Source organism: Citrobacter sp. Cpo142, assembly GCF_030332425.1.
GTDB classification, from domain to species: domain Bacteria; phylum Pseudomonadota; class Gammaproteobacteria; order Enterobacterales; family Enterobacteriaceae; genus Citrobacter; species Citrobacter portucalensis.
Genome location: NZ_JAOWHW010000127.1, coordinates 1 through 57,671 on the forward strand (window position 1 = coordinate 1; position 57,671 = coordinate 57,671).

Annotated in this window: 48 protein-coding genes (1 of these 48 running past the window's edge); 35 read left to right on the top strand and 13 right to left on the bottom strand. The window is 53.4% G+C overall.

The genetic code is table 11. From position 1 onward, the window contains the following. Positions 1-270 (bottom strand): IS5/IS1182 family transposase (locus OGY18_RS17040; RefSeq protein ID WP_032256280.1); only part of this gene is annotated, 270 nt, incomplete at its 3' end. Positions 271-614: 344 nt separating this feature from the next. Between OGY18_RS17040 and pgaA the strand changes: the two genes are divergently transcribed. The 6 genes from pgaA to OGY18_RS17070 all read left to right on the top strand — a co-directional run bounded on the left by pgaA (position 615) and on the right by OGY18_RS17070 (position 7,539). After that, a complete protein-coding gene (gene pgaA, locus OGY18_RS17045) occupies positions 615-3,077 on the top strand; it encodes a poly-beta-1,6 N-acetyl-D-glucosamine export porin PgaA (protein ID WP_003825533.1) in 2,463 nt (820 codons plus the stop codon). Positions 3,078-3,086: 9 nt separating this feature from the next. Beyond that, positions 3,087-5,108, top strand: a complete 2,022-nt coding sequence (gene pgaB / locus OGY18_RS17050; protein ID WP_003825535.1) for a poly-beta-1,6-N-acetyl-D-glucosamine N-deacetylase PgaB — start codon at positions 3,087-3,089, stop codon at positions 5,106-5,108. Continuing rightward, complete coding sequence (gene pgaC / locus OGY18_RS17055) at positions 5,105-6,439, top strand: poly-beta-1,6-N-acetyl-D-glucosamine synthase (RefSeq protein WP_003033859.1); 1,335 nt, start codon at positions 5,105-5,107, stop codon at positions 6,437-6,439. The genes pgaB and pgaC overlap by 4 nt, the downstream gene beginning before the upstream one ends. Continuing rightward, positions 6,436-6,942: a poly-beta-1,6-N-acetyl-D-glucosamine biosynthesis protein PgaD gene (gene pgaD, locus OGY18_RS17060; protein WP_003825542.1), complete on the top strand. Its 507-nt coding sequence runs from the start codon at positions 6,436-6,438 to the stop codon at positions 6,940-6,942. The genes pgaC and pgaD overlap by 4 nt, the downstream gene beginning before the upstream one ends. 82 nt (positions 6,943-7,024) lie before the next feature. Then, positions 7,025-7,255, top strand: coding sequence for a 4Fe-4S mono-cluster protein YjdI (gene yjdI / locus OGY18_RS17065; RefSeq protein ID WP_003825544.1), 231 nt, complete (start codon positions 7,025-7,027; stop codon positions 7,253-7,255). Positions 7,256-7,266: 11 nt separating this feature from the next. Further along, positions 7,267-7,539 carry a GNAT family N-acetyltransferase gene (locus OGY18_RS17070; protein WP_003033869.1) on the top strand — a complete coding sequence of 91 codons (273 nt, stop codon included), beginning with the start codon at positions 7,267-7,269 and terminating at the stop codon, positions 7,537-7,539. A 42-nt stretch (positions 7,540-7,581) separates the two neighbouring features. On the opposite strand, the gene OGY18_RS17075 is transcribed toward OGY18_RS17070, so the two are convergent. After that, positions 7,582-8,511 (bottom strand): LysR substrate-binding domain-containing protein, encoded by a 930-nt coding sequence (locus tag OGY18_RS17075; protein WP_003825551.1) that lies wholly within the window; start codon positions 8,509-8,511, stop codon positions 7,582-7,584. A gap of 390 nt (positions 8,512-8,901) precedes the next feature. Here OGY18_RS17075 and OGY18_RS17080 point away from each other — a divergent pair, with 390 nt between their 5' ends. The 7 genes from OGY18_RS17080 to OGY18_RS17110 all read left to right on the top strand — a co-directional run bounded on the left by OGY18_RS17080 (position 8,902) and on the right by OGY18_RS17110 (position 17,405). Continuing rightward, on the top strand, positions 8,902-9,507 hold the full coding sequence (locus OGY18_RS17080) for an ankyrin repeat domain-containing protein (RefSeq protein ID WP_038633392.1): 606 nt from the start codon (positions 8,902-8,904) through the stop codon (positions 9,505-9,507). A 15-nt stretch (positions 9,508-9,522) separates the two neighbouring features. Then, the gene (locus tag OGY18_RS17085) at positions 9,523-10,422 is read left to right on the top strand and encodes an oxamate carbamoyltransferase subunit AllH family protein (RefSeq protein WP_082190868.1); all 900 of its coding nucleotides are present in this window, start codon (positions 9,523-9,525) and stop codon (positions 10,420-10,422) included. Next, on the top strand, positions 10,400-11,947 hold the full coding sequence (gene fdrA / locus OGY18_RS17090) for an acyl-CoA synthetase FdrA (RefSeq protein WP_063940924.1): 1,548 nt from the start codon (positions 10,400-10,402) through the stop codon (positions 11,945-11,947). Before OGY18_RS17085 ends, fdrA begins: the two co-directional genes overlap by 23 nt. Further along, positions 11,947-13,365, top strand: a complete 1,419-nt coding sequence (locus OGY18_RS17095) for a YlbE family protein (RefSeq protein ID WP_063940925.1) — start codon at positions 11,947-11,949, stop codon at positions 13,363-13,365. Before fdrA ends, OGY18_RS17095 begins: the two co-directional genes overlap by 1 nt. Before the next feature lie 117 nt (positions 13,366-13,482). After that, positions 13,483-15,033 carry a hypothetical protein gene (locus OGY18_RS17100; protein WP_003825560.1) on the top strand — a complete coding sequence of 517 codons (1,551 nt, stop codon included), beginning with the start codon at positions 13,483-13,485 and terminating at the stop codon, positions 15,031-15,033. A 26-nt stretch (positions 15,034-15,059) separates the two neighbouring features. After that, positions 15,060-16,010, top strand: coding sequence for a carbamate kinase family protein (locus OGY18_RS17105; protein WP_148361507.1), 951 nt, complete (start codon positions 15,060-15,062; stop codon positions 16,008-16,010). Positions 16,011-16,022: 12 nt separating this feature from the next. Then, complete coding sequence (locus tag OGY18_RS17110; RefSeq protein WP_063940928.1) at positions 16,023-17,405, top strand: amidohydrolase family protein; 1,383 nt, start codon at positions 16,023-16,025, stop codon at positions 17,403-17,405. Positions 17,406-17,450: 45 nt separating this feature from the next. Here the strand turns inward: OGY18_RS17110 and OGY18_RS17115 are convergent, their stop codons facing one another. Next, positions 17,451-18,353 carry a nickel/cobalt efflux protein RcnA gene (locus tag OGY18_RS17115; RefSeq protein ID WP_149385079.1) on the bottom strand — a complete coding sequence of 301 codons (903 nt, stop codon included), beginning with the start codon at positions 18,351-18,353 and terminating at the stop codon, positions 17,451-17,453. Positions 18,354-18,473: 120 nt separating this feature from the next. Between OGY18_RS17115 and rcnR the strand changes: the two genes are divergently transcribed. Further along, positions 18,474-18,746 (top strand): Ni(II)/Co(II)-binding transcriptional repressor RcnR, encoded by a 273-nt coding sequence (gene rcnR, locus OGY18_RS17120; RefSeq protein WP_003033900.1) that lies wholly within the window; start codon positions 18,474-18,476, stop codon positions 18,744-18,746. A gap of 733 nt (positions 18,747-19,479) precedes the next feature. On the opposite strand, the gene OGY18_RS17125 is transcribed toward rcnR, so the two are convergent. Both OGY18_RS17125 and OGY18_RS17130 read right to left on the bottom strand, forming a co-directional pair. After that, positions 19,480-20,709, bottom strand: a complete 1,230-nt coding sequence (locus tag OGY18_RS17125; RefSeq protein WP_149385077.1) for an amino acid permease — start codon at positions 20,707-20,709, stop codon at positions 19,480-19,482. 142 nt (positions 20,710-20,851) lie between these two features. After that, a complete protein-coding gene (locus OGY18_RS17130) occupies positions 20,852-21,307 on the bottom strand; it encodes a multidrug/biocide efflux PACE transporter (RefSeq protein WP_149385076.1) in 456 nt (151 codons plus the stop codon). 101 nt (positions 21,308-21,408) lie between these two features. Between OGY18_RS17130 and OGY18_RS17135 the strand changes: the two genes are divergently transcribed. The 5 genes from OGY18_RS17135 (at position 21,409) to araE (ending at position 27,448) form a co-directional block, all read left to right on the top strand. Next, positions 21,409-22,293, top strand: coding sequence for a LysR family transcriptional regulator (locus tag OGY18_RS17135; protein ID WP_003825574.1), 885 nt, complete (start codon positions 21,409-21,411; stop codon positions 22,291-22,293). Between the two features lie 102 nt (positions 22,294-22,395). Beyond that, complete coding sequence (locus tag OGY18_RS17140; protein ID WP_286553759.1) at positions 22,396-23,574, top strand: acetyl-CoA C-acetyltransferase; 1,179 nt, start codon at positions 22,396-22,398, stop codon at positions 23,572-23,574. A 484-nt stretch (positions 23,575-24,058) separates the two neighbouring features. Further along, complete coding sequence (kduI, locus tag OGY18_RS17145; RefSeq protein ID WP_284969353.1) at positions 24,059-24,895, top strand: 5-dehydro-4-deoxy-D-glucuronate isomerase; 837 nt, start codon at positions 24,059-24,061, stop codon at positions 24,893-24,895. A gap of 57 nt (positions 24,896-24,952) precedes the next feature. Further along, positions 24,953-25,714 carry a 2-dehydro-3-deoxy-D-gluconate 5-dehydrogenase KduD gene (gene kduD / locus OGY18_RS17150; RefSeq protein WP_003033923.1) on the top strand — a complete coding sequence of 254 codons (762 nt, stop codon included), beginning with the start codon at positions 24,953-24,955 and terminating at the stop codon, positions 25,712-25,714. A gap of 315 nt (positions 25,715-26,029) precedes the next feature. Beyond that, positions 26,030-27,448 carry an arabinose-proton symporter AraE gene (gene araE, locus OGY18_RS17155; protein ID WP_003033926.1) on the top strand — a complete coding sequence of 473 codons (1,419 nt, stop codon included), beginning with the start codon at positions 26,030-26,032 and terminating at the stop codon, positions 27,446-27,448. A 106-nt stretch (positions 27,449-27,554) separates the two neighbouring features. Here the strand turns inward: araE and OGY18_RS17160 are convergent, their stop codons facing one another. Then, complete coding sequence (locus OGY18_RS17160; protein ID WP_003825583.1) at positions 27,555-27,881, bottom strand: cupin domain-containing protein; 327 nt, start codon at positions 27,879-27,881, stop codon at positions 27,555-27,557. A gap of 141 nt (positions 27,882-28,022) precedes the next feature. On the opposite strand from OGY18_RS17160, the gene OGY18_RS17165 reads away from it, so the two are divergent. After that, complete coding sequence (locus tag OGY18_RS17165) at positions 28,023-28,730, top strand: aspartate/glutamate racemase (RefSeq protein ID WP_149334937.1); 708 nt, start codon at positions 28,023-28,025, stop codon at positions 28,728-28,730. Here the strand turns inward: OGY18_RS17165 and OGY18_RS17170 are convergent. Continuing rightward, on the bottom strand, positions 28,702-29,637 hold the full coding sequence (locus tag OGY18_RS17170) for a LysR family transcriptional regulator (RefSeq protein ID WP_008785717.1): 936 nt from the start codon (positions 29,635-29,637) through the stop codon (positions 28,702-28,704). The two genes, OGY18_RS17165 and OGY18_RS17170, sit on opposite strands and share 29 nt — an antisense overlap. A 118-nt stretch (positions 29,638-29,755) precedes the next feature. Here OGY18_RS17170 and lysA point away from each other — a divergent pair, with 118 nt between their 5' ends. After that, a complete protein-coding gene (gene lysA / locus OGY18_RS17175) occupies positions 29,756-31,012 on the top strand; it encodes a diaminopimelate decarboxylase (protein ID WP_284969352.1) in 1,257 nt (418 codons plus the stop codon). A gap of 80 nt (positions 31,013-31,092) precedes the next feature. On the opposite strand, the gene OGY18_RS17180 is transcribed toward lysA, so the two are convergent. Together OGY18_RS17180 and galR are read right to left on the bottom strand one after the other, a co-directional pair. After that, entirely contained in the window at positions 31,093-32,103 is a 1,011-nt protein-coding gene (locus tag OGY18_RS17180) for a LacI family DNA-binding transcriptional regulator (RefSeq protein ID WP_003825591.1), read from the bottom strand. Positions 32,104-32,116: 13 nt separating this feature from the next. Continuing rightward, entirely contained in the window at positions 32,117-33,145 is a 1,029-nt protein-coding gene (gene galR / locus OGY18_RS17185; RefSeq protein WP_003033945.1) for an HTH-type transcriptional regulator GalR, read from the bottom strand. Positions 33,146-33,742: 597 nt separating this feature from the next. Between galR and aas the strand changes: the two genes are divergently transcribed. Beyond that, a complete protein-coding gene (aas, locus tag OGY18_RS17190; protein WP_286553764.1) occupies positions 33,743-35,902 on the top strand; it encodes a bifunctional acyl-ACP--phospholipid O-acyltransferase/long-chain-fatty-acid--ACP ligase in 2,160 nt (719 codons plus the stop codon). Further along, positions 35,895-37,088 (top strand): lysophospholipid transporter LplT, encoded by a 1,194-nt coding sequence (gene lplT / locus OGY18_RS17195; protein ID WP_286553768.1) that lies wholly within the window; start codon positions 35,895-35,897, stop codon positions 37,086-37,088. Before aas ends, lplT begins: the two co-directional genes overlap by 8 nt. 83 nt (positions 37,089-37,171) lie before the next feature. Here lplT and OGY18_RS17200 read toward each other — a convergent pair whose 3' ends face one another. From OGY18_RS17200 to mutH, 4 genes are all read right to left on the bottom strand, one after another. Then, entirely contained in the window at positions 37,172-38,212 is a 1,041-nt protein-coding gene (locus tag OGY18_RS17200) for an NADP(H)-dependent aldo-keto reductase (protein ID WP_003825597.1), read from the bottom strand. Between the two features lie 106 nt (positions 38,213-38,318). Beyond that, positions 38,319-38,537, bottom strand: coding sequence for a lipoprotein YgdR (ygdR, locus tag OGY18_RS17205; protein WP_000758660.1), 219 nt, complete (start codon positions 38,535-38,537; stop codon positions 38,319-38,321). Between the two features lie 144 nt (positions 38,538-38,681). After that, the gene (locus OGY18_RS17210) at positions 38,682-39,395 is read right to left on the bottom strand and encodes a TerC family protein (protein ID WP_003033961.1); all 714 of its coding nucleotides are present in this window, start codon (positions 39,393-39,395) and stop codon (positions 38,682-38,684) included. Between the two features lie 75 nt (positions 39,396-39,470). Further along, complete coding sequence (gene mutH, locus OGY18_RS17215; RefSeq protein ID WP_003825600.1) at positions 39,471-40,166, bottom strand: DNA mismatch repair endonuclease MutH; 696 nt, start codon at positions 40,164-40,166, stop codon at positions 39,471-39,473. 684 nt (positions 40,167-40,850) lie between these two features. Between mutH and rppH the strand changes: the two genes are divergently transcribed. The 12 genes from rppH to recD form a co-directional block, all read left to right on the top strand. Beyond that, positions 40,851-41,381, top strand: a complete 531-nt coding sequence (gene rppH, locus OGY18_RS17220; RefSeq protein WP_003825602.1) for an RNA pyrophosphohydrolase — start codon at positions 40,851-40,853, stop codon at positions 41,379-41,381. 12 nt (positions 41,382-41,393) lie between these two features. Next, positions 41,394-43,640 (top strand): phosphoenolpyruvate--protein phosphotransferase, encoded by a 2,247-nt coding sequence (ptsP, locus tag OGY18_RS17225; RefSeq protein WP_148361512.1) that lies wholly within the window; start codon positions 41,394-41,396, stop codon positions 43,638-43,640. A gap of 190 nt (positions 43,641-43,830) precedes the next feature. Next, positions 43,831-44,706: a prolipoprotein diacylglyceryl transferase gene (gene lgt / locus OGY18_RS17230; RefSeq protein ID WP_003825606.1), complete on the top strand. Its 876-nt coding sequence runs from the start codon at positions 43,831-43,833 to the stop codon at positions 44,704-44,706. A 6-nt stretch (positions 44,707-44,712) separates the two neighbouring features. Beyond that, positions 44,713-45,507: a thymidylate synthase gene (thyA, locus tag OGY18_RS17235; protein WP_003033990.1), complete on the top strand. Its 795-nt coding sequence runs from the start codon at positions 44,713-44,715 to the stop codon at positions 45,505-45,507. 183 nt (positions 45,508-45,690) lie between these two features. After that, positions 45,691-46,161 (top strand): prepilin peptidase-dependent protein, encoded by a 471-nt coding sequence (locus OGY18_RS17240; RefSeq protein WP_149281279.1) that lies wholly within the window; start codon positions 45,691-45,693, stop codon positions 46,159-46,161. Next, positions 46,152-46,715, top strand: coding sequence for a prepilin peptidase-dependent protein (locus OGY18_RS17245; protein WP_286553773.1), 564 nt, complete (start codon positions 46,152-46,154; stop codon positions 46,713-46,715). Before OGY18_RS17240 ends, OGY18_RS17245 begins: the two co-directional genes overlap by 10 nt. Next, positions 46,712-47,119, top strand: a complete 408-nt coding sequence (locus OGY18_RS17250; RefSeq protein ID WP_286553775.1) for a DUF2509 family protein — start codon at positions 46,712-46,714, stop codon at positions 47,117-47,119. The genes OGY18_RS17245 and OGY18_RS17250 overlap by 4 nt, the downstream gene beginning before the upstream one ends. Further along, entirely contained in the window at positions 47,104-47,427 is a 324-nt protein-coding gene (locus tag OGY18_RS17255) for a prepilin-type N-terminal cleavage/methylation domain-containing protein (protein ID WP_286553777.1), read from the top strand. Before OGY18_RS17250 ends, OGY18_RS17255 begins: the two co-directional genes overlap by 16 nt. A gap of 12 nt (positions 47,428-47,439) precedes the next feature. Next, entirely contained in the window at positions 47,440-50,808 is a 3,369-nt protein-coding gene (recC, locus tag OGY18_RS17260; protein WP_286553779.1) for an exodeoxyribonuclease V subunit gamma, read from the top strand. 179 nt (positions 50,809-50,987) lie between these two features. Next, positions 50,988-53,876, top strand: a complete 2,889-nt coding sequence (gene ptrA, locus OGY18_RS17265) for a pitrilysin (protein WP_286553781.1) — start codon at positions 50,988-50,990, stop codon at positions 53,874-53,876. Next, entirely contained in the window at positions 53,869-57,414 is a 3,546-nt protein-coding gene (gene recB, locus OGY18_RS17270) for an exodeoxyribonuclease V subunit beta (protein WP_197385536.1), read from the top strand. The genes ptrA and recB overlap by 8 nt, the downstream gene beginning before the upstream one ends. Next, a protein-coding gene (recD, locus tag OGY18_RS17275; protein ID WP_286553786.1) for an exodeoxyribonuclease V subunit alpha crosses the window boundary here: on the top strand, positions 57,411-57,671 show its 5' end (the start). Its footprint extends 1,569 nt past the window's final position; 261 of the gene's 1,830 nt are visible here — the first part of the coding sequence; the start codon lies at positions 57,411-57,413; the stop codon falls past the right edge of the window. Before recB ends, recD begins: the two co-directional genes overlap by 4 nt.

Consider the following 57,671-nt stretch of genomic DNA (forward strand, 5'->3'; position numbering starts at 1 on the left):
AAACAGGCGCATGGAGGCGATTTCGTACAGGGCATCTTCCATGGCACCGTCGCTCAGGTTGTACCAATGCTGCATGCAGTGAATACGCAGCATGGTCTCCAGCGGATAGGGCCGTCGGCCATTGCCCGCCTTGGGATAAAACGGCTCGATGACAGCGGTCATATTCTGCCATGGCAGAATCTGCTCCATGCGGGAGAGGAAAATCTCTTTTCGGGTCTGACGGCGCTTAGTGCTGAATTCACTATCGGCGAAGGTGAGTTGATGGCTCATGATGTCCCTCTGGGATGCGCTCCGGATGAATATGATGATCTCATATCAGGAACTTGTTCGCACCTTCCTTAGGATAATCTAGTCTAAAATGCTTTTTTGCCTAAGGCTTTTCTTATTACGTAGCCACGAACTACGCAGAGTGATAAAATTCACAAGTTTATGCCTCCTATCCAACGATTAGAGGACGAGGCACAGGTAGTCAATAAGACGAAAGAATTAATATCTTCATAACCCTATTACGAAATAAGCGGTAGTGCATCTTACATGGTCGGCAACTGTCAGGGATTGACCGTAACTTATTGAAAACGCTTATTTTTACTCTGATGTAAGATATAAGGGCAGATATGTTCAGTATGCGTCGACATGCCAACTTCATTAAACGTTTTAAGTCTGTAAGCTGTTTATTTACGGCAAGCGTTCTTTTCCCTATGCAAATCTCAGCAGCAGTATCAGATTATGACGCTTTGGTTATTGAAGCGCGAGGTGGTAATAGTGCGCCGCTATTGCACTACCTTGAGGATCAGGGAAAGAAAAGTGCGCTAACGCCAAATCAGGTTGCCGACTGGCTGCAAGTTTCTGGTTGGGTTGAGAACAACGATAAAACTACCATTGAAATCTGGCAGCGGTATCGTGGGCAGATGGATGTGCCTGCGCGCGGCAAAGTCGCCGCTGCACGTGCGTACCGTAACCAGAAAAACTGGAATGATTCATTGGCGGTGTGGGAAAGCGTTTTACAGGAAGAGCCTGATAACGTGGATGTACGCACCGGCTGGATAATGACGTTGGCGGATGCGCGCTACAACCAACAAGCCCTTACTGAAGCGAATAAATGGGCTCAGGCACATCCGGGCGCAGATTCCGACGCGCTACTTGCCTACGTATATCATTCTCAGGGGAAAAACTGGGATGCGCTGTTGGTTGCCAGCCAGGCGGATGATGTTGATCCAGGCAATAAAAATGCAAAATCCACGCTGCTATCTGCGCTGTCGGCGAACCGCGTTTCCGGACCCGCTTTAAATATGGCGGAGGTCGTTCCCACGGCTGATCCAGTGAAGCGCCGTCTTGAGCTTGATGCGGCGGCCGAAATGGTCCGATCCTCTTATACGTCCGCACGTAATGAAGAAGAACGTTTTATCGTAGCGGATAAAGCGTTGGCCCGTTATGACCAACTATTGGCGGCCTGGAAAGATGAGCCGTCTGCGCAGAATGATGTCCGTCGGGCGAGAATTGACCGTATGGGTGCCCTGTTGGTGCGTAAGCGTACTGCCGAAGTGATTGATGAGTATGACTCCCTTTCTGCAAGCGGTGAAGTACCAAACTATGCAAAACGCTGGGTGGCATCAGCATGGTTAAGCGAACGTCAGCCGGAAAAAACCGAAGCGATGCTGGCGAGCATCTTCTACCCGAATGGACCTATCCCGGTGACGCCGCTCAGTCCTGAGGATCAACAAGATCTGTTCTACGCGCACATTGATAATGAAAACTTCGATGCTGCCAAAAAACAAGTCGATGATTTGATCAAAGAGAGTCCGTATCTGCGGCGTATCTATGGCTCGCCAACGCCGCAGCCTAACGATAACTGGCTGCTCGGACAGTCGCTACTGACGCAATATCATATCGCTGCCAATGAACTGCCAGAGGCAGAAAAGCTCGCAGAGCATCTGGCACGAACAGGCTCTGGTAACCAGGGATTGCGCATATCTTATGCCTCTGTGCTTGAAGCGCGTGGATTGCCGCATGCGGCGGAGAAAGAGCTTAAGCTGGCGGAAGTAATTGAGCCAAGCAACCTGGAGCTGGAACGTCAGCAGGCTTACGTTGCACTGGATCTTCAGGAGTGGAAACAGGCAGATGAACTGACGGATGACGTTATTGCCCGTAGCCCGGATGATGAAGCGACGCTGCGCCTCGCGCGTATTCGTGATGTCCACAAAATGTCGGAAGTGCGTATTAGCGGAACGCAGGGGATCTCGTCCGATAGCCCGGTCAGCGGTAAGAATGACTTCAACATCAACACGGCTATTTACAGTCCGCCGATTAATGACAACTGGCGACTGTTTACCGGATTCAACTTCGCTACCGGTGAATTTGAGGAAGGGAAGGGCATCAGCCGCGATCTGGCGGCGGGTGCAGAATGGACTTCCCGTGATTACTGGGCGGAAATGGAAGTGTCTGGCCGAAATTATGGCGATGGGCAGAAGATTGGTGGGCGTCTATCCGGCTGGCATGACTTCAATGACAACTGGCGCGTTGGTGGTTCGGCCGAGCGCCTCTCTCGCAATACCCCTTTGCGCGCGCTGCGTAGTGGCGTGTATGCCAACGGCGGCGATATGTTTGTTCGCTGGTATCAAAACGAACGACGTGAATATCAACTGTCGTTTGCCGCATCACATTTCTCGGACGGTAACGATCGCATCGAATACGGACTCAGCGGAAAAGAGCGCATGTGGACCACGCCACGCTTCACGCTGGACTTTACGCCGGGCATTGGCGGGAGCACCAACACCAAAGAAAATGTGCCGTATTACAACCCGAAGAGTGATTTTTCGGTTGTCCCTGGCCTGAGCGCAGAGCAGGTTCTTTACCGCCACTATGATACCGTCTGGACGCAGCAAGGTCTGGCTGGCGTAGGTGGCTACTGGCAGCAAGGTGAAGATGCAGGCGCTATCGTCCAGGTGGGATACGGGCAACGGCTTAAATGGAACAACGTCGTAGACGGCGGGGTGATGCTGATTTGGGATAAACGCCCCTATGACGGTAAACGTGAGCGGAATATCTCCCTCGCTTTCGATTTAAATGTCAGGTTTTAAGGATTGTTCATGCTGAAAAGATGCCTGTGGCTTAGCGCATTAATCGCTGGCTGGTTGATGATTACCGCGTGCAGCAGCGCGCACAATACAACGCCTCGCTATGTTCCTCCCGGGGAGAGAACACCGCTGACGGCGGATCATCCGTGGCCGAAAAATAGCTTTCTGGTGCTCGGCTACCATGATGTGGAGGATGGTGCAGCCGACCAGCGCTACCTCTCTGTGCGTACCAGCGCGTTGAGCGACCAAATGGCCTGGCTGCGTGATAATGGCTATCAGCCGATCAGCGTGCAGCAAATTCTGGACGCCCATGACGGTAAAATTGTACTGCCGGAAAAAGCGGTATTACTCACCTTTGACGACGGGTATAGCAGTTTTTATACCCGCGTCTGGCCATTGCTGAAAGCCTACAACTGGCCTGCGCTCTGGGCGCCAGTAGGCAGTTGGGTTGATGCGCCAGCCAACAAAAAAGTCGATTTTGGTGGCTTAATGACCGCGCGAGACAAATTCGCCACCTGGAAAATGGTCGAAGAAATGGGGAAATCGCCGTTGGTGGAAGTCGGTGCGCACACCTGGAACTCGCACTTTGGCGCTGAGGCCAACCCGCAGGGGAGTAAAGAGCCCGCTGTGGCGAACCGCCTGTATGATAAGAAAACTGGCACTTACGAAACGGACGAACAGTACACACGACGTATTAACACGGATATCTCTCTGATCACTAACAAGATCAAAGCGGTGACCGGAAAATCGCCGCGTGCGTGGGTATGGCCTTACGGCGCAGCCAACGGTACAACGTTAAACCTGGCCAAAGAGCATGGCTATAAGATGGCCTTTACGCTTAATGAGGGGTTGGCGAATGCCGCGTTTCTCGACGATATTCCGCGCGTGCTGATCTCTGATAACCCATCCCTTAAGCGCTTTGCCAGTCAGGTCGCTCAGGTCCGTGAACCACAGACGATGCGCGTGATGCATGTCGATCTGGATTACGTGTATGACAAAGACCCTGCTCAGCAGAAGCGAAATATCGATAAGCTGATCCAGCGCGTTTATGACATGCGTATTTCTCATGTCTTCCTGCAGGCGTACGCCGATCCGCAGGGCGACGGGAATATTCGTGAGGTCTATTTCCCCAACCGCTGGCTGCCGATGCGTGCCGATCTCTTTAACTATATCTCCTGGCAGTTACAAACGCGGGCTGGGGTGACGGTGTATGCCTGGATGCCGGTTCTGGCTTTCGATCTCGACGCGTCCATTCCACGCGTAACCGCATGGGATCCGAAAACGGGACGCACTGCTATCAATCACGAAAACTATGTTCGTCTCTCGCCCTGGGACAGCGAAGCGCGCAAACGCATCACTGAAATCTATGAAGACCTGGCGAAGCACGCCAGCTTCAAAGGTATTTTGTTCCATGACGATGCTTTCCTGACGGATTTTGAAGATGCGTCACCGGAGGCGTTAGCCGCCTACCGTGCCGCAGGGCTTCCAGGCAGTATCGAGCAAATACGTAATAATCCTCAGGCGTTCGAGCGCTGGACTCGCCTGAAAAGTAAGATGCTTATTGACTTCACCAAACAACTGACCCGGACGGTGCGTAATATTCGCGGTCCACAGGTGCAAACTGCGCGCAATATTTACGCCATGCCGGTACTGGAGCCTGAAAGTGAAGCATGGTTTGCACAAAACCTGAATGATTTCCTCAATACCTATGACTGGACGGCGCCGATGGCGATGCCATTCATGGAACAAATCCCGGCCAATGATGCCAACGCATGGCTTGACCGACTGGTGAATGCCGTTGCACAAACCCCTGGGGCGCTGGATAAAACCGTGTTTGAACTGCAGGCACGAGACTGGCGTAAATCCGGGGATCAGGCTGAAATCAGCGGAAAACAAATAGCCGAATGGATGCGCCAGCTGAAATTAAGCGGTGCAGGTAACTACGGCTATTACCCGGATGATTTCATCAGCGACAAACCTGAGATGTCAGAGATTCGCTCGACGTTCTCCTCATACTGGTATCCGCAAAAATGACCGATCGCATTATTGCTTTCCTGATACTTTGCCTGATGTTCAGCCTGCCGTTTGGCGTGGCTGTCATTTTTACAGGTGAAGTGATGTTGAACTTCGTCTTCTTCTGGCCTTTGTTCATGTCTGCTTTGTGGATAAGCGGCGGGGTCTATTTCTGGTTTTACCGTGAACGTCACTGGAAATGGGGAGATGACACGCCACCACCAACTCTGCCGGGGAATCCACTGGTTTCCATTCTGATCCCCTGTTTTAACGAAGGGATCAACGCGCGTGAAACCATTGAGGCAGCACTGGCACAGCGATATAAGAATATCGAAGTGATCGCCATCAACGATGGTTCGACGGATGACACTCACGACGTGCTGGAACAACTGGCAGTGGAATACCCCAGCCTACGGGTGATTCATCTGGCTGAAAACCAGGGTAAAGCGCTGGCGCTCAAGACCGGTGCGGCCGCGGCGCGCAGTGATTACCTGGTGTGTATTGATGGCGATGCGTTACTGGATCGTGATGCCGTTGCCTATATTGTGGCTCCGCTGATCCAGTTCCCGCGCGTTGGTGCGGTGACGGGGAACCCGCGTATTCGAACCCGCTCTACGTTAATCGGTCGTGTGCAGGTCGGTGAGTTCTCTTCCATTATCGGCTTAATTAAGCGTACTCAGCGAGTCTATGGGCAGATCTTTACCGTTTCCGGCGTAGTTGCGGCGTTTCGTCGTCGCGCGTTGGCCGAGGTCGGTTACTGGAGCCCGGACATGATCACCGAAGATATCGATATCAGCTGGAAGCTGCAATTGCGCCACTGGTCGGTATTCTTTGAGCCGCGCGCTCTGTGCTGGATCCTGATGCCTGAAACATTAAAAGGGCTATGGAAGCAGCGTTTGCGCTGGGCGCAGGGTGGTGCAGAGGTGTTTATCGTTAACATGCGTCGCCTGTGGTCGTGGGAGTTCCGCCGCATGTGGCCGCTGTTTCTTGAGTTCTGTTTTTCTACCGCCTGGTCGTTTGCCTATGCGATCAGTATCGTGCTGTTCCTGTTAGGGCTGATGATCCCGATGCCGGACTCGCTGTATGTACAGCATCTGTTCCCGCCAGCCTTTACCGGACTTATCCTCGGCGTGGTGTGCTTGCTGCAGTTTGCGGTGAGCCTGATGATTGAACGACGCTATGAAAAAGGCATTGGCGCCTCGTTGTTCTGGATTATCTGGTTCCCGGTGGTGTACTGGATGCTAAGCCTGTTCACCACGCTGGTCGCGTTCCCGAAAGTGATGCTCAAACGCAAACGTGGCAGAGCGCGTTGGGTGAGTCCTGACCGCGGTATTGGGAGGATCGAATCATGAACCAGCCACTGATCTTCACGGAGCGGCGTTTGCTGCCGCGCATCATCGATGTGTTGTTGACGGCCATCGCATGGGTTGGATTTATCTATTTGATCTATAAAGGGCTGATCACAGCCCTGGCGCATTCGCCGTATATGGGGGTGCGACCCTTTTTCACCACGCTGGATACGGTCACGTTTTATATCCTTGTCGCCCTGGTCAACGGCCTGGTGCTGATTGGCTGGGCGAAGTACAACCAGTTTCGTTTTCGGGTCGAACGCCGCAGTCGCAGACCCGGGCTTGAAGACCATGAGCTGGCAGAAAGTTTGCGTATTACCCGGGAGCTGGTTACGGAACTGAACAAGGCGAGGGTGCTGACGGTCCACCATCATGAGAATGGCGAAATCAGTCATATCGATGTGGACAGGGATATTGCCGATAACCGCCTCCCGCCGCCGACGCCTGCGATGCTGGAGTATTTGCCGCCAGAGCCGCAGCCGTCGATACAGAAAAAGCCTGAATGATATTTCTGCTTTCAGCCACTTCCTTCAGCCTCGCATAGGTCTATGATTAGACCCAGACAATAAAAAAATGCGAGGCAATGTCGTGGATAAGGAACTACTGGATGCAGGTTACCGGGCCTATACCGGCGAGAAGATTGACGTCTACTTCAACACGGCGATGTGTCAGCATTCGGGCAATTGCGTGCGGGGAAGCGCGAAGCTGTTTAACCTGAAACGTAAACCGTGGATTATTCCGGATGAAGTGGACGTTGCCACGGTCATCAAGGTCATCGATACCTGTCCGAGCGGTGCGCTGAAATATCGCCAAAAATGAGTGAGGGAAGCATGGAAATTCTTGCAGGCCATAACAAGTTTTATGTCAATGATGCTGAGGGCAACCAAGTTGCCGAGATTGTTTTCGTGCCGACGGGCGAGCATCTGAGCATCATTGAACATACCGATGTCGATCCCAGCCTGAAAGGTCAGGGCGTCGGCAAACAGCTGGTGGCGAAAGTGGTAGAGAAGATGCGCGCTGAAAACCGCAAAGTTATTCCGCTGTGCCCGTTTGCCAAACATGAATTTGATAAAACCCGCGAGTACGACGATATCCGCGCCTGATTATCTTATATGCACTGGAAGGTATAACAGCCATCCGGTGCATCACGCCCGATGCAGTAAATCCTGATAAATCCCCGTCAGTATCCCTTGTGGGCCAAACTCTTTTTTAATCCACTGAGTGACACGACCGGTTGCCGAATGCTGGGTTGCCAAAAGCATTCGTGAATCCTGACGTGGGTTGTGGATCTGCCGTGTCACCAGCAACGACTTTTCCATCGCCTCGCGCACCATATAGTCTGGCAGAAAACCGATTCCCTCCCCCAGGATCTGGCACTGGCACTTGGTATTAAAATCGGGAACCAGAATCGACTCTTGACCGTGTAACAGCCAACCAACCTTCTTGTTGATGGTGTGTGCGGTGTCTTCCACCATGATGTTCGGGTACAGGCGCAGTTGGCTCTCAGAGATGGGTTCAGGCATAAACGCCAGCGGATGATCCGGGGCAATCGCAAATGACCAACGGATCGCGCCGATCTCGGTGTAATCAATTCCGCCGCCGTCCAGTAATGTATCGGGCGCGCCAATGGCGATATTGGCCAGGTTATTGATGATCGAATCCCAGACGCCGTTATACACCTCTGTAGTGACGGTTATCTGGCAGGTTGGAAACTGTTTCTTGAGTACCTGCAGCAGCCGCGCCGTATGTTGAGGGGTATACAATAGCTGGTTAATGCAGATGCGCACCCGAGCCTCAATTCCCTGAGCGATGGTATCAATGCTGCGCTTGATGGCGTGGAAATCGTTGAGCAGGTCGGTCGCCTTGCGAAACAGGTAACGCCCGGACTCGGTCAGCTCAATGCTGCGAGTACTGCGGGTAAACAGCACCACGTCGAGACCCATTTCCATGCGCTTAATGGTGTAACTAATTGCCGATGTGGTTAAGCCAAGCTCCTCCGCCGCCTTGCTGAAACTGCTATAGCGGGCAGCCATCGTAAATGCCAGTAGGTTTTCCTCGGTAAATATTGAATTCATCTTTCTCCCCTCCGGCAACAATGCGCATCCGCAACACGATGATTGTTGAATGTATTTGTAATCCTTATACAGAGCAATCAGTTTTGAACAGAATTTAACACTAGTTTTACATTTGGTTTGAAGGCAATCACACTTCTGTATTTTAATTGCAGGCCGCTATCCGTGCAGCATACCGCCTGATTTCCCGGACTACTGATTAGTGGCTAAAAGGGCCACAGCTATAAGGGAAAGATTGCACTACAGCACGTTTTGTCCTCATTGTTAAAATTGATTCAATAATCGATGCGCTAACGATGAATGAAATTTAAGCGGATGTTATTCTCTGCACTCTGTTGCTATTCTCAGGTTATCGGATATTTAAAAAGTCTAAAAAACTGCAGGAGAGCGATTATGTCAGAGAAAGAACTCATTACTGAATTTCTGCTGGCGGCAGAACAGGGCAATGCCGATGGATTAAAATCCTGTCTGGCAAAAAATGTGGATATTAACGCCACCAACCGCCAGGGGCGAACTGCCATTATTATTGCCAGCCTGAATAAACATTATGACTGTGTTTCTTTATTGATTGCTGCGGGTGCCGATATTAATAAACAAGATCAAACTTGTTTTAACCCCTTCCTGATTAGCTGCCTGACGAATGATTTAACGCTGTTGCGTACGGTATTACCAGCTAACCCCGACCTCAATTGCCTGAGCCGTTTTGGCGGCGTCGGTATTACGCCAGCCAGCGAAAAAGGCCATGTCGAGATCGTGCGTGAGCTGCTGCTGCGTACCGATATCAATGTCAACCATACTAATTTTGTTGGCTGGACGCCGCTCCTGGAAGCCATTGTGCTGAATGACGGCGGTGCGAAGCAGCAGGAGATCGTTAAGCTGCTGCTCGACCATGGCGCAAACCCGCACATGACGGATAAATACGGTAAAACCCCGCTGGAACTGGCGCGAGAGAAAGGGTACCACGAAATTGCCGAGCTGCTGATTGCGGCCGGAGCCTGACACAGGAGCGCCATTATCGCTACGCCATTACGGCGATGCGTACGGGCGCTAACCGCAGACGGCGCGTTTCTCACTTTCCGGGGAACGGGACGGGTTGAACAGGTTTTTTCCCACGCGGTAAACCTGTTGATACCCGAACAGCAGCGGATGTTGACGTTACTGAGTGAAGATTGTGATAACGCACCTAACAGCTGTCGGGTGGCGCTGACGCATTGTGAAGACCTGTTTCACCCCGGTGAGCGGGTCAGTTTTAGCGGGTCGGGAATAGTTGTTGGCAATGATAAATGGATAGAAACCGCAGGTTGCCTGCTGTGGCGAATACCACGGTGGACATCTGATGCAGCAAGCCTTGCCGCAGTCGGCTGGCAGCATTGGGAAGAGGTTATCCGCCAACAGCTAAAAAGCGACGACACATTATTTCTGTACCGGGGTGACAACCCGTTTTATCAGGAAATCACCCGTCAATTACTCAACCGCCGACAAACATTACTGACGGCGTTGCGTACAGGAGAAAATATTACTACGGCGGTCAGCCATTTAATTGGTTTGGGGATAGGGCTGACGCCCTCGTCGGATGATTATTTAGTAGGTTTAAGCACCATTTTATTTATTCCCGGACATCCGCTGAGGAAATATCGAGACGATTTTTTAGCAGCATTACAACGTGCCGGAAATAATACAACGCTACTCAGCAAAATAACGCTAGAGGAAGCATTTAATCAGCGTTATCGGGAAAGCATCGGACGGCTGCTGAACCAATTTATTACTGAGCAACAACCCGTTTCTACGCAATATATTACTGACATTAAAAATATCGGCTCAAGTTCTGGCTGCGACATGCTGTATGGCATGGCGGATGCCTGCGCCCTGAGCCACAGGTCCGGAGGGAATTATGTCGATCAGGATAGTTGTTAAAAAGAACACGTATTTTGATTCTGTCTCACTGATGTCTATCTCTACGCGCGCAAATAAGCTCGATGGCGTTGAGCAGGCATTCGTGGCTATGGCGACAGAAATGAATAAGGGCGTGCTGAAGAATCTCGGCCTGCTGACGCCTGAGCTGGAAGAGGCGAAAAGTGGCGATCTGATGATTGTCATTAAAGGTGCCAGCGAGGCGGCGAACGACCAGACGCTGGTGGCGATTGACGATCTGTTTACGCATAAAGAGCAGGGTGGCCAGCATGAAGCGCACTATGCCACGCTTGCCAGCGCGAAGAAGCATGTTCCTGACAGCAATCTGGCGGTGATCTCGGTCAATGGCCTGTTTGCCGCGCGTGAAGCGCGTCAGGCGCTGCAAAATAACCTCAATGTGATGCTGTTCTCTGACAACGTCTCTCTTGAGGACGAGCTGGCGCTTAAGCAGCTGGCGCATGAAAAAGGGCTGTTAATGATGGGGCCCGATTGCGGAACCGCCATCATTAACGGTGCGGCGCTGTGTTTTGGCAACGCGGTGCGTCGCGGCAACATCGGAATTATTGGTGCCTCCGGTACCGGCAGCCAGGAGCTGAGCGTACGCATTCACGAATTTGGCGGCGGGATTTCCCAGCTAATTGGCACAGGTGGACGCGATCTGAGTGAAAAGATTGGCGGCCTGATGATGCTTGACGCGATTGGCATGCTGGAGGCCGATCCGCAAACTGAGATCATCGCACTTATCTCCAAACCTCCTGCGCCAGCGGTGGCGCACAAGGTGCTGGAACGTGCACGCGCCTGTCATAAGCCCGTGGTGGTGTGTTTCCTGGGCCGTGAAGCCGCGCCTGCGGATGAAAAAGGCCTGCAGTTTGCCCGCGGTACTAAAGAGGCGGCGTTGAAAGCGGTACTGCTGACCGGCGTGAAAAAAGAGAGTCTGGATCTGCATCCGCTCAACTGGCCGCTGATTGAAGAGGTTCGCGCCCGTCTGACTCCACAGCAAAAGTACATCCGTGGCTTGTTTTGTGGCGGCACGTTGTGCGATGAGGCGATGTTTGCTGCCATGGAAAAACATGCCGAAGTTTACAGCAACATTCATCCGGATCCGGCGTTCCGCCTGAAAGATCTCAACCGCAGCGTGGCGCATACCTTCCTGGATTTCGGTGATGACGATTTTACCAATGGCAAACCGCACCCGATGATCGATCCCACCAACCGCATTAGTCGTCTGTTGCAGGAAGCGCGCGATCCTGAAGTTGGCGTGATCGTGATGGACTTCGTCCTTGGATTTGGATCACATGAAGATCCGGTTGGCGTGATGCTCGATGCGATCGTTGAAGCCAAAGCGATCGCCGCCGCAGACGGTCGTCCGCTTGAGATCCTCGGCTATGTGCTGGGAACCGATCTTGATACGCCGTCGCTGGAAAAACAGTGTCAGATGCTGACCGACGCCGGGGTTATCTGGGCGAGCAGTAGCACCAACACCGGATTGCTGGCGCGTGAATTTATCTGTAAAGGGGAGGAAGCCTGATGAGCCAGACACTGTTTAACCAGCCGCTGAACGTGATTAACGTTGGCATCGCAATGTTCAGCGATGACCTGAAAAAGCAGAACATACCGGTGACCCAGCTCGACTGGACGCCGCCGGGGCAGGGCAACATGCAGGTCGTGGCCGCGCTGGACGACATTGCCGATTCGCCGCTGGCAGACAAAATCGCGGCCGCTAACCAGCAGGCGCTGGAACGTATTATCCAGTCGCATCCGGTACTGATTGGCTATGACCAGGCGATCAACGTCGTGCCGGGCATGACCCGTAACACCATCCTGCACGCCGGGCCGCCAATCCGCTGGGAAAAAATGTGCGGCGCAATGAAGGGGGCGGTAACCGGGGCGCTGGTCTTTGAAGGGCTGGCGAAAGATCTGGATGAAGCCGCGGAACTGGCCGCCTCGGGTGAAATCATCTTCTCTCCGTGCCACGAGCATGACTGTGTCGGCTCGATGGCGGGCGTGACATCGGCATCGATGTTTATGCACATCGTCGAGAACAAAACCTACGGCAACCGCGCATATACCAATATGAGCGAGCAGATGGCGAAGATCCTGCGCATGGGCGCGAACGATCAGAGCGTTATCGATCGTTTGCACTGGATGCGCGATGTGCTGGGACCGATGCTGCGCGACGCTATGAAGCTGGCGGGCGAAATCGATCTGCGTCTGATGCTGGCGCAGGCATTGCACATGGGTGATGAGTGCCATAACCGCAACAACGCCGGGACGGCGCTGCTGATTCAGGCGCTGACGCCGTGGATTATTCAGACCGGCTATCCGGTTGAGCAGCAACGTGAGGTGTTCGAGTTCGTCCTTAGTAGTGATTACTTCTCCGGACCGACCTGGATGGCGATGTGTAAAGCCGCAATGGACGCTGCACACGGTATTGAATACAGCACCGTGGTGACGACGATGGCGCGCAACGGCGTTGAGTTCGGTCTGCGCATTAGCGGTTTACCGGGCCAGTGGTTTACTGGCCCGGCGCAGCAGGTGATAGGACCGATGTTTGCGGGCTACAAGCCGGAAGATTCCGGACGTGATATCGGCGATAGCGCGATTACCGAAACCTACGGCATTGGCGGTTTCGCTATGGCGACGGCGCCGGCCATCGTGGCACTGGTGGGCGGTACGGTCGAAGAGGCCGTTGATTTCTCTCGCCAGATGCGTGAAATCACTCTCGGCGAAAACCCCAACGTCACCATTCCGCTGCTTGGTTTTATGGGCGTACCGACCGCTATCGATATTACGCGCGTAGGCAGCACTGGCATTCTGCCGGTGATCAACACCGCTATTGCGCACAAAGACGCGGGGATCGGCATGATCGGCGCCGGAATAGTTCACCCGCCGTTCGCCTGTTTTGAAAAGGCGATCCTCAACTGGCGCGACCGCTACTGCCAATAACAATAACCGGGGCTAACGCGGTTAGCCCCACAGTAGCGAAGCGAAAAACGTTGCTTACCTGCAGGGCTGGGCGATCTCCGCGATCGCAAATGATGCTTAACCTGTTAAGGATATTCCATGAACAGCATAAAACTAGAATGGAAACGTGGTGACTGGGCGGCTTACTTTGGGCTGATGACCAACAACCTGACTAACCTGCTGACAATGATGGGACTACTCATTTTTGTCGTCGGGATCCCTACCGAAATTGTCTATGGTCGCATTGCGCCTGCCTTTGGTCTGGCGGTGCTGGTGGCCAGCGTCTGCTACGCCTGGTTTGGCCTGCAGATGGCAAAGCACACCGGGCGTAACGACGTAACGGCGCTGCCGTCCGGACCAAGTGCACCGTCAATCTTCACCGTGACCTTCCTGGTGCTGATGCCGGTTTATCAGCAAACCAAAGATGCCAACTTCGCTATCCAGATAGCCCTGGTGTGGTGCTTTGTCGAAGCGTTGATCCTGGTGGGCGGCTCCTTCCTGGGCGAGACCATCCGCAAGATGATCCCACGTACGGTACTGCTTTCTTGTCTGTCCGGCCTGGGGCTGTTGCTGCTGGCGATGAACCCGATGCTGCAGGCATTCGAAGCGCCGACCGTCTCTTTCATCGTCCTGTTGCTGATCTTCATTAACTGGTTCGGTAAGAAGCCGATTTTTGCTCGTATTCCTACCGGTTTGCTGCTGCTGATTGCCGGTACGGCCCTGGCATGGATCTCCGGTTTACAAAGCCCGGAAGCCATTAAAGCGTCGATGTCTTCCTTTGGCTTCAACCCGCCGGAAATTCATGTCGACAGCTTCCTGCAAGGTTTACCGCACGCACTACCGTATCTGGCTTCTGCAGTTCCTTTGGGCCTGGCGAACTATATTTTTGACCTTGAGAACATTGAAAGTGCGCACGCGGCGGGCGATGAGTACAACACCCGTAAGGTCATGATGGCGAACGGCTTTGCTTCCATGCTCGGCTGCATGCTGGGTAACCCGTTCCCGGTGACCGTATATGTTGGGCATGCGGGCTGGAAAGCGATGGGCGCCAGCATCGGCTATACCCTCGCTTCAGGCATCACCATGTTCCTGGTGCCGCTGTTTGGGCTGGGGGCGTTTATGCTCGCCATTATTCCGATGACCGCGATAGTGCCGATTCTGGTGTTTATCGGCGTGGTGACCGCCAACCAGGTGGTGCGAGAAACGCCCAAAGTCGAGGTTCCCGTCATCTTCATCTGTCTTTTCCCGTGGATTGCCAACTGGGCATTGACCATCGTCAACAGCGTGATGGGCGCTGCCGGAACATCCGCGGGGAAACTGGGTAGCGACTTGCTGCACAGCAAAGGTGTCTATTACGACGGACTGGTGCATCTGGGAAGCGGCGCACCGCTGGCCAGCATGCTGTGGGGCTGCGTCGCTATCTTCGCCATTATGAACAAGCCGCTGCGCGGCGCGATTGCTGCAGCCTTTGGCGCGCTGTTATCGCTGTTTGGCGTGATTCACTCCCCTGCGGTTGGCTTTGCGGAAGGCAGCTCGATGATGTTTGTTGTGGCCTACCTCATGATGAGCGGAATGTTTGTCCTTAAGCATGTTCTGGATAGCCGTGAAGCGGTGACTGCGCCTGAGCAGGAACCGACGAAAACGACCTGAATTGCCTGCAAGCGGAAGATAACACTATGAAAGAACTTGTGGTCGTTGCCATTGGCGGCAACAGCATTATCAAAGATAACGCCAGCCAGTCGATTGAACACCAGGCTGAAGCGGTGAAAGCGGTAGCGGATACGGTGCTGGAGATGCTGGCATCGGACTACAACATTGTGCTGACGCACGGTAACGGGCCACAGGTAGGGCTGGATCTGCGGCGTGCGGAAATCGCGCACGAGCGTGAAGGGCTGCCGCTTACCCCGCTGGCAAACTGCGTTGCCGATACGCAGGGCGGTATCGGTTATCTGATCCAACAGGCGCTGAATAACCGCCTGGCGCGGCGCGGTGAGCAGAAGGCAGTTACGGTAGTAACGCAAGTGGAGGTCGACAAAAACGATCCGGGCTTCGCTAATCCGACCAAGCCCATCGGGGCGTTCTTTAGCGAAGCGCAGCGTGATGAACTGCAGCGGGTCAATCCGGGCTGGCGCTTTGTTGAGGATTCGGGGCGCGGCTACCGTCGGGTAGTCGCCTCTCCACAACCGAAGCGCATTGTCGAGGCGGAGGCGATCAAAACGCTGACCCAGCAAGGCTTTGTGGTGATTGGCGCGGGCGGCGGCGGGATCCCGGTGGTGCGTAGCGATCAAGGGGATTACCAGAGCGTGGACGCGGTGATTGATAAAGATCTCTCCACGGCGCTGTTGGCACAGGAGATCCGCGCCGACATTCTGGTGATCACCACCGGCGTCGAGCAGGTTTGTATCCATTTTGGCAAACCCAACCAGCAGGCGCTGGATACGGTGGATGTCGCAACGATGACCCGTTACATGCACGAGGGACATTTCCCGCCTGGCAGCATGTTACCCAAGATCGTTGCCAGCCTGACGTTTCTGGAGCGTGGCGGTAAACGAGTGATCATCACCACGCCGGAATGCCTGCCCGCCGCACTGCGCGGCGAAACGGGCACCCATATTGTCCATTCCTGAGAGGAGACGTGAATGAAGGAAAGTAACAGCCGCCGTGAATTTTTAAGCCAGAGCGGAAAAATGGTGACCGCTGCCGCGCTGTTTGGCGCGGTCGCTCCGGTCGCGTATGCTGCTAATCCTGTCGGGAACACCTGCGGGTCGAAGAGCACAATGACGATTAACGATAAACACTATTACCTGGATAACGTCCTGCTGGAAGCGGGCTTTGATTACGAAAACTCAGTGGTGGTGCATACCCGTACCGCGCTGCAAACCGTTGAAATCCAGGACGGAAAAATCGTTGCGCTGCGCGAGAATAAGCAGCATCCGGATGCGACGCTGCCGCACTACGATGCGGGTGGAAAGCTGATGCTGCCCGCCATGCGCGACATGCACATCCATCTGGATAAAACCTTTTACGGCGGTCCCTGGCGTTCGCTGAACCGCCCGGCTGGCACCACTATTCAGGATATGATCCGCCTGGAACAAAAGCTGCTGCCTGAACTCCAGCCTTATACGCAGGAGCGCGCAGAAAAGCTGATCGATCTGCTGCAATCAAAAGGCACCTCGATCGCCCGCAGCCACTGCAACATAGAACCGGTTTCCGGGCTGAAAAACCTCGAAAACCTGCAGGCGGTACTGGCGCGTCGTCAGCCGGGTTTTGCCTGTGAAATCGTGGCATTTCCGCAGCATGGCCTGCTGTTATCAAAATCTGAACCGCTGATGCGCGAAGCGATGCAGGCGGGAGCGCATTACGTCGGCGGTCTGGACCCAACCAGCGTCGATGGGGCGATGGAAAAATCCCTCGACACCATGTTCCAGATTGCGCTGGATTACGATAAAGGCGTAGATATCCATCTGCATGAAACCAGTCCGGCAGGCGTGGCGGCGGTGAATTACATGGTGGAGACGGTGGAGAAAACGCCGCAGTTAAAGGGCAAACTGACCATCAGCCACGCGTTTGCACTGGCAACGTTGAACGAACAGCAGGTAGACACGTTGGCGGGCCGCATGGCGACGCAGCAGATTACCATTGCCTCGACGGTGCCGATCGGTACCTTGCACATGCCGCTCAAGCAGCTGCGCGATAAAGGCGTTGAAGTGATTACCGGAACCGACAGCGTAATTGATCACTGGTCGCCGTACGGGCTGGGCGACATGCTGGAAAAGGCAAATCTGTACGCGCAGCTCTATATTCGCCCCAACGAACTCAACCTGTCGCGGGCGTTGTTCCTCGCCACCGGCGATGTGTTGCCGCTTAACGAAAAAGGTGAGCGCGTTTGGCCGAAAGCGCAGGATGAAGCCAGCTTTGTGCTGGTGGATGCCTCCTGTTCGGCGGAAGCGGTCGCGCGAATTTCTCCACGCACCGCGACCTTCCATAAAGGGCAACTGGTGTGGGGCAATGTCGAAAGCTAGCCTGGTTTTACGCGCAGCGGCAATCGCTGCTGCGCTCTCTTAGTGTTAACCGACGATCCCCATATAGCCGTGAATCCCCATATATAAACCGACCATCGCAATGAGCACACTGGAAAAATAGGGGGCTTTGCGTGCCATCGTGTTAAATCCGCTCCAGCGTTTGGCCGCCTGCTGCACGCTGATTGCCGCTCCCACGCCCACCGTTACCAGCGTCAGTGCCAGCCCGAGGCTAAAGCACAGCACCATGGTGGCACCCAGCGTGAAGGCTTTGAGCTGGATGCAAATCAGCAGCACCGTAATGGCGGCTGGACACGGGATAAGCCCGCCGGTCAGACCGAACAATAATATTTGGCCGTTGGTGACCTCTTTGCCCGCAAAGCGGCGCTGAATATCGGTGGCATGCGCCCGTTCGTGGGCATCCTGATACTCTTTCGAGCCTTCGGTGAGTCCTGCCAGTGCGGCATGGTCGTGATTATGCTCGTGTTCGTGATGGTGATGGTGATGGTGATGGTGATGATCGTCATCGTGGTCATGATGATGGTCGTCATGATCATGGTGGTGGTGATGCCCGTGATCGTGGTCGTGATGCGTCTGGGCCAGCCAGTTCTGCTCTCCCTGCCAGGTTCGCCAGAACATCCAGAATGCGGTCCCGAGAATAATTATCGCCGAGATAAATTGCAGCCAGGGCTCAACGGCCTGGGCGGTAAACGCTTTGCTGATATACATGCCACCGAGCGCAATCAACCAAACTACGGCGGTATGCGACAGCGTTGCTGCCAGCCCCAGCATCACCGCCTGTTTGATGGTCCCCTTAATGGCAATAATAAAGGCCGCCATCATCGTCTTGGAATGCCCCGGCTCCAGGCCGTGTAACACACCCAGTAGAATCGCGCTGGGAATGAAAAACCAGGCGTTGCCTTGCTGAAGAAGCGTAGAAAACTCACCCATGAGAATGATTCTTAGTTGTTTAATTTCGTCTGATTCTACTCCCCCCCAGTATCAAATACTACCCCCCAGTAGAATGTCGATGGTATTGTCCCTACAGCCAGACGTTAAAAAGGTAAAGTTATGTCACATACGATCCGCGACAAACAAAAGCTGAAAGCCCGAACCAGCAAGATTCAGGGGCAAGTAGCGGCGTTGAAAACCATGCTGGATGAACCGCATGAATGTGCGGCGGTATTGCAGCAAATAGCGGCAATCCGCGGGGCGGTAAATGGATTAATGCGTGAAGTGATTAAAGGTCATCTGACCGAGCACATTGTGCATCAGGGCGATGAAATTAAGCGCGAAGAAGATTTGGATGTGATCCTGAAAGTACTGGATTCGTACATCAAATAAGTCAGTTTAACGGCTCATCCACGTTCAATACCGTCCAGTTAAGCATGTAGGGTGAACATGTGATTCTTTCTCAGGGTTCCGTTCACCTCAGCAGTGTTATTTTTCTGAAGCATCGATACCCGTGAACGTGTAAAGGGCGTTCTTCGCCACGCCCTTTACAATCCCGGCTCCCGGCGGGAAAATTGCCGCTCCGCGGTCCCCTCCGCTTATTCCTCCAGGCTACCGGGTCGGGCGCGAGGTAGCGTCCCTGCAAAGCGCGCCCTGAGCCAGCATCCATGCTGGCTCTCCCGGGCTTACGGAAACACGTCGGCAATTTTCAGCCGGACCAGCCCATACCTCACCATCTGCGTTTTTGGTCTGAACAGCAAAACAGATTTAACTGGAAATCAGAGCGTTGAAGCGATGACTCGGGTCCGGCTGAAAATCGATGAGGAGTTGACGTCTGACCGGGGCTGTCCGCAGGGATGCGGACAGAGGGGACGGCCTGCATGGACGCAGGCTCGGCCCCGACCCGGCAGGCAGACGGCATAAGACGAATGAATCGCGTAGCGACGATTTTCCCGCCGGGAGCCTGGGTTGCAAGGGAGGCGGCGGTGAGCCTCCCTTGCACGTTCACAGGAATCGGTGCTTCAGAGAAACGATGAACATGAGGTGAACGGAACCCTTCTCTGAGATAGCATGTTCATTACTTCCGCCAACACAGGTTGATGCTTTAGCCGTTAAACAACACGTTCTAGCCAAAAAACATCACAGATACGCACAGCAGACCGACGATCAGGGTGATCAGATTACCCACTGAACGGTACGGTTTCAGCGCCGGGATCAGATAGGTAGATAATGTCGGCATGATAAACAGAATCATGGCAATCAGCGGGCCGCTTATCGCGTAAATCATTGAAATGGCATTAGGATTAATGCAGCAAATGATAAACGTGATAGCCGAGACCAGCATGATGGACAGAGCGCGGTTAAAGGCCCGGCTTTTCTTCACACCCACCTGATGCAACGACGTTTTTACTACCTCCGTTGCCCCTTCAATGACGCCAAAGTAGGTGCCGAGGAACGATTTTGACATCGCTACGACGGCAACGATGATCCCGGAAATCGACAGCCATGCCGGCGCGTTTGGCATCATCGACAGCGCGGAAAGAATCGTCACGCCTTCATTTTTCGCGTCTTCGATATAGTTTGTCGGAATCGAAAGCAAACAGCTGAAGACGAAAAACAGTACGCTCAGGCAGATGATGACGTAGGCTACCTTCATGATTTTTTTGCATTTACCCATGGCCTGCTCGCCGTATTTCTCTCGTCTGTCGATGGCGAACGTAGAGATAATTGGCGTATGGCTAAAAGCGAAAACCATCACGGGAATAGATATCCAAACCTGATGAAGCGTGTGCTGATCGAAAGACATCTGGCCGGTGAGTAGCGTTGGCTGCCAGCTTCCGGTCAGGTAGAGCGAAAGGAACAAAAAGTATGCGATGAGCGGGAACACCAAAAAGCCCATGACCCGAATAGTGGCTTGTCGGCCCATCAGAAAAATCAGGTTCAGCACCAGCACCACGCCAAAGCTGACCAGCATGCGGATCCGCAGATCGATAGTGATATGTTTTGCCAGCTGTTCAGTGAGTGAATTGGTTATCGCTACGGCGTAAATCAGCACCACCACAAAGAAGGCAATAAAATAGAGGGTGGTGATCAGGCAGCCAATCTTCTTGCCGTAGTAGTGAGTAACTGCGCCAGTGATCCCTTCACCAGCCGACGTTTTTGAGGACAGGATAAACTGGCATAGCGCCTTGTGCGGCCAGTAGGTTAAAGGCCAGGCGACGAGAGCGGTGATAAACAATACCACCGCGCCTGCAGAACCCAGCTGTATGGGGAGGAAGAGGGTCCCTGCGCCGACGGCAGTCCCATATAGTGCGAAGCTCCAGAGAGTCTCTTCTTTTGACCAAAATTTCGACATTATTTGAACGTATCAACTATAAAATAAACAAAAAGAAGCGCAATTTACCACAAATGGCAGGGGCTGGGGGAGGAGTGAAAAATCGGTCGAGTGAATGGAACAATAGCCGGAACCGAGAAGATTCCGACTATTATTTTAATTATCAGGCAGTAACGCGCTGCTGGCGGCGCTTCATAACGCGCTCGCGTAACGTGTCATAAGCCCAGTTATAGAACATGGTGTACGGCAGGAAGAACAGGAAGAAACCTATTTCCAGCGTGAATGCCTGAACCAGGCTGACGTTTAGCACATACGCCACGATGCTCACCCCGATCACAATAAAACCGCTCTCAAAACCTAAGGCGTGAAATGCTCGCACTTTCGCCGTACGTTTTACCTGGTGTGACGGCCACAAACGGTCAAACAGGGCGTTATAAATGATATTCCAGATCATCGCCGTGGTGGCGAGAAGAATGGTCAGTCCGCCCATTTCCAGCACCGAGCGCTGCATCAACCATGCGGTGGTTGGTGCAAGGATCGCGGTGGCAATGCCTTCAAAGCAGACGGCATGAAAAATACGCTCCACTAACGAGCGACGTTGGACTGTATCGTGTTGCATAACCTAAAACCTTCTTTGATGCCCGGATAACGGAATGGTGGCAATTTTATCGTTTTATGTGATATCTAAAAGATAGTATCCATCGATAAAGTAGATAGCTCATGCGTTATTCTCCTGAAGCATTAACGGCATTTGTGGAGACCGTTTCCTGCGGTTCATTTTCTGCGGCGGCCCGGCGGCTGCGTAAAAGCCAGTCCACTATCAGTACGGCCATTGCGCATCTGGAAGCCGATCTTGGTTTTGCACTGTTTGACCGCTCATCCCGCCAGCCAACGCTGACCGAAGAAGGTAAGCGGGTGTTGGGTTATGTGCAGGCTATTCTGACGGCCAGCGAACGTCTCGATGAGGCGGCGATCTCGCTGTCGGGTGAAACTGAGGCGCGTCTGACCTTTGTGCTGTCTGACACGCTGCATCCGGATGTGCTGGAAGAGTTGATGGTGCAGTTTGATCGCAAGTTTCCCCATACCGAGTTTGAATGCCTGATTGGGGAAGATGAAGACGTGATCGATCTGCTGCAAAAAGGACGCGCACAGGTGGGGTTGATCGAGGCGCGGGAGGATTACCCGACCGACATGGGCGTTACGCGTCTGCCGATGCAAACCTGGATGGGATTATACGTTGCAGCGTCGCATCCGCTCGCGGCTCAAGAAAAACTGCAGTGGGAGCAACTACACACCTGGCGCGAGCTGCGTCTGAATACCTATCTGGAAAGCGGCACCAACGTGGCGCGCGGTCCCGTCTGGTCTGCTCCTAACTATCTGTTATTGCTGAGTATGGCTGTTCAGGGATTTGGCTGGTGCGCGCTCCCTTGTGCGTTGGTGGAGGAGTTTGCGGCAGAAAAACCACTGGTTCAATTACAACTGCCCGGCTGGCCAAAGGCTATCTCTATCGATCTGTTGTGGAATAAGAAATCACCGCCTGGTGTGGCAGGAAGCTGGTTGCGTGACCATTTGCAGCAGAGTGGCGTTCAGATGACCAATAAGTGATACGAATTTCCTTTGTGATAAAAATCACCGTTTTTAAACAACCTTGATAACTATTTTTAACAATCATCTACTATTGCGGTGTTATTTTGCGCTGAGGTAGTGATGAAAGAGGTTGTGATCGTCGGGGCATTAAGGACACCGATTGGCTGCTTCCAGGGGACGCTGGCGCGCCACTCTGCCGTTGAGTTAGGCAGCATGGTGGTCAAGGCGTTACTGGAGCGCACGGGCGTGGACGTTCACGCTGTGGATGAAGTGATCCTCGGACAGGTGCTTACCGCAGGTGCCGGGCAGAACCCTGCACGTCAGTCTGCCATCAATGGTGGGCTACCCAATACCGTTTCCGCCATCACCATTAACGATGTCTGTGGCTCGGGTCTGAAAGCGCTGCATCTGGCGACCCAGGCTATCCAGTGTGGCGAAGCCGACATTGTGATTGCGGGCGGACAAGAGAATATGAGCCGTGCACCGCATGTCCTTACCGATAGCCGCACTGGCGCAGAGCTGGGGAACAGCCAACTGGTCGACAGCCTGGTACATGACGGTCTGTGGGATGCCTTCAACGATTATCACATGGGCGTTACCGCGGAAAACCTGGCGCGAGAATACGGCATCAGCCGCGAATTGCAGGATGCCTACGCGCTGCACTCGCAGCACAAAGCGCGGATGGCAATTGATGCCGGACGATTTAAAGATGAAATCGTGCCGGTGGTAACGCTGCGTAACGGGCAATCGTTCGTGGTGGACACCGACGAACAACCGCGTACCGATGCCAGCGCCGAGGGGCTGGCGCGTCTGGATCCTACCTTTGACAGGCTCGGTTCGGTAACGGCGGGTAACGCGTCATCCATCAACGATGGCGCCGCTGCGGTGATGATGATGAGTGAGGCCAAGGCGCAGGAACTGAACTTACCTGTACTGGCCCGTATTCGCGCCTTTGCCAGCGTGGGGGTCGATCCCGCGCTCATGGGGATTGCGCCAGTGTATGCAACGCGCCGCTGCCTTGAGCGTGTGGGCTGGCAACTGGCTGATGTTGATCTTATCGAAGCAAATGAGGCCTTCGCTGCGCAGGCATTATCCGTTGGGAAAATGCTGGAGTGGGATGAAAGGCGGGTGAATGTGAACGGCGGGGCTATTGCGCTCGGCCATCCGATTGGCGCATCTGGCTGCCGAATTCTGGTTTCACTGGTACATGAAATGGTGAAGCGTCGGGCGCACAAAGGACTGGCAACGCTGTGTATTGGTGGCGGTCAGGGCGTGGCGCTCGCTATCGAACGAGACTAATTTCCCTTCGATTTCTCTGCTTAAACGCCTTTTCTGATGATTTTCTCCTGCATCTATAAAAAAGCCCTCCAACAGGAGGGCAAGGCCAGTTACAGAAACATACACTCTAAACCCTACCAACATATCAAAACGTTGTTTCATTTCATGTGAATGATAGCGCACTTTGTTAGAAAAGGTGTGTGAACGACGTATGAGCCTGGCTGTATTTTCAATATCTTATCCCTGCCACTAATGACCTGTTCTTTTATGTTTTTATCTATCTAATTGTTTTAAATGATTTTATTGAAACCATTTTTGCGATTTATATGCGCTAGCGTGATCGCACTTACACTTTTGATAATAAGATGCGGAAAAAGTGAAACAACGTTTTAGTTATAATTGAAAACACATTCAGGGAGGGATATCATGAGCGCATAAGATAAAACGGAACAGCGTTTTGCTATTCGTTTAAGCATTCACGGTCAATTTATCACTGGAGGTAAATGTGGACGTAAGACAAAGTATCCATAGTGCGCATGCGAAAACCCTGGACACTCAGGGGCTGCGTAATGAGTTTTTGGTCGAAGAAGTGTTTGTCGCAGATGAATACACCATGGTCTACAGCCACATCGACCGCATCATTGTTGGCGGCATTATGCCAGTGACCAAAACCGTCTCTGTGGGTGGCGAAGTCGGCAAACAGCTGGGCGTAACCTATTTCCTCGAACGTCGTGAGCTGGGTGTGATCAATATCGGCGGCCCGGGCACGATTACCGTTGACGGCCAGTGCTATGAAATTGGTCATCGCGACGCGCTGTACGTCGGAAAAGGGGCAAAAGAAGTGGTATTCGCCAGTATTGATGCGGCGAAACCGGCGAAATTCTACTACAACTGCGCGCCGGCACACTCGACTTACCCAACTAAGAAAGTCACGCCTGCAGACGTTGCGCCAGTGACGCTGGGCGATAACCTTACCAGCAATCGTCGCACCATCAACAAATACTTTGTGCCGGATGTTCTGGAAACCTGCCAGTTGAGCATGGGTCTTACTGAACTGGCACCGGGTAACCTGTGGAACACCATGCCGTGTCATACCCATGAACGTCGTATGGAAGTCTATTTCTACTTCAATATGGAAGAAGATACCTGCGTCTTCCACATGATGGGTCAGCCTCAGGAAACGCGTCATATTGTGATGCACAACGAGCAGGCGGTGATTTCTCCAAGCTGGTCTATTCACTCCGGTGTCGGCACAAAAGCTTATACGTTCATTTGGGGCATGGTCGGCGAAAACCAGGTCTTTGATGATATGGACCATGTTGCAGTAAAAGATCTGCGCTAGTTGCGGGCGACAGCCGTGCCTGCTGCGGCGGGCACTATAAAAAATTAAGGATTTACAATGATTTTGAATGCATTCTCTCTTGAAGGTAAAGTCGCCGTTGTGACCGGTTGTGACACCGGCCTGGGTCAGGGTATGGCGCTGGGCCTGGCTGAAGCAGGCTGCGATATCGTCGGGATCAACATTGTTGAACCGACAGAAACCATCGAACGCGTGACCGCACTGGGCCGCCGTTTTTTAAGCCTGACCGCCGATCTGCGTCAAATCGATGGTATTCCGGCGCTGCTGGAGCGCGCAGTGGCAGAATTCGGCCATATCGATATTCTGGTCAACAACGCGGGTCTTATCCGTCGTGACGATGCGATCGACTTCAGCGAAAAAGACTGGGATGACGTGATGAACCTGAACATTAAGAGCGTGTTCTTTATGTCTCAGGCCGCGGCGAAGCACTTTATCGCTCAGGGTAACGGCGGCAAAATTATCAACATCGCCTCTATGCTTTCCTTCCAGGGCGGGATCCGCGTGCCGTCTTACACCGCGTCTAAAAGCGGCGTAATGGGCGTTACCCGTCTGATGGCGAACGAGTGGGCAAAACATAACATCAACGTCAACGCGATTGCACCGGGTTACATGGCGACGAATAACACTCAACAGCTGCGTGCTGATGAGCAACGTAGCGCAGAAATCCTCGATCGTATTCCGGCGGGTCGTTGGGGTCTGCCGAGCGATCTTATGGGGCCTGTCGTGTTCCTGGCGTCCAGCGCATCTGACTATATCAACGGCTATACCGTTGCAGTAGATGGCGGCTGGCTGGCACGTTAATTCGCTTTCCAGAACCGTTAAACCCTGCCCTCTGGCAGGGTTTTTTTATATTCGGATCATTAAAATCCATATTGTGGTTATAAATTATTCCATATTAAATTTCATGCGTATAAATTTATTGTTTTTAATATTCTTTAATATCAATGAATTAAATTTAATTGAGTGATTGTCGGTAAATTTTAAAATTGGAATATCCATCACATAACCATGTGGTGTAGCTATTTAATCCATGTTTTTGCCGTTTCCCGCCTGACGCTTCCTGCAAGGGATCCCTTACTTTCAATGGCATGGTTACTCTGTATCTGGCAGGAAAAAATGGTCTCAATAAATAATGATGCTGCTTTAGCGCCGCGCCCAGTGCGCGATACGCGACGTATGAATATGTTTGTTTCTATCTCTGCGGCTGTCGCAGGGTTGTTATTCGGCCTGGATATTGGCGTGATTGCTGGCGCGTTGCCTTTTATCACCGATCACTTTGTGTTGACCAGCCGCCTGCAGGAGTGGGTGGTAAGCAGCATGATGCTGGGTGCGGCAATTGGTGCGCTGTTTAACGGTTGGTTGTCATTCCGCCTGGGGCGCAAATACAGCCTGATGGCGGGCGCGATCCTTTTCGTCGTCGGATCTCTGGGCTCGGCGTTTGCCTCCAGCGTAGAAATGCTCATTTTTGCCCGCGTGGTACTGGGCGTAGCGGTGGGGATCGCGTCTTACACCGCACCGCTCTATCTCTCCGAAATGGCCAGCGAAAACGTGCGTGGCAAGATGATCAGTATGTATCAGCTGATGGTGACGCTGGGTATCGTTCTGGCCTTTTTGTCCGATACCGCGTTCAGCTACAGCGGTAACTGGCGCGCTATGCTTGGCGTGCTGGCGCTTCCGGCTGTATTGCTGATTATTCTGGTTGTTTTCTTGCCCAATAGCCCGCGCTGGCTGGCGGAGAAAGGTCGCCACATCGAAGCTGAAGAAGTACTGCGCATGTTGCGCGATACGTCAGAAAAAGCCCGCGATGAGCTGAACGAAATCCGTGAAAGCCTGAAGCTGAAGCAGGGTGGTTGGGCGCTGTTTAAAATTAACCGTAACGTGCGTCGTGCGGTTTTCCTCGGAATGTTACTGCAGGCGATGCAGCAGTTCACCGGGATGAACATCATCATGTACTACGCGCCGCGCATTTTTAAAATGGCGGGTTTTACCACCACAGAGCAGCAGATGATTGCCACGCTGGTAGTTGGCTTAACGTTTATGTTCGCCACCTTTATTGCCGTCTTCACGGTCGACAAAGCAGGACGTAAACCGGCGCTGAAAATTGGTTTCAGCGTAATGGCCATCGGGACGCTGGTGCTTGGTTATTGTCTGATGCAGTTTGATAACGGCACGGCTTCCAGTGGACTATCTTGGCTGTCGGTTGGCATGACGATGATGTGTATTGCAGGCTATGCGATGAGCGCCGCGCCGGTAGTGTGGATCCTGTGTTCGGAAATTCAGCCGCTGAAATGCCGTGATTTTGGTATTACCTGCTCCACCACCACCAACTGGGTGTCGAATATGATCATTGGCGCAACGTTCCTGACGCTGCTCGACAGCATTGGCGCCGCCGGTACGTTCTGGCTCTATACTGCGCTGAACGTCGTATTTATTGGTATTACGTTCTGGCTGATTCCAGAAACCAAAAACGTCACGCTGGAGCATATCGAACGTAAGCTGATGGCTGGCGAGAAGTTAAGAGATATTGGGGTGTAAGTCAGATAAGCATGCCGGATGGCGGTTCAGCCTTATCCGGCCTGCGAGTGGAGTCTCTTATAGGCCGGGAAAGCGTCAACGCGACCCGGTTTTTTTAATTAGCGCCTTACCCGTGCAGAAAATCTTCGCGAATTGGGGTAAAGGTATCCAGCAGCGTTCCCGGTTTTAAGCAGACGCAGCCATGCATAATGTTGGGCTGTTTATACAGGGTATCGCCCGCCCTAACGATATGTTTCTCTTCGCCAATGGTAAATTCAAACTCACCGGACAACACGTAAGTCAACTGCTCGTGCGGATGATTGTGCATCGGGCCGATTGCGCCTTGCTCGAAGTTCACCTCAACCGCCATCATGTTACCGCCGTGAGCAAGAATGCGCCGGGTAACGCCATTGCCCAGATCGTCAAGCGTGGTCTCTTTGTGAAAAATAAACATCCGGCCTTCCTGTAATTAATTAAAACAATGTTTCATTAAAGCTATATCAGAAAATTAAAAAAAGAAATGCACGCCAACAGATGTGGAAAGTTGATCACATCTTTGTTTCACTGGAGAGACAACAACGAGTCAGGGGAAATGATGAAAACGATCGGTCTGTTAGGCGGTATGAGCTGGGAATCTACCATTCCTTATTATCGACTCATTAATGAAGGGGTAAAACAGCGTCTGGGTGGACTGCATTCGGCACAGATTCTGTTGCACAGCGTGGATTTTCACGAGATTGAAGCCTGTCAGTCAAGCGGTGACTGGCAGCGAGCCGGTGAGATCCTCGCGCAGGCCGCCACAGGGCTACAGCAAGCCGGGGCGCAAGGAATTGTGCTGTGTACCAACACCATGCACAAAGTTGCTGAGGCGATTGAAAGCGCCTGTGATGTGCCGTTTCTGCATATTGCCGACGCGACGGGGCGGGCGATACAAAAGCAGCAAATGAGCAACGTGGCGCTACTGGGTACGCGTTACACCATGGAGCAGGATTTTTACCGCGGGCGTTTACAGACTGAATTTGGCATTAGCACGCTGATCCCTGAAGCTGATGATCGTCAGAAAATAAACCAGATTATTTTCGACGAGCTGTGTCTCGGTGAATTCAGCGAGGCTTCCCGCGATTATTACCTGGGCGTCATCGACCAACTGGCGAAACAGGGGGCGCAAGGGGTGATCTTTGGCTGTACCGAGATTGGTCTGCTGGTTCCCACCGAGCTAAGCCCACTACCGGTTTTCGACACCGCGGCAATTCATGCGCAAGATGCGGTGGCGTTTATGCTTTCGGCTGTGGATGCAAAATAGCCTCCAGCGGGTCAATAAGCCTCGGTAGATGGGCCTGCAGATGTGCCGTAAAAGCATCAACCAGCGCCGAGGCGGGGCGATGAAGTGGGTGAATCAGGCTGACTGTAAAGGGTACCGAAATACTGAAGCGGCGGATAACGACTCCGCTGCTGGCGTAATCCAGCGCGGTCAGTGGGTTTACCACCGAGATCCCAACGCCCGCCCGCACCATTGCACAAATTGAAGCAGCGCTATGGGTTTCAATCACCATGCGGCGCTTCACCTGGTGCTCATTAAACAGTGTATCCAGTAGCTGACGGTAGCTGTCGGTGCGCGACAGGCTGATGTAGTTTTCTCCCTGAAAATCCTGCGGCGTTAACACCGCTTTCTTAGTCAGCGGATGGCCCTGCGGCAGCACGCACACTTCATCCAGCGCCAGCAATTCGGTGCGTTTCGTTCCGGCAGGCGTATGCAGCGTTTCCGTTAACCCCAGATCGTGGCGCTGCGCCGACAGCCACTCTTCCAGCAGCGGTGACTCCTGCGGCACTATCTGAATATTGACCTGTGGATAGCGTGCGAGGAATGGCTGCAGCAACGGCGGTAAAAAAGACTGTGAGAATACCGGCAGGCAAACAATCGACAATTCGCCCTGGCGAAACTCACGCAGGCTTTCGGCGGCGCTCACAATTCTATCAAGGCCATACCACGAACGTTGCACCTCTTCAAACAGACGTAACCCTTGCACGGTTGGGTGCAGTCGGCCACGCGTGCGTTCAAACAGCGTTAATCCCAGCACTTTCTCGAATCGGGCCAGTTCCCGGCTGACGGTGGGCTGCGAGGTATGTAGCATGCGCGCGGCTTCTGTCAGATTGCCTGCCGTCATGATGGCGTGAAAAATTTCAATGTGTCGCAGGTTAACGGCGGGCATGGGCAATCCTCGAATGAATCAATCCATATCATTTTTGCATAGACTCACGATAAAACGATATTTTTTATTCTTTTCGGGCTGTGGCGTAATCATAAAAAAGCCAATACCGGAGCACACCATGCCACGCCCACTCAATAGTACTGACACTGACCTGACCGCCGACAACCTGCTGCGCTTGCCTGCCGAATTCGGCTGCCCGGTGTGGGTCTATGATGCGCAGATTATTCGCGCCCAGATTGCTAAGCTGAGTCAGTTTGACGTGGTGCGTTTTGCTCAGAAGGCATGTTCGAATATTCATATTTTGCGTCTGATGCGCGAGCAGGGCGTGAAGGTTGATTCCGTCTCGCTTGGCGAAATTGAACGTGCGCTGGCGGCAGGCTTTGTACCTGGGAAAGATGAGATAGTCTTTACCGCCGATATGATTGATGAAGCGACGCTCGCGCGGGTGCATGAATTGAGCATTCCGGTAAATGCCGGGTCGGTGGATATGCTGGAACAACTGGGTCAGGTCTCGCCGGGCCATCGCGTGTGGCTGCGCGTAAACCCTGGCTTTGGGCATGGGCACAGTCAGAAAACCAATACCGGCGGTGAAAACAGCAAGCACGGGATCTGGTATAGCGATCTACCGGCGGCGCTGGAGGTGATTCAGCGCTATAAGCTAAAGCTGGTGGGGATTCATATGCATATCGGCTCCGGCGTAGACTACGGCCATCTGGAGCAGGTGTGCGGCGCAATGGTGCGCCAGGTGGTTGAATTTGGTCAGGATCTGGAGGCGATCTCCGCGGGCGGTGGTTTATCAATCCCGTATCGCGAAGGTGAAGAGGCGATCGATACCGATCACTACTTTGGATTGTGGAACGCTGCGCGTGAACAGATTGCTAAACACCTGGGCCACCCGGTCGCACTTGAGATAGAGCCAGGCCGTTTTCTGGTCGCGGAAGCTGGCGTGTTAGTGGCGCAGGTGCGTAGCGTAAAAGAGATGGGTAGCCGCCACTTTGTGCTGATCGATGCGGGCTTCAACGATCTAATGCGCCCGGCCATGTACGGTAGTTATCACCATATCTCAGCGCTGGCAGGGGATGGTCGCTCTCTGGAACACACCCTGCAACGGGAAACCGTGGTAGCCGGGCCGCTGTGCGAATCTGGCGATGTGTTTACCCAGCAGGAGGGCGGAAATGTGGAAACCCGACTGTTGCCTGCGGTGGTGCCGGGCGATTATCTGGTGCTGCATGATACCGGGGCGTACGGCGCGTCAATGTCGTCAAATTACAATAGCCGCCCGCTGCTGCCGGAAGTTTTGTTCGATAACGGCGTGGCGCGGCTGATTCGCCGTCGCCAGACCATTGATGAGCTGTTAGCGCTGGAGCTTATCTGAGGGAATGCCCGATGGCGCTGCGCTTATCGGGCCTACGGGGATGTAGGCCGGATAAGGCGCTTGCGCCGCCATCCGGCACGTTATTTGTAATACGGCCCCGTCGTCACCGAATCACGTAGTACCAGTTTGCCGGTAAACGGTGGGATGGGCTCGACGCTCTCGCCGTTGGCCAGCCGGATAGCCTGGTCGATTGCCGTGGTTATCATTGTATCAATCGGTAGATATACGGTAGACAGCCCCGGCTCCAGCCATTTGGCGCTGGGCGCATCATCAAAACCAAACAGTGAGACGTCCGTTGGGATCCTCAGCCCGGCCTGATGTAACGCTTTTGATGCGCCTAATGCCATGTCATCGTTACAGGCGAACAGGGCGCTAAATTTCACCCCTTCCTCCAGCAGTTCACGGCAGGCCTCATAGCCTCGCGTCATCGTGGAGTCGCCGTATTTGACCTTATCGGGATCCCAGGGAATATCGTTTTTTTCCAGCGCTTTACGATACCCCATCAGGCGTGATTTACCGGTAGGCGTATGGCCTGGCACAGTGATACAAGCAATATCGCTATGGCCCTGGGAGATCAGATAATTGACCGCCTGATAGGCCGCGTCTTCCTGTTCAAAGAAAATTGCGCGATCGCGGGCCTGGCTGACATCACGGTTGATGACCAGCAAGGGCATAGCAATGCTGTTCATCAACGACATAATCGCCTTTTCACTCATATAGCGGGTATAGAGAATAATGGCGTCGCACTGCCTGTCCGCCAGCATTTGCACGGCTTCCTGCTCACGCTCTGGTGTGTCGTGGCCGTCGGTGACGATCAACTGCTTGCCGTGAGATTCCGTCTGGCGTGAAGCCTGTTGCAGCAGGCGGCCAAAGTAGAATCCATCAAATGTGGAAACTACCAGACCAATGCTGTTGCTGGTGCGGTTTGCCAAAGAGCGCGCTAAAAAATTAGGCCGATAATCAAGTGCCTGCATGGCCTTAAACACTTTCTGGCGCGTGCTCTCTTTTACCTGACCCGTGCCATTCAGTACGCGCGAAACGGTCGCTTTTGAGACGCCTGCGTGTCGTGAAACGTCCAACATCGTAGTCATAACGCTATCCTGGTTAATCGTTTGACGATGAATTCCCCGGCTCTGTCAGCGTCGAAACGGAATGGCGACGCACCAGAGTTGGGTTAAAAACGTGGGTAATTTCAGGCACGGGACGCTTCTCCGCCAGCGCGAGCGCCAGTTCGGCAGCCTGGGTTGCCATCGTCACGATCGGGTAGCGCACCGTGGTCAGACGCGGGCGCACGTAGCGGGAAACCAGCACATCATCAAAACCAATCAGCGAGATTTCTCCCGGCACATCAATGCCGTTATCATTCAATACGCCCATGGCACCAGCCGCCATTGAGTCGTTGTAGCAGGCTACCGCAGTGAAGTTTTTGCCACGGCCAAGTAACTCGGTCATAGCCTGTTCACCGCCGCTTTCATCCGGTTCACCAAACGTTACCAGGCGATCGCTGACAGGAATATTGCTCTCTGCCAGCGCGTCGTAATAGCCTTGCAGACGATCTTCCGCATCTGAAATCGTGTGATTGGAGCACAGATAGCCAATGCGCGTATGGCCTTGTTGAATGAGGTGTCGGGTCGCGAGCCAGGCGCCGAAACGGTCATCAAGGGCAACGCAGCGTTGTTCGAATCCCGGCAGAATTCGGTTAATCAATACCATGCCGGGGATTTGCTTCATGAGTGATGCCAGCTCAGCATCCGGGATAATTTTTGCGTGGACAACAAGGGCTGCGCAGCGGTGGCGAATGAGCTGTTCAATCGCCTGTCGTTCCTTCTGTTCGTTATGGTAGCCGTTACCAATCAGTAAAAAATTACCGGTGTTATAGGCCACCTGCTCGACAGCTTTAACCATTGCCCCAAAGAATGGATCGGACACATCTCCCACCACCAGACCGATGGTCTCTGTGGATTGTTGTGCCAGCGCACGCGCATTGGCGTTGGGGTGGTAGCTGAGTGATTCCATTGCACTTGTTACGGCCAGACGCGATGCTTCGCTGGCTTTAGGGGAATCATTAATCACTCGAGAAACGGTGGCGACTGATACACCAGCTAGTCGGGCTACATCCTTTATGGTCGCCATGATAGTACCTGTTGTGGGTAAACGCTTACATTCCGTCAGTGTTACGGAAAATGGCTGGCTGTTCAAGCAGATTGCCTGTCAGAACGTCGCAAATGTGAGCGCACACGAGCGAAGTAAGACAGAAAATAGAAAATGCTAATTTTTGCTTACACTTTGCGATGTGCTGTTGCGATTGTTCGCTGGTGAGGGAACTGAGCAGATTGCTAGAGTTGAGATCCCAGAGGTATTGATAGGTGAAATCAACTTTCGGGTTGATCACTAGAATTACACCAGCCTGCGCAGATGCGCAGGTTTTTTTTTACCTTCAGCCTATCTGTAACAGTAACCGATAATTTACACAACTCGTTGCATTTGGGTTCATTCCTTTGCGTTTTCGCACTGGCGTATCTGGCTGCTGACGACCACAATCAAGATCCCAGAGGTATTGATTGGTGAGATTATTCGGTACGCACTTCGTACCTGTCTCTTGCACCAACCTGCGCGGATGCGCAGGTTTTTTTTCGGATTGTATTTACCAGTTACCTGTCGCGCCCATTCCCCAACTCGTATACTCTCCCACCATTGATGTTTATATAATTAATGGCACAGGGAGTTGAGATGCTATTTGGCTTTTTTCGTAATCTGTTTCGCGTGCTTTTCCGCGTTCGCGTCACGGGCGATGTCAGCGCGCTACAGGGAGAACGCGTTCTAATCACTCCCAACCATGTCTCATTTATAGACGGCATTTTGTTGGCGCTCTTTTTACCGATTCGTCCCGTCTTCGCTGTTTACACTTCGATCAGCCAGCAATGGTATATGCGCTGGCTAACCCCGCTGATTGATTTCGTACCGTTAGATCCAACCAAACCGATGTCGATTAAACATCTGGTTCGTCTGGTCGAACAGGGCCGTCCGGTGGTTATTTTCCCGGAAGGACGAATTTCTACCTCCGGTTCGTTAATGAAAATTTATGACGGCGCGGGGTTTGTCGCCGCAAAGTCTGGGGCGACGGTGGTTCCTGTGCGCATTGAGGGCGCAGAGCTTTCCCGCTTTAGCCGCCTGAAAGGTTTGGTTAAACAGCGATTCTTCCCGCGCATCCGCTTACACATTCTACCGCCGACACAACTGCCGATGCCGGAAGCACCGCGAGCTCGCGATCGCCGCAAAATCGCCGGAGAGATGCTGCATCAAATTATGATGGAAGCACGCATGGCGGTTCGTCCGCGTGAAACGCTATACGAGTCGCTGCTGGCGGCGAAATACCGTTTTGGCGCAGGCAAAAACTGCATTGAAGATGTCAACTTTACCCCGGACAGCTACCGCAAACTGCTGACAAAGACGCTCTTTGTGGCCCGTATTCTGGAAAAATACAGCGTCGAAGGTGAAAAAATCGGCCTGATGCTGCCAAACGCGGGGATCAGCGCGGCGGTCATTTTTGGCGCCATTGCACGTCGACGCATTCCGGCCATGATGAACTACACCGCGGGCGTGAAAGGATTAACCAGCGCCATAACTGCGTCTGAAGTCAAAACGATCTTCACTTCCCGACAGTTTCTCGATAAAGGCAAACTTTGGCATTTACCGGAACAGCTCACCCAGGTGCGCTGGGTTTATCTGGAAGACTTAAAAGCTGATGTGACCTTTAGCGATAAGCTATGGATTTTCTCACATCTGCTGGCACCTCATCTGGCGCAGGTGAAGCAGCAGCCTGAAGACGCTGCGGTGATCCTCTTTACCTCCGGTTCAGAAGGCCATCCGAAAGGTGTGGTCCACAGTCATAAAAGCATTCTGGCGAACGTTGAGCAGATCAAAACGATTGCCGATTTCACTGCCGATGACCGTTTTATGTCGGCGCTGCCGCTGTTCCACTCCTTTGGCCTGACGGTGGGATTATTCACGCCGCTACTGACTGGCGCAGAAGTGTTTCTTTATCCCAGCCCGCTGCATTACCGCATTGTGCCAGAGCTGGTATACGACCGGAACTGCACCGTGTTGTTTGGTACCTCAACGTTCCTCGGCAACTACGCGCGTTTTGCGCATCCGTACGATTTCCACCGCCTGCGCTACGTGGTGGCGGGAGCGGAAAAACTTCAGGACAGCACAAAGCAGCTGTGGCAGGAGAAATTTGGCCTGCGCGTTCTTGAAGGCTATGGCGTGACGGAATGTGCGCCGGTTGTGTCGATTAACGTACCAATGGCGGCAAAATCGGGAACGGTAGGGCGCATCTTGCCTGGTATGGATGCTCGACTGTTGGCTGTTCCGGGAATTGAGGACGGTGGGCGTTTACAGCTGAAAGGCCCTAATATTATGAGCGGCTATTTGAGCGTTGAAAAACCTGGCGTGCTGGAAGTGCCGACGGCAGAGAATGCGCAAGGTGAGATTGAGCGCGGCTGGTATGACACCGGAGACATCGTGCGCTTTGATGAAAACGGCTTTGTACAGATTCAGGGGCGCGCTAAGCGTTTCGCTAAAATTGCCGGAGAGATGGTTTCGCTGGAAATGGTTGAGCAACTTGCGTTGGCGGTATCTGCAGACAAAATGCACGCCACGGCGATCAAGAGTGATGCCAGCAAAGGTGAGGCGCTGGTGCTGTTCACTACCGATAGCGAACTTACGCGTGAAAAACTACAGCAGTATGCGCGGGCGCACGGCGTACCTGAACTCGCTGTACCGCGTGATATTCGCCACCTGAAGCAACTCCCATTACTCGGCAGCGGTAAGCCGGATTTTGTTACGCTGAAAAGCTGGGTCGATGAGCCGGAAAAACAACATGAGTGAGTCAGTGCACACTAACACTTCAATCTGGTCCAAAGGGATGATGTCCGTTATCGCCGCACAGTTTCTGTCGGCGTTTGGCGATAACGCGTTGCTGTTTGCTACGCTGGCGTTGCTGAAGGAGCAATTTTATCCGGACTGGAGTCAGCCGATCCTGCAAATGGTGTTTGTGGGCGCTTACATCCTTTTTGCCCCCTTTGTGGGACAGGTGGCGGATAGCTTTGCCAAAGGCAGAGTGATGATGTTCGCGAACGCTCTGAAATTGCTGGGCGCGGCGAGTATTTGCTTCGGCATTAATCCGTTTCTTGGGTATACGCTGGTGGGAATCGGCGCGGCGGCGTATTCACCAGCCAAGTATGGCATTCTCGGTGAACTGACTACTGGCGACAAACTGGTGAAGGCTAACGGCCTGATGGAAGCCTCCACCATTGCCGCGATTTTGCTCGGTTCTGTCGCCGGCGGCGTTCTGGCCGACTGGCACGTAATTGCCGCGCTTTCTGCCTGTGCCCTGGCCTATGCTGGCGCGGTGGTGGCTAACCTGTATATCCCGAAACTGGCCGCGGCTCGTCCTGGCCAGTCCTGGCATCTGGGGAAAATGACGCGCAGATTCTTCTGTGCGGCTTCATCGTTGTGGCGCAACGGTGAAACACGCTTCTCGTTGGTGGGAACCAGCCTTTTTTGGGGCGCGGGCGTTACGCTGCGTTTTCTGCTGGTGCTGTGGGTCCCGGTGGCGCTCGGCATCACCGATAACGCCACGCCGACCTACCTCAATGCCATGGTAGCGATCGGGATTGTGGTCGGTGCGGGTGCGGCAGCGAAGCTGGTAACGCTGGAAACCGTTTCGCGCTGTATGCCTGCGGGGATCCTGATTGGCGTCGTGGTGCTGATTTTCTCTCTTCAACATTCGCTGCTTCCGGCCTACGCATTGCTGATGCTTATCGGCGTGTCGGGTGGCTTCTTTGTGGTGCCGCTGAATGCGTTGCTGCAGGAACGGGGTAAGAAAAGCGTCGGCGCAGGTAATGCGATAGCGGTACAAAACCTGGGTGAAAACAGCGCGATGCTGTTGATGCTCGGTATTTACTCACTGGCGGTGCTGGTGGGGATCCCGGCTGTTGCGATTGGTATTGGATTTGGTGCGCTGTTTGCGCTGGCGATTGCGGCGCTGTGGATTTGGCAGCGCCGCCATTAGTCTGTTGTATGCTGTTGCCGTATCAGGCCTACAGGGAAGTTGTCTGTAGGCCTGATAAGCGTAGCGCCATCAGGCGCTAACTGTTACGGTGCAGGATAGGTATACACCTGATGCACCGCTTCAATCTCTGCCAGTACTTCTTCGCTCAACTCCAGATGCAGACTTTCAACGTTGGTTTTTAGCTGCTCCATCGTCGTGGCGCCCAGCAAAGTGCTGGCGACAAACGGCTGACGACGCACGAATGCCAGCGCCATTTGCGCGGGATCCAGATTATGGCGTTTCGCGATATCCACATAGGCCGCAACGGCTTTCTGCGTCTGCTCGCCGCTGTAGCGCGTGAAACGGCTAAACAACGTATTGCGTGCACCGGCAGGTTTCGCGCCGTTCAGGTATTTCCCGGTTAACGTACCGAAGCCCAGGCAAGAGTAAGCCAGCAGCTCAACGCCTTCATACTGGCTCACTTCAGCCAGTCCAACCTCAAAGCTGCGGTTCAGCAGGCTGTAGGGGTTCTGGATGGTGGCGATGCGTGGCAGATCGTGTTTGTCCGCCAGGTGCAGATAGCGCATTACGCCAAACGCGGTTTCATTAGAAACGCCGATGTAGCGAATTTTCCCGGCGCGCTGAAACTCGGCCAGCGCGTCCAGGGTATCGAGAAGGGAAACGACCGGCGCGGAGTCTGTCCAGCTGTAGCCTAACTTACCAAAACAGTTGGTCGGGCGCTGCGGCCAGTGAACCTGATACAGATCCAGATAATCGGTTTTTAGTCTTTTCAGGCTGTCGTGCAGCGCTTCACGGATATTTTTACGGTCCAGCGCCTGATTCGGTCGAATGCCGCTGTCGTTGTTACGTGATGGTCCGCTGACCTTAGAAGCAACGATCAGCTTTTCGCGGCTGCCGTGTTTGGCTAGCCAGTTACCTACGTAGGTTTCGGTGAGACCCTGGGTTTCAGGACGCGGCGGTACCGGATACATCTCGGCAACGTCGATCAAATTAATGCCCTGTGCTACGGCATAATCGAGCTGTGCATGTGCGTCGGCTTCGCTGTTTTGTTCACCAAACGTCATTGTGCCCAGCCCCAGTGTACTGACTTCCAGCGAGCTGTGGGGTATACGGTGATATTGCATAGCCGTTTCCTTTTTATAATCACGACATAAGGATTATAAAAATGGCTGAGGGAAGAGAAAAAGGGAAGTAAAATTGTTAAGGCCAGCGCGCTGCTGACCTCAACCATCAGCGTTCAATGATTTGAGACACATCATCGCGGTTAATCTGCATCGCATTGCCCTGCTGGTCGTGATAGCTCACCAGACCGGTATCATCGTCAATTTCTGGTTTTCCATCGGTCAGGATCATTCGACCATCTTTTGTCGCCATTACATAATCGCTGCTGCATCCGGAAACGGCAAAAGCCAGTCCTACGGCGGAAATCAAAACTGCCCATTTTTTCATCTGCTTATCCTCACATGGCCTGCGTCTGACAATAGTTTAGTAATAACGCGAAGTTGTGCAGGGTGAAAGCAGTAAAATCTTAAACTGTGAGAAGGGGTAGGTGTGGCTGGCATTCGCTCCCCTTGCGGGGAGCGATGGATTTCATCAGAGCGGATTTTTTTTATTACGCCACAGGTTCAGGGTCTCTACCGCGATAGAGAAGAACATGGCGAAATAGATATATCCTTTCGGAACGTGGACGTCGAAACTTTCCAGAATCAGCGTAAAACCGACCAGAATCAGAAACGAGAGCGCCAGCATTTTTACCGAAGGGTGGCGATCGACAAACTCACCAATCGGGCGAGCAGCAAACATCATGACGCCTACGGCAATCACCACCGCCGCCATCATGATAAACAGATGATCGGACAAGCCTACCGCAGTAATCACGGAATCCAGACTGAAGATAATGTCTAACAACATGATCTGTACAATCGCACCCAGAAAAGAGGATACGCGAGTTTTCAGACCTTCTTCCTCACCTTCAATGGATTCGTGGATCTCTTTACTGGCTTTCCAGATCAGGAACAATCCCCCCAGCAGAAGGATCAGGTCGCGTGCTGATATCGCCTCGCCAAACAGCTCGAATAACGGGTTTGTCAGCCGCGTTACCCAGGCGATAGAAGCCAGCAGTGCCAGACGCATGATCATCGCCGCCGCCAGCCCAATACGTCGGGCATGATTGCGTTGCGCTGTCGGGAGTTTGGCTACAACCAGAGAAAGGAAAATAATATTGTCGATCCCAAGAACGATCTCCAGCAGCGTCAGCGTACCGAGCGCAAGCCAGGCGTTAGGATCGGTTATCCATGCAAATAACATCGAACAAAGTCCTGCCAAAAAAAAGAAGCGGTAATTATAGGCCCGTAACGCGGCGGGTGAAAGGCCGGACGGTGCCTATTGCGCCTGGAACAAGAAATGTCGCTCAAGCAATGCGCGGGTGAAGTTCTTTTTCAGGTAAAAGCCGCGTGGCAGGGTCAGGATGGGTTCGCCGTTGGCGCCAATGGCCTCGGTAAGCGCGCGGGCGTTGGCGGCTTTAGGACGCAGTTGCAGTACTTCCCCATGGCGAGCGGTGATGCGTTCGACATGACCTAACACAATCATGTCCATTAACTCTTCCCAGTCCAGACGCAATTGCCGGTCTTCTTCTTCATTCGGGCTCCACAGCAGGGGAGAGCCGACGCGGCGCTCAGCCAGAGGGATGCTGCGTTCGCCTTCTACCGGGATCCACAGAACACGTTTGAGTTTGTGCCGTACATGGCTGGTTTCCCAGGTGACGCCGGTATTGCCGGTTAACGGCGCCACACACACAAAGGTGGTTTCCAGCGGTCTGCCAAGACTGTCCACAGGGATCGTTTTCAGCTCCACGCCCAGCGCCGCAAAATCCTGCTCTGGTTTACTGCCCGCGCTGGCACCGAGCCAGATTTCCAGCAGGACGCCAATCCAGCCTTTATCGCGCTTAAGATCCTTCGGCGTAATGATTCCCGCCATTGCCGCTAATTCTCCTAACGCGTAGCCCGAAAGCTGCCGTGCCTGGCTCAGCAACTGGGCTTCAGATTCAGGGGGAGAAAGCAACGGACGGAGTTCTGGCATCGGGTTAACCCTTAGGTGAAAAAATGAGCAGTGATTTTATACCGTATGGACAGAGTTTATCTTTTTCCACATGCTTTATTCAATTCTATGATTTATATTGGTTTTTAGATTCACGTTCGCAGAGTTGCGCAACAGCGAAGCGGGTTTTCCAATTCTGGTCACTGACAATGAACAGGATCTTACACCATGTTATCCACAGAAAGATGGGATAACTGTGAAAAACCCCCACTACTGTTTCAATTTACAGCCTTGACGTGCGACGAAAATCGAATTTTCACACAAATTGTGCCTAACTTATTGGCATAATCTGTGGATAAAACCAACGCTGGTCGATCTTTCATCAGCGTGAAGATCGTATGCGTGATGCACATCACATTTCTGTGTGTTTATCTGCGTGGATCGGTTTTAACTTTATGAATGTATAAGAGTATTTTTGATATGTGACGAATGTCTTATTCGGACTGTTCTGGGTTTTCCCATAGTAATTCCGTACTTCTTCACAACTATATCCACAGAAAAGGTGAATAAAATCGCCTTGCTTGCCCTTCTTCTGTTTATAACTCGGCCTTTAACTGTGAGTTATTCAATTGTTATTAGAATATCGCACCCTTAACAGAGTGGTTTACCGCCCCTCAGGAGTGTGAAACAATCGTTTGTATATAAGGTTTATGTTGAGGTAGTCCGGTGATTGATGACGATGGCTACCGCCCGAATGTAGGGATAGTAATTTGTAACCGCCAGGGGCAGGTCATGTGGGCCCGGCGATTTGGTCAGCACTCCTGGCAATTCCCACAAGGTGGGATCAATGCAGGAGAGACAGCAGAGCAGGCGATGTACCGGGAACTCTTTGAAGAAGTGGGTCTCAGTCGTAAAGATGTACGGATCCTTGCTTCTACTCGTAACTGGTTGCGTTACAAGTTACCGAAACGTTTGGTGCGTTGGGACACAAAGCCGGTTTGTATCGGCCAGAAACAAAAATGGTTTCTTCTGCAATTGGTCAGCAGCGATGCTGAAATCAATATGCAAACCAGCAGTACACCTGAGTTCGACGGCTGGCGCTGGGTGAGTTACTGGTATCCGGTTCGACAGGTGGTGTCATTTAAACGCGATGTCTATCGCAGGGTGATGAAAGAATTCGCAAGTGTTGTCATGGCGCTTCAGGAGAGCACTCCTAAACCGCAAAGCGCACCTGCGTACAGACGTAAAAGAGGTTAAGCTACGCAAATTATGCTCACCCGCCTGCGCGAAATAGTCGAAAAGGTGGCCAGTGCTCCGCGTCTGAACGAAGCGCTGAATATACTGGTTACCGACATCTGTCTTGCGATGGATACAGAGGTCTGTTCGGTTTATCTGGCCGATCACGATCGACGTTGTTATTACCTCATGGCGACCCGGGGACTAAAAAAACCACGTGGTCGCACTGTCGCACTCGCGTTTGATGAAGGTATCGTTGGCCTGGTTGGCAGGCTGGCGGAACCTATCAACCTCGCCGATGCGCAAAAACATCCCAGCTTTAAATACATTCCTTCGGTAAAAGAAGAGCGTTTTCGTGCATTCTTAGGCGTACCGATCATTCAGCGTCGCCAGCTTTTAGGTGTGCTGGTGGTGCAGCAGCGTGAACTGCGTCAGTACGATGAAAGTGAAGAGTCTTTCCTCGTCACGCTCGCCACGCAAATGGCGGCCATACTTTCGCAGTCGCAGCTAAACGCGCTGTTCGGCCAGTACCGTCAAACGCGCATCCGTGCGCTGCCTGCCGCTCCCGGTGTGGCAATAGCCGAAGGTTGGCAGGATGCGACGCTGCCGTTGATGGAACAGGTCTACCAGGCTTCAACGCTGGATCCAGTGCTTGAACGCGAGCGACTGACTGGTGCGCTGGAAGAGGCGGCGAACGAATTCCGCCGCTACAGCAAGCGTTTTACCGCTGGGGCGCAGAAAGAAACGGCGGCGATCTTTGATCTTTACTCGCACTTGCTTTCCGATACCCGTCTGCGCCGCGAGCTGTTTGCGGAAGTGGATAACGGTTCGGTGGCCGAGTGGGCGGTTAAAACGATCATCGAAAAGTTTGCCGAACAGTTCGCCGCGCTGAGCGATAACTACCTCAAAGAGCGGGCCGGAGATTTACGCGCGCTGGGCCAGCGTCTGCTGTTCCACCTTGATGACTCTATCCAGGGGCCGAATGCCTGGCCGGAACGCTTTGTGCTGGTGGCGGATGAACTTTCAGCAACCACGCTGGCGGAGCTTCCTCAGGACCGGTTAGTTGGCGTGGTTGTCCGGGACGGCGCAGCCAACTCTCATGCGGCAATTATGGTGCGTGCGCTGGGTATCCCTACCGTTATGGGGGCCGATATCCAGCCGTCGGTGCTGCATCGCCGTACGCTGGTGGTGGACGGTTATCGCGGTGAACTGCTGGTCGATCCGGAACCGGTATTGATCCAGGAATACCAGCGTCTTATCAGTGAAGAAATTGAGCTGAGCCGCCTGGCGGAAGACGACGTCAACCAGCCAGCACAGCTGAAAAGCGGCGAGCGCGTGAAGGTGATGCTCAATGCGGGTCTCAGCCCGGAACATGAAGAAAAGCTGGGTAGCCGAATCGACGGCATTGGCCTCTATCGCACCGAAATCCCGTTCATGCTGCAAAGCGGATTTCCTTCGGAAGAAGAACAGGTTGCGCAGTATCAGGGGATGCTGCAAATGTTTAACGACAAGCCGGTGACCCTGCGTACGCTGGATGTCGGCGCCGATAAACAGCTGCCCTATATGCCGATCAGTGAAGAGAACCCGTGCCTTGGCTGGCGAGGGATCCGCATAACGCTCGATCAGCCGGAGATCTTTTTGATCCAGGTTCGCGCTATGCTGCGTGCGAATGCGGCAACCGGAAACCTGAGCATTTTGCTGCCGATGGTAACCAGCATCGATGAAGTGGACGAAGCGCGACGTTTGATTGAACGCGCCGGACGCGAAGTGGAGGAGATGATCGGTTACGCGATCCCGAAACCGCGCATAGGCATTATGCTGGAAGTTCCGTCGATGGTGTTCATGCTGCCGCATCTGACAAACCGGATAGACTTTATCTCGGTCGGAACCAACGACCTTACCCAGTACATACTGGCCGTCGATCGTAACAACACACGGGTAGCCAGCATTTATGACAGCCTGCATCCGGGGATGTTGCGTGCGCTGGCGATGATTGCGCAGGAAGCCGAAAGAAGCGGTATCGATTTGCGCCTGTGTGGTGAAATGGCGGGCGACCCGATGTGCGTGGCTATTCTGATCGGTCTCGGTTTCCGTCATTTGTCGATGAACGGTCGTTCTGTCGCTCGCGTAAAATATCTGCTGCGTCATATCGATTTTGATGAGGCGCAAACGCTGGCGCAGCGCAGCCTGGAGGCACAGATGGCAACAGAAGTACGCCATCAGGTAGCGGCCTTCATGGAGCGTCGTGGCATGGGGGGTTTGATTCGCGGGGGATTGTAGGTCTGACAAGCGTAGCGCTATCAGGTATTACGGGGGATAGAGATTACCTATACAGATCTTTTACATCTTCCCGGCATCCGCTTCTAACCCCTTGTGCTATCATTCGCACCTTTGGAGCGCCTGCATTATGCAGGCGCGCTTATCAATTGCTGTCTGACTTCAGCGAAATAACAAGAACTTGTGGTGACAGATGACCAGTAGCTATCTGCATTTTCCGGATTTCGATCCGGTCATTTTCTCAATCGGACCCGTCGCGCTTCACTGGTACGGCTTAATGTATTTGGTGGGGTTTATTTTCGCGATGTGGCTGGCGACGCGCCGCGCGAATCGTCCGGGCAGTGGCTGGACCAAAAATGAAGTAGAAAACTTACTGTATGCGGGCTTCCTCGGGGTTTTCCTCGGTGGGCGTATTGGTTACGTACTGTTCTATAACTTCCCGTTATTCCTCGATAATCCCCTGTATCTGTTCCGCGTCTGGGACGGCGGTATGTCCTTCCACGGTGGACTTATCGGTGTGATCCTGGTGATGATTATCTTCGCCAAACGCACTAAGCGTTCGTTCTTCCAGGTTTCTGATTTCATTGCCCCGCTGATTCCGTTTGGCCTGGGTGCTGGGCGTCTGGGCAACTTTATCAACGGTGAGCTGTGGGGACGCGTTGACCCGAACTTCAAGTACGCCATGCTGTTCCCGGGCTCCCGTACCGAAGATATTTTACTGCTGCAAACTAACCCGCAATGGCAGTCTATTTTTGATACCTACGGCTCGCTGCCACGCCACGCCTCACAGCTTTATGAGATGGCGCTGGAAGGCGTTGTGCTGTTTATCATTCTGAACTTGTACATTCGCAAACCACGCCCGATGGGTTCGGTATCCGGTCTGTTCCTGATTGGTTATGGCGCGTTTCGTATTATTGTTGAATTCTTCCGCCAGCCGGATGCGCAGTTTACCGGCACCTGGGTACAGTACATCAGCATGGGGCAGATCCTCTCTATCCCGATGATTGTCGCAGGCATTATTATGATGGTTTGGGCGTACCGCCGCAGCCCACAGCAACACGTTTCCTGAGGAACCATGAAACAGTATTTAGAACTGATGCAAAAAGTGCTGGATGAAGGCACACAGAAAAACGACCGCACCGGAACCGGAACGCTTTCCATTTTTGGTCATCAGATGCGTTTTAATCTGCAGGAAGGGTTCCCGCTGGTTACGACTAAACGCTGCCATTTACGCTCGATCATTCATGAGTTGCTGTGGTTCTTGCAGGGCGATACTAACGTTGCCTACCTGCATGAAAACAACGTCTCAATCTGGGACGAATGGGCGGATGAAAATGGTAATTTAGGCCCGGTTTATGGCAAACAATGGCGCGCGTGGCCTACGCCAGATGGTCGCCATATCGACCAGATCACCACCGTGCTAAACCAGCTGAAAAATGATCCGGACTCTCGTCGCATCATCGTTTCCGCATGGAACGTCGGTGAGCTGGATAAAATGGCGCTGGCACCGTGCCATGCGTTCTTCCAGTTCTACGTGGCGGATGGCAAGCTCTCCTGCCAGCTGTATCAGCGTTCGTGCGATGTGTTCCTCGGCCTGCCGTTTAACATTGCCAGCTACGCTTTGCTGGTACACATGATGGCGCAGCAGTGCGATCTGGAAGTGGGTGATTTTGTCTGGACCGGCGGCGATACGCACCTGTACAGCAATCATATGGATCAAACGCATCTGCAGCTTAGCCGTGAACCTCGCGCGCTGCCGAAACTGGTTATCAAACGTAAGCCTGAATCAATCTTTGACTATCGCTTCGAAGACTTCGAAATTGAAGGCTACGATCCGCACCCGGGTATTAAAGCACCGGTGGCTATCTAACCGGCTTCATGCTGTCACAACCGACGCCCATGTGCGTCGGTTTTTTTTGTCTCAAATCGCGTTCTTCGGCGTGGATTCCTGAAATATTGCAATGGCCTGTAACGCGCTAAATATTCCCCGTAGCTCGCCGTAGAAACCGAATTTCCCGCTCGTTATTCATTTTCCTCACGCCATACTGGCGACATGAAAAAACAACACGGCTACACGCTTCTCGAAACCCTGATTGCGATGCTGATCGTCGCGGCGCTTGGTACATCTGGGCTGTATGGTTGGCAGCGCTGGCAGCAACAGCAGCGGCTGTGGCAGACCGCCTGCCAGGTGCGGGACTACCTGCTGCAACTGCGTGAAGATGCTAACTGGCGTAACCGCGATCACGTGATAAGCGTGATTCGGGATGGCACATCATGGTGCTTTGTCAGCTCTGCGGCTTCGCAAACCTCGTGTCGGCCCGTTTCGCCTTTGGTTTTTACACCGCCCCGGGACGGCGTCGAAATGGCAGAGATAACGCCTTCACTGGCCTTTTTTGGACTGCGCAATACGGCATGGGCCGGACATATACGCCTGAAAAATGCGGCAGGGGAATGGCGCGTGGTGGTGTCTGGCTGGGGGCGAATCAGGCTTTGTGAGCGCGATGAGGCCAGCATATGTCAGTAAACGAACGGGGATTTTCACTGCTGGAGGTGCTCATTGCCATGGCGATTAGCAGCATTTTACTGCTTAGCTCAGCACGATTTTTACCGGCGCTACAACGAGAGATTCTGCGTAATACGCGCCAGTTAGTACTGGAAGATGAAATATGGCAGCGGGTCTACACCGTGGCGAAGCATCTTCAGCGAGCGGGGTATTGCCGGGGAAACTGTGTCGGAGAGGCTCTGGTGATATCGGCAAATGGGGGCTGTGTTATTGCCCGCTGGGATGCCAACAGCAACGGCGTTTGGGAAAGCAGTCCCGCGAAAGAGGCTGATACTATTGGGTTTCGTTCACAGGACAAGGTGTTGGAAACCCTGCGTGGAGCCACCGACTGCACTGGAAAAGGATGGGAGAAAATGACCGATCCGGCCACCATCCAGATTGAGGCATTCCAGGTTGAACGGCTGAATTTCAGCGGATATTCCCCACTTCTTACGCTGCGTTTGCGTGGAGTGAGTAATGACGAACCACAAAAAGTTGTTGAAGCGGTCTATAGCGTTACGGGATTCAACCTGTGAACCGTGAGCGAGGCATATCTTCTCTGGCAATGGTCCTGTTGCTGCTGGTGCTCGGTAGTTTGCTGCTGCAAGGCGTTAGCAGACAGGAGGCTAGTTTTGCTGCGCGTGTGGGCACACAAAGTCAGGCGCTGCAGCGTCAGGCGGTGGTGCAATCCGCGATGGAATGGGGGCGTATGCAGCCCTGGCGCTTACAACCCGCCGTACAGTGTCGGCGCGATCCCACGCAGGATGCCGCGGTTTGCCTGCGCCTGCTTACCAATAATGTCGTGCTGCTTATTGCCCACTATGAAGGAGTATTTTTATGGCGTCAGGGGGCGGTTACTGATGGCAATATCGAATTCTCGGCGCATGGCTGGAGTGATTTTTGTCCGCTAAAGGAGCAGACGTTATGCCAGATCCCCTGAACAGTCAGCGTGGCTTTAGTCTGCCGGAAGTGATGCTGGCAATGGTACTGATGGTAATGATTGTGACCGCGTTGTCAGGATACCAGCGGGCGCTAATGAACAGCTTTATCATCAGAAACCAGTATCAACAACTCTGGCGTCACGCCTGGCAGCAAGCCCAGCTGTACCCGTTTTCATCGCCTGTGAACTGGCAGGTTAACCGAATGCAGACAACGAGAGCGGGATGTGTCAGCATCAACGTTATAATTTCTTCACCCCTCGGCAGGCAGGGTCAGATGACGCGTCTGCATTGCCCGAATCGTCAGTAGTCAGGAGTCGCTATGTTAAGGGTCTACCACTCCAACCGTCTGGATGTGCTGGAAGCGTTAATGGAATTTATCGTTGAGCGCGAGCGGCTGGACGACCCCTTTGAACCTGAGATGATCCTGGTTCAAAGCACCGGTATGGCGCAGTGGCTACAAATGACTCTTGCACAGAAGTTTAGTATTGCCGCCAATATCGATTTTCCGCTGCCCGCGAGTTTTATCTGGGATATGTTTGTGCGCGTGCTGCCGGATATCCCGAAAGAGAGTGCGTTCAGCAAACAGAGCATGAGCTGGAAGTTGATGACGCTGTTGCCACAATTGCTGGATAGCGATGACTTCGCATTGCTACGCCACTATCTGACGGACGACACTGATAAACGTAAGCTTTTTCAGCTTTCCTCGCGCGCGGCTGACCTTTTCGACCAGTATTTAGTCTACCGCCCTGACTGGTTGACCCAGTGGGAAGCGGGGCGACAGGTTGAGGGACTTGGCGAGTCTCAGGCCTGGCAGGCCCCGTTGTGGAAAGCGCTGGTGGAATACACTGAGGAATTGGGCCAGCCGCGCTGGCATCGTGCCAATTTATACCAACGTTTTATTCAGACCCTGGAAAGTGCGTCCGAGTGCCCGCAGGGACTGCCTTCTCGCGTCTTTATTTGCGGTATTTCGGCGCTGCCGCCGGTTTATTTGCAGGCATTGCAGGCGCTGGGTAAGCACATTGATATTCATCTGCTGTTTACCAACCCTTGTCGCTACTACTGGGGGGATATAAAAGATCCCGCCTGGCTGGCGAAGCTGATGGCGCGTCAGCGTCGGCACAGCTTTGAAGAACGCCATCTGCCGTTGTTTCGTGACAGTCAGAAAGCTGAAGGATTATTTAATAGCGATGGCGAACAGGATGTGGGCAACCCGATGCTGGCCTCATGGGGCAAACTGGGGCGCGATTACATTTACCTGCTTTCAGAGCTAGAGAATAGTCAGGAGCTGGATGCGTTCGTCGATATTACGCCTGACAATCTTTTGCACAATATTCAATCGGATATTCTGGAGCTTGAAAGTCATGCTGTGGCGGGCGTTACGCTGGAAGAATATTCCCGGAGCGACAATAAACGCCGGCTTGAGCTGAACGATACCAGCGTGACTTTCCATGTCTGCCATAGCCCACAGCGCGAGGTAGAAATTCTTCATGACCGCTTGCTGGCAATGCTGGAAGCGGATCCAACGCTGACGCCGCGCGATATTATCGTGATGGTGGCGGATATCGACAGCTACAGTCCATTCATTCAGTCGGTCTTTGGCAGCGCGCCAGCCGAGCGTTACTTACCTTACGCGATTTCCGACCGTCGGGCGCGCCAGTCTCATCCCGTCTTACAGGCCTTTATTAGCCTGCTGTCGCTGCCGGATAGCCGTTTTGTCTCAGAGGATGTCCTGGCGTTACTGGATGTTCCCGTGCTGGCGGCGCGTTTCGATATCGATGAAGAGGGGCTGCGCTATCTTCGCTTATGGGTCAATGAATCCGGTATTCGCTGGGGAATTGACGACGATAACGTGCGTGAGCTGGAGCTTCCGCCTACAGGTCAGCATACCTGGCAATTTGGTTTAACGCGTATGCTGCTCGGCTACGCGATGGAAAGCGCGCAGGGCGAGTGGCAATCGGTATTGCCTTACGATGAGTCCAGCGGATTGATTGCCGAGCTGGTAGGGCATCTGGCCTCGTTGCTGATGCAGCTCAATCTTTGGCGTAGAGGGTTAGCTCAGGAACGACCGCTGGAAGAGTGGCTACCCGTTTGTCGGGAAATGCTTAATGATTTCTTCCTACCGGACGCGGACACCGAAGCGGCGATGACGCTGATTGAACAGCAGTGGCAGGCCATTATTACCGAAGGTTTAGGGGCTGAGTACGGCGATGCTATACCGCTCTCTCTGTTGCGTGATGAGCTAGCCCAGCGCCTTGACCAGGAACGCATCAGCCAGCGCTTCCTGGCGGGGCCCGTTAACATTTGTACGCTGATGCCGATGCGCTCCATTCCGTTCAAAGTGGTGTGCCTGCTGGGTATGAACGATGGGGTTTATCCGCGTCAACTTGCGCCGCTGGGCTTTGATTTAATGAGCCAAAAACCGATGCGAGGTGACCGCAGTCGTCGCGATGATGACCGCTATTTGTTCCTCGAAGCATTAATCTCAGCACAGCAAACGCTCTATATCAGCTACATTGGCCGATCCATTCAGGACAACAGCGAGCGCTTCCCGTCGGTTCTGGTACAGGAATTGATGGACTACATTGGGCAAAGCCACTATCTGCCGGGCGATGAATCGTTAACCTGCGATCAAAGCGAGGCCCGGGTAAAAGCGCACGTTACCCGTTTGCATACCCGTATGCCCTTTGATGCACAAAACTATCTACCGGGTGAACAGCAAAGCTATGCCCGGGAATGGCTGCCTGCGGCGAGTCTGTCAGGAAAAGCGCACTCGGACTTTGTACAGCTTCTTCCCTTTGAGATGCCCGAAACGCTGACGCTGGAAACGCTGCAGCGATTTTGGGCTCATCCGGTACGCGCCTTTTTCCAGATGCGTTTGAGGGTTAATTTCCGCTCTGAAGAGAGTGAGATCCCCGATACGGAACCTTTCACCCTTGAAGGATTAACCCGCTATCAGCTTAATCAGCAATTGCTTAATACGCTGGTTGAAGAGAACGATGCTGAACGACTGTTCCGCCGTTTTCGTGCGGCGGGCGCGCTACCCTATGGGCCGTTTGGCGAAATTCTGTGGGATACGCAGCGTCAGGAAATGCAGTCGCTGGCTGAACGCATTATCGCCTGTCGTCAGCCCTGTCAGAGCATGGAAATCGATCTTAACTGTCACGGCGTGCAAATCACCGGCTGGCTGCCGCAGGTGCAAGAGGATGGTTTGTTGCGCTGGCGCCCATCTTTGATAAGCATTGCGCAGGGTGTGCAACTTTGGCTGGAACATCTTGTCTATTGTGCCAGTGGCGGTAGGGGAGAGAGCCGATTGTTCCTGCGTAAAGACGGAGAATGGCGTTTTCCGCCGCTGGATGCAGAACAGGCGTTGCTGTACCTGTCGCAACTCATTGAGGGGTATCGGGAAGGCATGTCGTCACCGTTGCTGGTATTACCCGAAAGCGGTGGTGCATGGATAAAAACCTGTTATGACGCCGCAAATGATGCCATGTTAGATGACGATGCAACGTTGCAAAAAGCGCGCAGTAAGTTTCTGCAAGCCTATGAAGGCAACATGATGGTACGTGGCGAAGGTGATGATATCTGGTATCAGCGTCTTTGGCGTCAACTGGATGCTGATACTCAGGAGGCTATTGTTTTACAGTCTCAGCGCTACCTGTTACCGATTTTTCGCTTTAATCAGTCATGATGATTGTATAAAAATTGCGCAATTCGATGGCTTCCACTATGATGCGCATTCTGTCACGGACTGATTCTTACAAAGAGAAGATGCTGGCTCGTTCAGCACATAGTCTTGCCCTGTTCAGGTCATGTATTTATACGTGGTTTGTAGTGAACAGGTGAATTCGTTAATGATGAGGTTTGTGAATGCCCCGCAGCACCTGGTTCAGCGCATTACTGTTGTTCGTCGCCCTTTGGGTTCCCGTAAGTCAGGCAGATACCGGTTGGCAGCCTTTAGCTGAAACCATCCGTAAAAGCGATAAAGACACCCGTCAGTATCAGGCCGTGCGCCTTGATAACGGCATGGTTGTGCTGCTGGTATCCGATCCTCAGGCCGTGAAATCCCTTTCTGCACTGGTAGTCCCCGTGGGCTCGCTGGAAGATCCGGACGATCATCAGGGGCTGGCGCACTATCTCGAACACATGTGTCTGATGGGCTCGAAAAAATACCCACAGCCGGACAGCCTGGCTGAATTCCTGAAAATGCACGGCGGTAGCCACAATGCCAGTACTGCGCCTTATCGTACGGCCTTCTATCTTGAAGTCGAAAACGACGCGCTGGTGGGGGCGGTGGATCGCCTGGCGGATGCTATTGCCGATCCATTGCTGGATAAAAAATATGCCGACCGCGAGCGTAACGCGGTTAACTCCGAGCTGACGCTGGCGCGTACCCGAGACGGGATGCGTATGGCGCAGGTGAGCGCTGAGACGATCAACCCGGCGCACCCTGGCTCGCGTTTCTCTGGCGGGAATCTCGAGACATTAAGCGATAAACCGGGCAACCCGGTGGTGCAGGCATTACAAAAATTTCATGAAAAGTACTACTCTGCTAACCTGATGAAGGCGGTGATTTATAGCAATAAACCGCTGCCAGAGCTGGCGCGGATAGCGGCTGACACCTTTGGGCGCGTACCGAACACAAATATCGAAAAGCCTGAAATTACCGTACCGGTCGTCACTGACGCGCAAAAGGGCATCATCATCCACTATGTTCCGGCAATGCCGCGTAAAGTATTGCGCGTCGAGTTTCGTATCGATAACAACAGCGCGCAGTTCCGCAGTAAAACCGATGAACTGGTGACCTACCTGATTGGCAATCGTAGCCAGGGCACGTTGTCTGACTGGCTGCAAAAGCAGGGCCTGGTTGAGGGTATTCGCGCGGATTCCGATCCGGTGGTCAACGGGAACAGCGGCGTATTAGCCATTTCCGCGACGTTAACCGACAAGGGGCTGGCGAACCGCGATGAAGTTGTCGCGGCAATCTTTAGCTACCTCAATTTGTTACGCGAGAAAGGTGTCGATAAACGCTATTTTGACGAGCTGGCGCACGTGCTGGATCTCGATTTCCGTTATCCCTCCATCACCCGTGATATGGACTACGTGGAATGGCTGGCTGATACCATGATCCGCGTTCCCGTCGAGCATACGCTGGATGCGGTGAATATTGCTGACCAGTACGATGCGAAAGCCGTTGAGCAACGTCTGGCAATGATGACGCCGCAGAATGCGCGTATCTGGTATATCAGCGCGAAAGAGCCGCATAATAAAACCGCTTATTTTGTCGATGCGCCTTACCAGGTGGATAAAATCAGCGACAAAACCTTTGACGACTGGCAGCAAAAAGCGCAGGGCATTGCGCTGTCGTTACCGGAGTTGAACCCCTACATTCCGGATGATTTCACGCTGATTAAGACGGATAAAAAATACGCTCATCCTGAGCTGATCGTTGATGAGCCGGATTTACGCGTGGTGTATGCCCCGAGCCAGTATTTTGCCAGCGAGCCAAAGGCTGACGTCAGCGTGATCCTGCGTAACCCGAAAGCCATGGACAGCGCCCGCAACCAGGTCTTATTCGCACTTAACGATTACCTGGCAGGGATTGCGCTCGATCAGTTAAGTAACCAGGCATCGGTAGGTGGAATTGGTTTCTCTACCAACGCTAACAATGGGTTGATGCTTAACGCCAACGGCTACACCCAACGTTTGCCGCAGCTTTTTCAGGCGCTGCTGAGCGGCTATTTCAGCTACACCTCAACGGATGAACAGCTGGAACAGGCGAAATCCTGGTATGCCCAGATGATGGATTCCGCAGAAAAGGGTAAAGCTTACGATCAGGCTATTATGCCGGTGCAGATGCTTTCTCAGGTGCCGTACTTCTCCCGCGACGAGCGCCGTAAACTGCTGCCTTCCATCACCCTGAAAGAGGTGATGACCTACCGCGACGCCTTAAAAACCGGTGCGCGACCTGAATTCCTGGTCATTGGCAATATGAGCGAAGCTCAGACGACGAGCATGGCGCGGGATATCCAAAAACAGCTAGGTGCGAACGGGTCACAGTGGTGTCGCAACAAAGATGTGGTTGTGGACAAGAAGCAGTCCGTCATCTTTGAAAAAGCAGGCAGCAGCACGGATTCAGCACTGGCGGCGGTATTTGTACCAACCGGATACGATGAATACGCCAGTTCAGCCTACAGCGCTATGTTAGGTCAGATTGTTCAGCCGTGGTTCTACAATCAGCTGCGTACTGAAGAACAGTTAGGTTACGCCGTATTTGCTTTCCCGATGAGCGTTGGCCGTCAGTGGGGAATGGGGTTCCTGCTGCAAAGCAGTGATAAGCAGCCGTCTTACCTCTGGGAGCGTTATAAAGCGTTCTTCCCGACGGCGGAAGCGAAGCTGCGGGCGATGAAACCTGAAGAGTTTGCGCAAATTCAGCAGGCGATTATTGCGCAAATGCTGCAGGCGCCGCAAACGCTGGGGGCAGAAGCCTCACAGTTAAGCAAAGATTTTGATCGCGGCAATATGCGCTTCGATTCACGTGATAAAATAGTGGCTCAGATTAAACTGCTGACGCCGCAAAAACTTGCCGACTTCTTCCATCAGGCGGTGGTTGAGCCGCAAGGCATGGCGATATTGTCACAGGTTTCCGGCAGTCAGAATGGGAAAGCAGAATATGTGCACCCGGAAGGCTGGAAAGTGTGGCAGACCGTCAGCGCGTTGCAGCAAACCTTACCCCTGATGAGTGATAAGAATGAATGATGCCGCTGAGTCCCTTGATCCACTGCGCTTGCCCCTGACGGGCGAGCGTCTGATTGAAGCCTCTGCGGGCACCGGTAAAACCTTTACCATCGCCGCCCTGTATTTACGTTTACTGCTTGGATTGGGCGGCTCTGCCGCCTTTCCTCGTCCTCTGACCGTCGAAGAACTGCTGGTGGTCACCTTCACCGAGGCGGCTACCGAAGAGTTGCGCGGTCGAATTCGTAGCAATATTCATGAACTGCGAATTGCCTGCCTGCGTGAAACCACCGACAACCCGCTATATGCCCGTTTGTTAGATGAAATTGCCGATAAAAAACAGGCCGCGCAGTGGCTGCTATTGGCTGAAAGACAGATGGATGAAGCGGCGGTGTTTACCATCCACGGCTTTTGTCAGCGTATGCTCAGTCTCAACGCCTTTGAGTCAGGCATGCTGTTCGAACAGCAGCTGATAGAAGATGAATCGCTGCTGCGCTATCAGGCCTGCGCGGACTTCTGGCGTCGGCACTGCTACCCGCTGCCCCGCGACATTGCGCAGGTGGTTTTTGAAACGTGGAAAGGACCGCAAGCGCTGTTGAGAGATATCGATCGCTATCTGCAGGGGGAAGCGCCGGTTATCAAGGCGCCACCGTCTGATGACGAAACGCTGGCCTCCCGGCATGAACAAATTCTCTCACGCATTAACCAGATCAAGCAGCAATGGCGTGATTGTGTTGATGAGCTGGATGGCCTAATGGAAGCCTCCGGAATTGACCGGCGTAAATTTAATCGCGGTAATCAGGGTAAGTGGATCGAAAAGATCAGCGCGTGGGCGCAGGAAGAAACACAAAGTTACCAGCTTCCTGACGCGCTGGAGAAATTCTCACAGCGTTTTCTGGAAGAGCGCACCAAAGCGGGTGGGATAACCCCTCAGCACCCGCTGTTTGTCGCTATTGATGAACTGCTTAGCGAACCGTTAACTCTCCGCGATCTGGTGATCACTCGTGCGCTGGCGGAGATCCGCTCGGCAGTTGCCGAGGAAAAACGTCGCCGCGGCGAGCTGGGTTTTGACGATATGCTCAGCCGTCTGGATGCGGCGTTGCGCAGTGAAAGCGGCGATGCGCTGGCGACGGCTATTCGTACTCGTTTTCCGGTCGCCATGATCGATGAATTCCAGGATACCGATCCACAGCAGTACCGTATTTTTCGTCGGATCTGGCAGCATCAGCCGGATACCGCACTGCTGCTAATTGGTGATCCGAAACAGGCAATTTACGCGTTTCGCGGCGCGGATATCTTCACCTATATGAAGGCGCGCAGCGAAGTCAGCGCACACTATACGCTCGATACCAACTGGCGTTCGGCCCCCGGCATGGTCAATAGCGTGAATACGCTTTTCAGCCAGATGGACGACGCCTTTATGTTCCGCGAAATCCCTTTCAGCCCGGTAAAATCCGCAGAAAAAAACCAGGGGTTACGGTTTGTTTTACGCGGCGAAACGCAGCCCGCTATGAGTATGTGGCTGATGGAAGGAGAAAGTTGCGGCGTAGGCGATTATCAGAGCTACATGGCGCAGGTGTGCGCCACGCAAATTCGCGACTGGCTTAAGGCCGGGCATTCTGGCGCAGCGCAACTGGTAAGTGGCAAAGCATCCAGCCCGGTACGCGCGTCGGACATTAGCGTATTGGTTCGTAGCCGCCAGGAGGCGGCGCTGGTCCGTGATGCACTGACGCAACTGGCCATTCCCTCTGTCTACCTCTCCAACCGTGACAGCGTATTTGAAACGCTGGAAGCACAGGAGTTGCTGTGGGTGCTGCAGGCGGTGATGACGCCGGAGCGTGAGAACACGCTGCGTAGCGCGCTGGCAACGTCAATGATGGGGCTGAATGCGCAGGATCTTGAAGCGTTAAATAACGACGAAAATGCCTGGGATGCGGTGGTCGAAGAGTTCGATGGCTATCGTCAGATCTGGCATAAACGCGGCGTGATGCCGATGCTGCGTGCGCTGATGACAGCTCGCCAGATTGCGGAGAACCTGCTGGCGACGGCGGGAGGCGAACGTCGACTGACCGACATTTTACATATCAGCGAACTGTTGCAGGAAGCGGGCTCGCAGCTGGAAAGCGAGCATGCGCTGGTGCGCTGGTTGTCTCAGCATATTCTTGAACCCGACAGCAACGCGTCCAGCCAGCAGCTCAGGCTGGAAAGCGACAAGCATCTGGTTAAAATCGTCACCATCCATAAATCGAAAGGGCTGGAGTATCCGCTGGTCTGGCTGCCGTTTATCACCAATTTCCGCGTTCAGGATCAGGCTTTCTATCACGATCGCAGCTCTTTTGAAGCGGTGCTGGATCTCAGCGATGCCGAGGAGAGCGTTGAGCTAGCCGAAGCAGAGCGTCTGGCGGAAGACCTGCGTTTGCTGTATGTCGCGCTAACCCGTTCGGTATGGCACTGCAGCCTTGGCGTTGCGCCGTTGGTACGACGTCGGGGCGATAAAAAAGGGGATACCGATGTGCATCAGAGCGCCCTTGGTCGCCTGTTGCAAAAAGGCGAGCCGATGGATGCCGTGGGTCTGCGTAGCGCGATTGAAGCGCTTTGCAGCAACGATATTGCTTGCCAGACTCCCGCGCAGCCTGACGGTGAACCCTGGCAGGTTGCGCAGGCTGTTAGCAGCGAACTGAGTGCAAAAATACTGCAGCGTAAGCCCGGTGATAGCTGGCGCGTGACCAGTTATTCCGGTCTGCAACAGCGTGGACAGGGTATCGCGCAGGATCTGATCCCACGACTGGATATCGATGCCGCAGGCGTCGGTGAGGTTATTGAAGAATCAGGACTTACACCGCATCAGTTCCCGCGCGGCGCTTCGCCAGGTACGTTCTTGCATAGCCTGTTTGAAGATCTCGATTTTACGCAACCGGTGGATCCGCATTGGGTCGAGGAGCAACTGGCGTTGGGCGGTTATGACGCACACTGGACGCCGGTTTTGACCGAATGGCTGGACGCCATTTTGCAGGCGCCTCTCAACGAGACGGGCGTGAGTTTGAGCCAGCTATCCGCGCGTGAAAAACAGGTGGAGATGGAGTTTTATCTGCCGATTTCGCAGCCGTTAATGGCCAACCAGCTTGATGCGTTAATTCGCCAATACGATCCGCTCTCGGCGGGGTGCCCTGCGTTGGACTTTATGCAGGTTCGCGGCATGCTGAAAGGCTTTATTGACCTGGTATTCCGCCACCAGGGGCGTTATTACCTGCTCGATTACAAATCGAACTGGCTGGGCGAAGACAGCTCTGCCTATACGCAGCAGGCGATGGCCTCTGCCATGCAGGCGCATCGCTACGACCTTCAATACCAACTTTATACCCTCGCGCTGCATCGCTACTTACGCCATCGTATTGCTGATTACGATTATGAACGCCATTTTGGCGGCGTTATCTATCTCTTCCTGCGCGGCGTTGACAGTGAAAATCCGCAGCAGGGAATTTACGCGACCCGACCTGACGGAGAGTTGATTGCATTGATGGACGAGATGTTTGCCGGTGCGGTGCAGGAGACGATGTTATGACAATCCAGAAACGATTTCTGGAGGCTGTTGAGCAAAAACAGCTCCGGCCTCTGGATGCTCAGTTCGCGCTGGCGGTTGCCGGAAGTGACAACCCAGCTGTTGCGCTGGCTGCGGCGTTGCTCAGCTGTGAAGCGGGAGAAGGGCACGTCTGCTTACCGCTTTCACGGTTATCTCTGAGCGAGGACGCGCATCCTCTGTTAAGCGCCTGGCTCGCTGAAACGGGCGAGCCTGAAGACTGGGCGGAATGTCTGTTGGCT

Coding starts and splice junctions, on each gene's coding strand:
- OGY18_RS17170 (WP_008785717.1), bottom strand. CDS start 29,637: ATGCCCGCCGTTAACCTGCGACACATTGAAATTTTTCACGCCATCATG.
- recB (WP_197385536.1), top strand. CDS start 53,869: ATGAATGATGCCGCTGAGTCCCTTGATCCACTGCGCTTGCCCCTGACG.
- OGY18_RS17180 (WP_003825591.1), bottom strand. CDS start 32,103: ATGACTACGATGTTGGACGTTTCACGACACGCAGGCGTCTCAAAAGCG.
- OGY18_RS17105 (WP_148361507.1), top strand. CDS start 15,060: ATGAAAGAACTTGTGGTCGTTGCCATTGGCGGCAACAGCATTATCAAA.
- aas (WP_286553764.1), top strand. CDS start 33,743: ATGCTATTTGGCTTTTTTCGTAATCTGTTTCGCGTGCTTTTCCGCGTT.
- lysA (WP_284969352.1), top strand. CDS start 29,756: ATGCCACGCCCACTCAATAGTACTGACACTGACCTGACCGCCGACAAC.
- pgaC (WP_003033859.1), top strand. CDS start 5,105: ATGACCGATCGCATTATTGCTTTCCTGATACTTTGCCTGATGTTCAGC.
- fdrA (WP_063940924.1), top strand. CDS start 10,400: ATGTCGATCAGGATAGTTGTTAAAAAGAACACGTATTTTGATTCTGTC.
- OGY18_RS17140 (WP_286553759.1), top strand. CDS start 22,396: ATGAAAGAGGTTGTGATCGTCGGGGCATTAAGGACACCGATTGGCTGC.
- OGY18_RS17135 (WP_003825574.1), top strand. CDS start 21,409: ATGCGTTATTCTCCTGAAGCATTAACGGCATTTGTGGAGACCGTTTCC.
- lplT (WP_286553768.1), top strand. CDS start 35,895: ATGAGTGAGTCAGTGCACACTAACACTTCAATCTGGTCCAAAGGGATG.
- OGY18_RS17130 (WP_149385076.1), bottom strand. CDS start 21,307: ATGCAACACGATACAGTCCAACGTCGCTCGTTAGTGGAGCGTATTTTT.
- OGY18_RS17255 (WP_286553777.1), top strand. CDS start 47,104: ATGCCAGATCCCCTGAACAGTCAGCGTGGCTTTAGTCTGCCGGAAGTG.
- OGY18_RS17160 (WP_003825583.1), bottom strand. CDS start 27,881: ATGTTTATTTTTCACAAAGAGACCACGCTTGACGATCTGGGCAATGGC.
- pgaA (WP_003825533.1), top strand. CDS start 615: ATGTTCAGTATGCGTCGACATGCCAACTTCATTAAACGTTTTAAGTCT.
- recC (WP_286553779.1), top strand. CDS start 47,440: ATGTTAAGGGTCTACCACTCCAACCGTCTGGATGTGCTGGAAGCGTTA.
- OGY18_RS17070 (WP_003033869.1), top strand. CDS start 7,267: ATGGAAATTCTTGCAGGCCATAACAAGTTTTATGTCAATGATGCTGAG.
- OGY18_RS17115 (WP_149385079.1), bottom strand. CDS start 18,353: ATGGGTGAGTTTTCTACGCTTCTTCAGCAAGGCAACGCCTGGTTTTTC.
- OGY18_RS17245 (WP_286553773.1), top strand. CDS start 46,152: ATGTCAGTAAACGAACGGGGATTTTCACTGCTGGAGGTGCTCATTGCC.
- OGY18_RS17200 (WP_003825597.1), bottom strand. CDS start 38,212: ATGCAATATCACCGTATACCCCACAGCTCGCTGGAAGTCAGTACACTG.
- OGY18_RS17240 (WP_149281279.1), top strand. CDS start 45,691: ATGAAAAAACAACACGGCTACACGCTTCTCGAAACCCTGATTGCGATG.
- OGY18_RS17075 (WP_003825551.1), bottom strand. CDS start 8,511: ATGAATTCAATATTTACCGAGGAAAACCTACTGGCATTTACGATGGCT.
- ptsP (WP_148361512.1), top strand. CDS start 41,394: ATGCTCACCCGCCTGCGCGAAATAGTCGAAAAGGTGGCCAGTGCTCCG.
- pgaD (WP_003825542.1), top strand. CDS start 6,436: ATGAACCAGCCACTGATCTTCACGGAGCGGCGTTTGCTGCCGCGCATC.
- OGY18_RS17110 (WP_063940928.1), top strand. CDS start 16,023: ATGAAGGAAAGTAACAGCCGCCGTGAATTTTTAAGCCAGAGCGGAAAA.
- mutH (WP_003825600.1), bottom strand. CDS start 40,166: ATGCCAGAACTCCGTCCGTTGCTTTCTCCCCCTGAATCTGAAGCCCAG.
- pgaB (WP_003825535.1), top strand. CDS start 3,087: ATGCTGAAAAGATGCCTGTGGCTTAGCGCATTAATCGCTGGCTGGTTG.
- araE (WP_003033926.1), top strand. CDS start 26,030: ATGGTCTCAATAAATAATGATGCTGCTTTAGCGCCGCGCCCAGTGCGC.
- OGY18_RS17095 (WP_063940925.1), top strand. CDS start 11,947: ATGAGCCAGACACTGTTTAACCAGCCGCTGAACGTGATTAACGTTGGC.
- galR (WP_003033945.1), bottom strand. CDS start 33,145: ATGGCGACCATAAAGGATGTAGCCCGACTAGCTGGTGTATCAGTCGCC.
- rcnR (WP_003033900.1), top strand. CDS start 18,474: ATGTCACATACGATCCGCGACAAACAAAAGCTGAAAGCCCGAACCAGC.
- OGY18_RS17100 (WP_003825560.1), top strand. CDS start 13,483: ATGAACAGCATAAAACTAGAATGGAAACGTGGTGACTGGGCGGCTTAC.
- OGY18_RS17125 (WP_149385077.1), bottom strand. CDS start 20,709: ATGTCGAAATTTTGGTCAAAAGAAGAGACTCTCTGGAGCTTCGCACTA.
- thyA (WP_003033990.1), top strand. CDS start 44,713: ATGAAACAGTATTTAGAACTGATGCAAAAAGTGCTGGATGAAGGCACA.
- kduD (WP_003033923.1), top strand. CDS start 24,953: ATGATTTTGAATGCATTCTCTCTTGAAGGTAAAGTCGCCGTTGTGACC.
- ptrA (WP_286553781.1), top strand. CDS start 50,988: ATGCCCCGCAGCACCTGGTTCAGCGCATTACTGTTGTTCGTCGCCCTT.
- ygdR (WP_000758660.1), bottom strand. CDS start 38,537: ATGAAAAAATGGGCAGTTTTGATTTCCGCCGTAGGACTGGCTTTTGCC.
- OGY18_RS17080 (WP_038633392.1), top strand. CDS start 8,902: ATGTCAGAGAAAGAACTCATTACTGAATTTCTGCTGGCGGCAGAACAG.
- OGY18_RS17165 (WP_149334937.1), top strand. CDS start 28,023: ATGAAAACGATCGGTCTGTTAGGCGGTATGAGCTGGGAATCTACCATT.
- OGY18_RS17210 (WP_003033961.1), bottom strand. CDS start 39,395: ATGTTATTTGCATGGATAACCGATCCTAACGCCTGGCTTGCGCTCGGT.
- lgt (WP_003825606.1), top strand. CDS start 43,831: ATGACCAGTAGCTATCTGCATTTTCCGGATTTCGATCCGGTCATTTTC.